Source organism: Paenibacillus cineris (genome assembly GCF_018333335.1).
Classification (GTDB): domain Bacteria; phylum Bacillota; class Bacilli; order Paenibacillales; family Paenibacillaceae; genus Paenibacillus_AQ; species Paenibacillus_AQ favisporus.
In genome coordinates this window covers 3914001-3970699 of sequence record NZ_BORU01000001.1, presented here as the reverse complement: position 1 = coordinate 3970699, position 56699 = coordinate 3914001, and the positions used below count along the sequence as shown (strand labels likewise).

66 protein-coding genes (2 of these 66 cut by a window edge) are annotated in these 56699 nt (G+C 53.7%); 57 read left to right on the top strand and 9 right to left on the bottom strand.

Features of this window, described 5'->3' with window-relative positions; translation table 11 throughout:
• The 5 genes from metG to KI379_RS18500 form a co-directional block, all read left to right on the top strand.
• Positions 1 to 1704 carry the 3' portion of a methionine--tRNA ligase gene (gene metG, locus KI379_RS18520; protein WP_212984388.1) on the top strand. The gene continues 279 nt to the left of window position 1, outside the view, so the window shows 1704 of its 1983 coding nt (coding positions 280-1983); its start codon lies beyond the left edge, outside the window; it ends in the stop codon at positions 1702 to 1704.
• Between the two features lie 259 nt (positions 1705 to 1963).
• Complete coding sequence (locus KI379_RS18515) at positions 1964 to 2923, top strand: metal ABC transporter substrate-binding protein (RefSeq protein ID WP_212984787.1); 960 nt, start codon at positions 1964 to 1966, stop codon at positions 2921 to 2923.
• A 32-nt stretch (positions 2924 to 2955) separates the two neighbouring features.
• Entirely contained in the window at positions 2956 to 3708 is a 753-nt protein-coding gene (locus KI379_RS18510; protein ID WP_244169253.1) for a metal ABC transporter ATP-binding protein, read from the top strand.
• A 56-nt stretch (positions 3709 to 3764) separates the two neighbouring features.
• Positions 3765 to 4568, top strand: a complete 804-nt coding sequence (locus KI379_RS18505; protein WP_076170170.1) for a metal ABC transporter permease — start codon at positions 3765 to 3767, stop codon at positions 4566 to 4568.
• A 13-nt stretch (positions 4569 to 4581) separates the two neighbouring features.
• Positions 4582 to 5295 carry a cytochrome c biogenesis CcdA family protein gene (locus KI379_RS18500; RefSeq protein WP_076169995.1) on the top strand — a complete coding sequence of 238 codons (714 nt, stop codon included), beginning with the start codon at positions 4582 to 4584 and terminating at the stop codon, positions 5293 to 5295.
• Here KI379_RS18500 and splB read toward each other — a convergent pair.
• Positions 5292 to 6362, bottom strand: coding sequence for a spore photoproduct lyase (splB, locus tag KI379_RS18495; RefSeq protein WP_212984387.1), 1071 nt, complete (start codon positions 6360 to 6362; stop codon positions 5292 to 5294). The genes KI379_RS18500 and splB overlap by 4 nt on opposite strands.
• Positions 6363 to 6564: 202 nt before the next feature.
• Between splB and mntR the strand changes: the two genes are divergently transcribed.
• The 3 genes from mntR (at position 6565) to KI379_RS18480 (ending at position 9837) form a co-directional block, all read left to right on the top strand.
• On the top strand, positions 6565 to 6990 hold the full coding sequence (gene mntR, locus KI379_RS18490) for a transcriptional regulator MntR (RefSeq protein WP_076169997.1): 426 nt from the start codon (positions 6565 to 6567) through the stop codon (positions 6988 to 6990).
• 263 nt (positions 6991 to 7253) lie between these two features.
• Positions 7254 to 8837, top strand: coding sequence for a family 10 glycosylhydrolase (locus KI379_RS18485; protein WP_212984386.1), 1584 nt, complete (start codon positions 7254 to 7256; stop codon positions 8835 to 8837).
• Between the two features lie 79 nt (positions 8838 to 8916).
• Positions 8917 to 9837 (top strand): patatin-like phospholipase family protein, encoded by a 921-nt coding sequence (locus KI379_RS18480; RefSeq protein ID WP_076169999.1) that lies wholly within the window; start codon positions 8917 to 8919, stop codon positions 9835 to 9837.
• 86 nt (positions 9838 to 9923) lie between these two features.
• Here KI379_RS18480 and KI379_RS18475 read toward each other — a convergent pair whose 3' ends face one another.
• Together KI379_RS18475 and KI379_RS18470 are read right to left on the bottom strand one after the other, a co-directional pair.
• A complete protein-coding gene (locus KI379_RS18475; protein WP_076170000.1) occupies positions 9924 to 10244 on the bottom strand; it encodes a hypothetical protein in 321 nt (106 codons plus the stop codon).
• A gap of 6 nt (positions 10245 to 10250) precedes the next feature.
• Positions 10251 to 11246 (bottom strand): DUF1385 domain-containing protein, encoded by a 996-nt coding sequence (locus tag KI379_RS18470; RefSeq protein WP_212984385.1) that lies wholly within the window; start codon positions 11244 to 11246, stop codon positions 10251 to 10253.
• 129 nt (positions 11247 to 11375) lie between these two features.
• On the opposite strand from KI379_RS18470, the gene KI379_RS18465 reads away from it, so the two are divergent.
• The 5 genes from KI379_RS18465 to KI379_RS18445 all read left to right on the top strand — a co-directional run bounded on the left by KI379_RS18465 (position 11376) and on the right by KI379_RS18445 (position 15704).
• Entirely contained in the window at positions 11376 to 11885 is a 510-nt protein-coding gene (locus KI379_RS18465; RefSeq protein WP_240913293.1) for a YqhR family membrane protein, read from the top strand.
• An 81-nt stretch (positions 11886 to 11966) separates the two neighbouring features.
• Positions 11967 to 12413: a type II 3-dehydroquinate dehydratase gene (aroQ, locus tag KI379_RS18460; RefSeq protein WP_212984384.1), complete on the top strand. Its 447-nt coding sequence runs from the start codon at positions 11967 to 11969 to the stop codon at positions 12411 to 12413.
• Positions 12414 to 12463: 50 nt separating this feature from the next.
• On the top strand, positions 12464 to 13540 hold the full coding sequence (locus KI379_RS18455; RefSeq protein ID WP_212984383.1) for a M24 family metallopeptidase: 1077 nt from the start codon (positions 12464 to 12466) through the stop codon (positions 13538 to 13540).
• A gap of 40 nt (positions 13541 to 13580) precedes the next feature.
• The gene (efp, locus tag KI379_RS18450) at positions 13581 to 14138 is read left to right on the top strand and encodes an elongation factor P (protein ID WP_076170004.1); all 558 of its coding nucleotides are present in this window, start codon (positions 13581 to 13583) and stop codon (positions 14136 to 14138) included.
• A gap of 312 nt (positions 14139 to 14450) precedes the next feature.
• A complete protein-coding gene (locus KI379_RS18445; RefSeq protein WP_089548099.1) occupies positions 14451 to 15704 on the top strand; it encodes an aspartate kinase in 1254 nt (417 codons plus the stop codon).
• Positions 15705 to 15780: 76 nt separating this feature from the next.
• Here the strand turns inward: KI379_RS18445 and KI379_RS18440 are convergent, their stop codons facing one another.
• On the bottom strand, positions 15781 to 16518 hold the full coding sequence (locus KI379_RS18440) for a 2-phosphosulfolactate phosphatase (RefSeq protein WP_076170006.1): 738 nt from the start codon (positions 16516 to 16518) through the stop codon (positions 15781 to 15783).
• 367 nt (positions 16519 to 16885) lie between these two features.
• Here KI379_RS18440 and KI379_RS18435 point away from each other — a divergent pair, with 367 nt between their 5' ends.
• The 29 genes from KI379_RS18435 (at position 16886) to KI379_RS18295 (ending at position 41031) form a co-directional block, all read left to right on the top strand.
• Positions 16886 to 17155, top strand: coding sequence for a YqhV family protein (locus KI379_RS18435; RefSeq protein ID WP_373309594.1), 270 nt, complete (start codon positions 16886 to 16888; stop codon positions 17153 to 17155).
• Between the two features lie 78 nt (positions 17156 to 17233).
• Positions 17234 to 18277 carry a stage III sporulation protein AA gene (gene spoIIIAA / locus KI379_RS18430; RefSeq protein ID WP_244879329.1) on the top strand — a complete coding sequence of 348 codons (1044 nt, stop codon included), beginning with the start codon at positions 17234 to 17236 and terminating at the stop codon, positions 18275 to 18277.
• Complete coding sequence (spoIIIAB, locus tag KI379_RS18425) at positions 18270 to 18788, top strand: stage III sporulation protein SpoIIIAB (protein ID WP_076170007.1); 519 nt, start codon at positions 18270 to 18272, stop codon at positions 18786 to 18788. Before spoIIIAA ends, spoIIIAB begins: the two co-directional genes overlap by 8 nt.
• Before the next feature lie 14 nt (positions 18789 to 18802).
• Positions 18803 to 19006, top strand: a complete 204-nt coding sequence (gene spoIIIAC, locus KI379_RS18420; RefSeq protein ID WP_076170008.1) for a stage III sporulation protein AC — start codon at positions 18803 to 18805, stop codon at positions 19004 to 19006.
• A gap of 12 nt (positions 19007 to 19018) precedes the next feature.
• On the top strand, positions 19019 to 19408 hold the full coding sequence (gene spoIIIAD / locus KI379_RS18415; protein WP_076170009.1) for a stage III sporulation protein AD: 390 nt from the start codon (positions 19019 to 19021) through the stop codon (positions 19406 to 19408).
• A 17-nt stretch (positions 19409 to 19425) separates the two neighbouring features.
• Positions 19426 to 20616 (top strand): stage III sporulation protein AE, encoded by a 1191-nt coding sequence (gene spoIIIAE, locus KI379_RS18410; RefSeq protein WP_076170010.1) that lies wholly within the window; start codon positions 19426 to 19428, stop codon positions 20614 to 20616.
• A 15-nt stretch (positions 20617 to 20631) separates the two neighbouring features.
• Positions 20632 to 21396: a stage III sporulation protein AF gene (gene spoIIIAF / locus KI379_RS18405; RefSeq protein ID WP_076170011.1), complete on the top strand. Its 765-nt coding sequence runs from the start codon at positions 20632 to 20634 to the stop codon at positions 21394 to 21396.
• Between the two features lie 16 nt (positions 21397 to 21412).
• A complete protein-coding gene (spoIIIAG, locus tag KI379_RS18400; protein WP_076170012.1) occupies positions 21413 to 22051 on the top strand; it encodes a stage III sporulation protein AG in 639 nt (212 codons plus the stop codon).
• Between the two features lie 49 nt (positions 22052 to 22100).
• Positions 22101 to 23000, top strand: a complete 900-nt coding sequence (locus KI379_RS18395; protein WP_212984382.1) for a SpoIIIAH-like family protein — start codon at positions 22101 to 22103, stop codon at positions 22998 to 23000.
• 148 nt (positions 23001 to 23148) lie between these two features.
• Positions 23149 to 23649 carry an acetyl-CoA carboxylase biotin carboxyl carrier protein gene (gene accB, locus KI379_RS18390; protein WP_089548096.1) on the top strand — a complete coding sequence of 167 codons (501 nt, stop codon included), beginning with the start codon at positions 23149 to 23151 and terminating at the stop codon, positions 23647 to 23649.
• A gap of 28 nt (positions 23650 to 23677) precedes the next feature.
• A complete protein-coding gene (gene accC / locus KI379_RS18385; RefSeq protein ID WP_076170015.1) occupies positions 23678 to 25021 on the top strand; it encodes an acetyl-CoA carboxylase biotin carboxylase subunit in 1344 nt (447 codons plus the stop codon).
• Positions 25022 to 25142: 121 nt separating this feature from the next.
• Positions 25143 to 25550 carry an Asp23/Gls24 family envelope stress response protein gene (locus tag KI379_RS18380; RefSeq protein WP_076170016.1) on the top strand — a complete coding sequence of 136 codons (408 nt, stop codon included), beginning with the start codon at positions 25143 to 25145 and terminating at the stop codon, positions 25548 to 25550.
• A 78-nt stretch (positions 25551 to 25628) separates the two neighbouring features.
• Positions 25629 to 26168 carry an alkaline shock response membrane anchor protein AmaP gene (gene amaP / locus KI379_RS18375; protein ID WP_076170174.1) on the top strand — a complete coding sequence of 180 codons (540 nt, stop codon included), beginning with the start codon at positions 25629 to 25631 and terminating at the stop codon, positions 26166 to 26168.
• Between the two features lie 15 nt (positions 26169 to 26183).
• A complete protein-coding gene (locus tag KI379_RS18370; protein ID WP_076170017.1) occupies positions 26184 to 26417 on the top strand; it encodes a DUF2273 domain-containing protein in 234 nt (77 codons plus the stop codon).
• A gap of 167 nt (positions 26418 to 26584) precedes the next feature.
• Positions 26585 to 27028: a transcription antitermination factor NusB gene (nusB, locus tag KI379_RS18365; protein ID WP_076170018.1), complete on the top strand. Its 444-nt coding sequence runs from the start codon at positions 26585 to 26587 to the stop codon at positions 27026 to 27028.
• 61 nt (positions 27029 to 27089) lie between these two features.
• Entirely contained in the window at positions 27090 to 27947 is an 858-nt protein-coding gene (folD, locus tag KI379_RS18360) for a bifunctional methylenetetrahydrofolate dehydrogenase/methenyltetrahydrofolate cyclohydrolase FolD (RefSeq protein WP_076170019.1), read from the top strand.
• 13 nt (positions 27948 to 27960) lie between these two features.
• On the top strand, positions 27961 to 29325 hold the full coding sequence (gene xseA, locus KI379_RS18355; protein ID WP_212984381.1) for an exodeoxyribonuclease VII large subunit: 1365 nt from the start codon (positions 27961 to 27963) through the stop codon (positions 29323 to 29325).
• Entirely contained in the window at positions 29315 to 29578 is a 264-nt protein-coding gene (gene xseB / locus KI379_RS18350) for an exodeoxyribonuclease VII small subunit (RefSeq protein WP_076170021.1), read from the top strand. The genes xseA and xseB overlap by 11 nt, the downstream gene beginning before the upstream one ends.
• Positions 29550 to 30476: a polyprenyl synthetase family protein gene (locus tag KI379_RS18345; protein ID WP_181153020.1), complete on the top strand. Its 927-nt coding sequence runs from the start codon at positions 29550 to 29552 to the stop codon at positions 30474 to 30476. The genes xseB and KI379_RS18345 overlap by 29 nt, the downstream gene beginning before the upstream one ends.
• A 117-nt stretch (positions 30477 to 30593) precedes the next feature.
• Positions 30594 to 32501 (top strand): 1-deoxy-D-xylulose-5-phosphate synthase, encoded by a 1908-nt coding sequence (gene dxs / locus KI379_RS18340; RefSeq protein WP_105444637.1) that lies wholly within the window; start codon positions 30594 to 30596, stop codon positions 32499 to 32501.
• A 36-nt stretch (positions 32502 to 32537) separates the two neighbouring features.
• Positions 32538 to 33395 carry a TlyA family RNA methyltransferase gene (locus KI379_RS18335; protein WP_212984380.1) on the top strand — a complete coding sequence of 286 codons (858 nt, stop codon included), beginning with the start codon at positions 32538 to 32540 and terminating at the stop codon, positions 33393 to 33395.
• 187 nt (positions 33396 to 33582) lie between these two features.
• Complete coding sequence (locus KI379_RS18330) at positions 33583 to 34065, top strand: hypothetical protein (protein ID WP_212984379.1); 483 nt, start codon at positions 33583 to 33585, stop codon at positions 34063 to 34065.
• A gap of 30 nt (positions 34066 to 34095) precedes the next feature.
• On the top strand, positions 34096 to 34545 hold the full coding sequence (gene ahrC / locus KI379_RS18325; RefSeq protein WP_076170024.1) for a transcriptional regulator AhrC/ArgR: 450 nt from the start codon (positions 34096 to 34098) through the stop codon (positions 34543 to 34545).
• A gap of 42 nt (positions 34546 to 34587) precedes the next feature.
• A complete protein-coding gene (gene recN, locus KI379_RS18320) occupies positions 34588 to 36324 on the top strand; it encodes a DNA repair protein RecN (RefSeq protein WP_212984378.1) in 1737 nt (578 codons plus the stop codon).
• A gap of 103 nt (positions 36325 to 36427) precedes the next feature.
• Positions 36428 to 37753 (top strand): SpoIVB peptidase, encoded by a 1326-nt coding sequence (gene spoIVB / locus KI379_RS18315; RefSeq protein ID WP_212984377.1) that lies wholly within the window; start codon positions 36428 to 36430, stop codon positions 37751 to 37753.
• 184 nt (positions 37754 to 37937) lie between these two features.
• A complete protein-coding gene (spo0A, locus tag KI379_RS18310) occupies positions 37938 to 38741 on the top strand; it encodes a sporulation transcription factor Spo0A (protein ID WP_076170026.1) in 804 nt (267 codons plus the stop codon).
• Between the two features lie 285 nt (positions 38742 to 39026).
• Positions 39027 to 39866 (top strand): stalk domain-containing protein, encoded by an 840-nt coding sequence (locus KI379_RS18305; RefSeq protein ID WP_212984376.1) that lies wholly within the window; start codon positions 39027 to 39029, stop codon positions 39864 to 39866.
• 59 nt (positions 39867 to 39925) lie between these two features.
• Positions 39926 to 40813, top strand: a complete 888-nt coding sequence (locus KI379_RS18300) for a ComEC/Rec2 family competence protein (protein WP_089550303.1) — start codon at positions 39926 to 39928, stop codon at positions 40811 to 40813.
• Between the two features lie 5 nt (positions 40814 to 40818).
• Positions 40819 to 41031 carry a DUF3006 domain-containing protein gene (locus tag KI379_RS18295; protein WP_089548088.1) on the top strand — a complete coding sequence of 71 codons (213 nt, stop codon included), beginning with the start codon at positions 40819 to 40821 and terminating at the stop codon, positions 41029 to 41031.
• A 67-nt stretch (positions 41032 to 41098) separates the two neighbouring features.
• Here KI379_RS18295 and KI379_RS18290 read toward each other — a convergent pair whose 3' ends face one another.
• Positions 41099 to 41704: a thymidine kinase gene (locus KI379_RS18290; RefSeq protein WP_084203876.1), complete on the bottom strand. Its 606-nt coding sequence runs from the start codon at positions 41702 to 41704 to the stop codon at positions 41099 to 41101.
• Positions 41705 to 41903: 199 nt separating this feature from the next.
• Here KI379_RS18290 and KI379_RS18285 point away from each other — a divergent pair, with 199 nt between their 5' ends.
• Positions 41904 to 42116 (top strand): hypothetical protein, encoded by a 213-nt coding sequence (locus KI379_RS18285; RefSeq protein ID WP_076170030.1) that lies wholly within the window; start codon positions 41904 to 41906, stop codon positions 42114 to 42116.
• Between the two features lie 105 nt (positions 42117 to 42221).
• Positions 42222 to 42566: a hypothetical protein gene (locus tag KI379_RS18280; RefSeq protein ID WP_212984375.1), complete on the top strand. Its 345-nt coding sequence runs from the start codon at positions 42222 to 42224 to the stop codon at positions 42564 to 42566.
• A gap of 49 nt (positions 42567 to 42615) precedes the next feature.
• On the opposite strand, the gene KI379_RS18275 is transcribed toward KI379_RS18280, so the two are convergent.
• Positions 42616 to 42915: a DUF2627 domain-containing protein gene (locus KI379_RS18275; RefSeq protein WP_076170032.1), complete on the bottom strand. Its 300-nt coding sequence runs from the start codon at positions 42913 to 42915 to the stop codon at positions 42616 to 42618.
• 215 nt (positions 42916 to 43130) lie between these two features.
• Here KI379_RS18275 and lpdA point away from each other — a divergent pair, with 215 nt between their 5' ends.
• The 5 genes from lpdA (at position 43131) to lipB (ending at position 48877) form a co-directional block, all read left to right on the top strand.
• A complete protein-coding gene (gene lpdA / locus KI379_RS18270; protein ID WP_212984374.1) occupies positions 43131 to 44552 on the top strand; it encodes a dihydrolipoyl dehydrogenase in 1422 nt (473 codons plus the stop codon).
• 134 nt (positions 44553 to 44686) lie between these two features.
• Positions 44687 to 45718 carry a thiamine pyrophosphate-dependent dehydrogenase E1 component subunit alpha gene (locus KI379_RS18265; RefSeq protein WP_089548085.1) on the top strand — a complete coding sequence of 344 codons (1032 nt, stop codon included), beginning with the start codon at positions 44687 to 44689 and terminating at the stop codon, positions 45716 to 45718.
• Positions 45718 to 46704 carry an alpha-ketoacid dehydrogenase subunit beta gene (locus KI379_RS18260; RefSeq protein ID WP_089548084.1) on the top strand — a complete coding sequence of 329 codons (987 nt, stop codon included), beginning with the start codon at positions 45718 to 45720 and terminating at the stop codon, positions 46702 to 46704. Before KI379_RS18265 ends, KI379_RS18260 begins: the two co-directional genes overlap by 1 nt.
• Positions 46705 to 46730: 26 nt before the next feature.
• Positions 46731 to 48107, top strand: a complete 1377-nt coding sequence (locus KI379_RS18255; RefSeq protein ID WP_212984373.1) for a dihydrolipoamide acetyltransferase family protein — start codon at positions 46731 to 46733, stop codon at positions 48105 to 48107.
• 50 nt (positions 48108 to 48157) lie between these two features.
• Positions 48158 to 48877 (top strand): lipoyl(octanoyl) transferase LipB, encoded by a 720-nt coding sequence (gene lipB, locus KI379_RS18250; protein WP_212967832.1) that lies wholly within the window; start codon positions 48158 to 48160, stop codon positions 48875 to 48877.
• On the opposite strand, the gene prli42 is transcribed toward lipB, so the two are convergent.
• Entirely contained in the window at positions 48863 to 48964 is a 102-nt protein-coding gene (gene prli42 / locus KI379_RS18245; RefSeq protein WP_076170037.1) for a stressosome-associated protein Prli42, read from the bottom strand. The two genes, lipB and prli42, sit on opposite strands and share 15 nt — an antisense overlap.
• Before the next feature lie 96 nt (positions 48965 to 49060).
• Between prli42 and KI379_RS18240 the strand changes: the two genes are divergently transcribed.
• On the top strand, positions 49061 to 50185 hold the full coding sequence (locus KI379_RS18240; RefSeq protein ID WP_212984372.1) for a tripeptidase T: 1125 nt from the start codon (positions 49061 to 49063) through the stop codon (positions 50183 to 50185).
• A gap of 135 nt (positions 50186 to 50320) precedes the next feature.
• Here the strand turns inward: KI379_RS18240 and KI379_RS18235 are convergent, their stop codons facing one another.
• Positions 50321 to 51541 (bottom strand): tetratricopeptide repeat protein, encoded by a 1221-nt coding sequence (locus KI379_RS18235; protein ID WP_212984371.1) that lies wholly within the window; start codon positions 51539 to 51541, stop codon positions 50321 to 50323.
• A 158-nt stretch (positions 51542 to 51699) separates the two neighbouring features.
• Positions 51700 to 51852: a Z-ring formation inhibitor MciZ gene (mciZ, locus tag KI379_RS18230; protein WP_076170040.1), complete on the bottom strand. Its 153-nt coding sequence runs from the start codon at positions 51850 to 51852 to the stop codon at positions 51700 to 51702.
• A gap of 125 nt (positions 51853 to 51977) precedes the next feature.
• Here mciZ and KI379_RS18225 point away from each other — a divergent pair, with 125 nt between their 5' ends.
• The 7 genes from KI379_RS18225 to KI379_RS18195 form a co-directional block, all read left to right on the top strand.
• Positions 51978 to 52562, top strand: a complete 585-nt coding sequence (locus KI379_RS18225; protein ID WP_244879328.1) for an NUDIX domain-containing protein — start codon at positions 51978 to 51980, stop codon at positions 52560 to 52562.
• Positions 52559 to 53800: an endonuclease Q family protein gene (locus KI379_RS18220; RefSeq protein ID WP_212984370.1), complete on the top strand. Its 1242-nt coding sequence runs from the start codon at positions 52559 to 52561 to the stop codon at positions 53798 to 53800. The genes KI379_RS18225 and KI379_RS18220 overlap by 4 nt, the downstream gene beginning before the upstream one ends.
• 55 nt (positions 53801 to 53855) lie before the next feature.
• Positions 53856 to 54506: a stage II sporulation protein M gene (gene spoIIM / locus KI379_RS18215; protein WP_105444654.1), complete on the top strand. Its 651-nt coding sequence runs from the start codon at positions 53856 to 53858 to the stop codon at positions 54504 to 54506.
• A gap of 93 nt (positions 54507 to 54599) precedes the next feature.
• Positions 54600 to 55067 (top strand): ferric iron uptake transcriptional regulator, encoded by a 468-nt coding sequence (gene fur / locus KI379_RS18210; RefSeq protein WP_076170043.1) that lies wholly within the window; start codon positions 54600 to 54602, stop codon positions 55065 to 55067.
• A gap of 185 nt (positions 55068 to 55252) precedes the next feature.
• Positions 55253 to 55486, top strand: a complete 234-nt coding sequence (locus tag KI379_RS18205; RefSeq protein ID WP_089548078.1) for a DUF4227 family protein — start codon at positions 55253 to 55255, stop codon at positions 55484 to 55486.
• A 93-nt stretch (positions 55487 to 55579) separates the two neighbouring features.
• A complete protein-coding gene (xerD, locus tag KI379_RS18200) occupies positions 55580 to 56494 on the top strand; it encodes a site-specific tyrosine recombinase XerD (protein WP_212967835.1) in 915 nt (304 codons plus the stop codon).
• Between the two features lie 14 nt (positions 56495 to 56508).
• Positions 56509 to 56699, top strand: the beginning of a protein-coding gene (locus KI379_RS18195; RefSeq protein ID WP_212984369.1) for a purine-nucleoside phosphorylase. Its footprint extends 634 nt past the window's final position; 191 of the gene's 825 nt are visible here — the first part of the coding sequence; its start codon is at positions 56509 to 56511; its stop codon lies off the right edge, out of view.

The following is a 56699-nucleotide window of genomic DNA, read 5'->3' as shown; positions in this document are numbered from 1 at the left end:
TTTATCCGGACGACGGAACCGCGCCATACGAAGGTCGTTCAGGAAGTGTTCGAACGCCTGCAGGCGCAGGGCGATATTTACAAGGGCGAGTATGAAGGCTGGTACTGTACGCCGGATGAGTCGTTTTTCCTGGAACGGCAGCTCGTAGACGGCAAATGTCCGGACTGCGGCCGGCCGGTGGAACGCGTGAAGGAAGAGAGCTATTTCTTCCGGATGAGCAAATATGTGGACCGGCTTCTCCAATACTATGAGGACCATCCGGACTTTATTCAGCCGGTGTCCCGCAAGAACGAAATGATCAACAACTTCATCAAGCCGGGACTGGAAGACCTGGCGGTGTCCCGTACGACCTACGAATGGGGCGTCAAGGTGAAGAGCGATCCGAAGCACGTCGTTTACGTCTGGATCGACGCGCTGCTGAACTATATCACCGCACTGGGTTACGGCTCGGAAGATACGAGCCTGTTCGACAAGTACTGGCCGGCTGACGTTCATCTCATGAGCAAGGAAATCGTCCGCTTCCATACGATTTACTGGCCGATCATCCTGATGGCGCTGGACCTGCCGCTGCCGAAGAAAGTGTTTGCACACGGCTGGCTGCTGATGAAAGATGGCAAGATGTCCAAATCGAAGGGCAACGTCGTCGATCCGGTCACGCTTATCGACCGTTACGGTCTGGACGCCCTTCGCTATTACCTGCTGCGCGAGGTTCCGTTCGGCGCCGACGGCACGTTTACGCCGGAGAGCTTCGTGGAGCGCGTCAACTCCGATCTGGCCAATGACCTCGGCAACCTTCTGAACCGGACGGTGGCGATGGTGGACAAATATTTCGAGGGCCGGGTTCCTGCGTACCGCTCCGGCGTGACTCCGTTTGACGCGTCGCTTGAGGAAGCGGCCAAGGATGTTTACGGAAAAGTTGAAGAAGCGATGGAAAATATGGAGTTCTCCGTTGCGCTGACGGCCATCGGCCAGTTTATCAGCCGCAGCAACAAATATATCGACGAAACGCAGCCTTGGGCGCTGGCAAAAGATGAGTCCAAACGCGAAGAGCTGGCGTCTGTCATGACCCATCTGGTCGAAAGCCTGCGGATCGGCTCGATCCTGCTGCAGCCGTTCCTGACCCAGGCTCCGCTGAAGATTTGGGAGCAGCTGGGCATTCAGCAAGGCGAGCTGACCGAATGGGACAGTGGCAAGACGTTCGGCTTGATTCCGGAAGGAACGCAGCTGGTGAAGGGCAACCCGATCTTCCCGCGCCTGGATGCGGAAGAAGAGGTGGCGTACATCAAGCAGGCAATGACCGGATCCGAAGCTCCCGCGAAGGAAGCGGAAGCCGGCAACTCTGCCGAAGCGGCTGCGCCGCAGGAAGCGCCTGAGCTGAAGGAAGAAATCGGCATTGAAGATTTTGCCAAGGTCGAACTGCGCGTAGCTCAGGTTATCGCCTGCGAGCCTGTCAAGAAAGCCGACAAGCTGCTCAAGCTGCAGCTGGATCTAGGCTTCGAGCAGCGGCAGGTCGTGTCGGGCATCGCGAAGTTCTATACGCCGGAAGAGCTGGTCGGACGCAAGGTCATCTGCGTCACCAACCTGAAGCCGGTGAAGCTGCGCGGCGAGCTCTCACAAGGCATGATTCTGGCGGCATCCCAAGGCGATCAGCTGACACTGGCGACGGTGCCGGACAGCATGCCGAACGGAGCGGTCGTGAAGTAGGAGCACGAAGTATAGTATAGTGCACCTATAAGTAAGTATGGTCGATAGGAAGACGGAATCCCGTAAGAAACGGGCTTCCGTCTTTTTGGCGTCCAGGTATATCGATCTTTTGGGAGACACGCCAAGCTCCAAAGAACTCCACGGCAGGTATCGTTCGCTTTCCTCTGGTAATTTTTCACCTAAGGTTGACAAATAAAATAAGCCCATTCATAATCTTATTAGTAAAAGTTACGATTAGTGGGAGCGTACATCTGTGAATATGAGAAATGTGATCAAGCGGATTCTGGCGCCTTCGTTTCTTCTGATGGCCATGCTGGTTTTTGCCGGCTGCGATAACTCAGGGAACGCACAGCTGGATCCGGATAAAGTGAATGTCATGACGACGTTCTATCCGATTTATGAGTTTGCCAAGGAAATCGGCGGCGAGGACGCCAACGTCATCAATCTACTGCCGGCAGGCGTCGAACCGCATGATTGGACGCCGCGGAGCCAGGATATTGTGAACACGTCCAAGTCGCAATTGTTTTTATATAACGGGGCAGGACTCGAAGGCTGGGTACCGAATTTTCTGAAAGGGCTGAACCGGGACTCCAAGGTGAAAGCCGTTGAGGTCAGCCAGGGCATCCAGCTGATCGAAGGCGAAGAGGACGGCGGGCATGATCTCGAAGGAGAGGGCATGGGGACCGGGCACAAGCATCACATCGACCCCCACACGTGGGTCAGCCCGAAATCGGCCATCATTATGGCCGAGAACATCAAGAACAGCTATGTGGAGGCCGATCCGCAGCATGCGGAGGCTTACGAAGCGCGGTACGCCGGGCTCAGCCGGAAGCTGCAGGAGCTTGACCGCAAGTTCGAGACGGAGCTGGCGCAGGTTCCGCATCACAAAATCGTCGTATCCCATCAGGCCTTCGGCTACTTGTGCCGCGATTACGGCTTGGAGCAGCATCCCATCATGGGCTTGTCGCCGGATGCCGAGCCCCGGGCACGCGATTTGGTGGAGCTGTCGAACCTGGTGAAGTCGGAAGGAATCAAATATATCTTTTTCGAAGAGCTGGTCTCCGACCGGCTGGCCAAAACGCTGGCTTCCGAGACCGGAGCGACCGTGTCCGTCCTGAATCCCCTCGAGGGACTGACACAGGAGGAGCAGGAGAAGGGCGACGACTATTTTACCTTGATGGACAAAAATTTGCATAATCTCATTCTCGCATTACAATAAAATGAAGCAGCTAACAGAAAGGCGGATTTCGCATGTTTACGCCGATGATTGACGATTGTCATCAACCGATTATCGAGATGGAGAACATCTCCTTTTCATACAGAGACCAAAAGGTCATCAACGATCTGAACTTTACCGTAAAAGAACGCGATTTTGTCGGCATTATCGGCTCCAACGGGGCGGGCAAGACGACGCTGCTTCGGATGATCGTCGGCCTTTTGCCCAGCGGCCAGGGCAGCATCCGGCTGTTCGGCCAGCCGATCCGCAGGTTCAAAGACTGGGAGCGGGTAGGCTATGTCCCGCAGAAAAATTCGTTTAACCCGTTGTTCCCGGCTACTGTTCGCGAGGTGGTCCTTTCCGGGCTGTACAATAACAAAAACCTGTTCCGCCGGGTAAACAGACACATGCAGCAGCAGTGTGACGATGCGCTTGAGGTGATGCGGATTCAAGACATCGCCGGCAAACGGATCGGTGAGCTGTCCGGCGGTCAGCAGCAGCGCGCCTTCCTGGCACGGGCGCTGATCAACAACCCGGATCTGCTCATCCTGGACGAGCCTACGGTGGGCATTGACGCAGAGACGCAGGCCGGATTTTTCGAGCTGATTACCCACATGCACCGGCATCATCATATGACGCTGCTGATGGTGTCGCACGATATGGACATGATCGAGGGATATTTGGGCGAGAAGCCGAAGCAGAAGAACGGCAAGATCGAATTTTTCGTCAGACATTCCCATGAGATTCAGGACTGCGAGGTTCAGGACCTGCAGCACTCATTGTCATAAAACCACGATCGTTTACAAAATATTAAAAGCATCCGAAGGAGTCGTTATTGTTGGCTATAGAAATTATCCTCAGTGATTTTTTTCAAAGGGCGCTGGCTGGCGGTCTGCTGATTGGGATCACCGCACCGCTGATCGGCATTTTCCTCGTGCTGCGGCGCCTGTCCATGATCGGGGACACGCTTGCGCATGTCACGATCGCCGGGGTGGCGTTAGGTTTTCTGATTAATCTGTATCCCCTGGGGGCAGGTCTTGTATTTGCGGTTCTGGCTTCCTTTGCGATAGAAAAGCTCAGAAAAGCTTATAAAAGCTATGCCGAGCTGTCGATAGCGATCATTATGTCCGGCGGCGTTGCGCTGGCTTCTTTGTTTTTCACACTCGGGATGGGTTACAATACAGATGTGATGAGCTATTTGTTCGGCAGCATTTATACGCTGGATACCCAGGATCTGTACGTGGTAGGGGCTGTGACGCTGGTTGTCGTGGTCGTTATTACGCTCTTTTTCAAAGAGTTTTTCCTGCTGAGCTTTGAAGAAGACGCCGCAAGCGTAAGCGGTCTGCCTGTGCGCATGATGAACATGCTGATCACCGTCCTGACGGCCCTCGTCATCAGCACGGCCATCAAAATCGTCGGCGCTTTGCTCGTATCGGCACTGCTGACCATTCCTGTCGCTATCAGCCTCCTGATCGCCAGAAGCTTCAAATCTTCCGTCATCCTGTCGGTGGTCATTTCGGAGATTGCGGTTGTGGGGGGACTTGTGATTGCCGGCGTTTGGAACCTGGCTCCGGGAGCAACCATCGTGCTGCTGCTGATTGCGCTGCTGATCTTGACGATGGCGGGCAAGAAGGGATTATCAACGTAGGAGGTACTTGTCCTTGTCAAACTTGAATATATGGCTTGCCTTCTTCGCCGGACTGGCTTCCTTTATTTCTCCGTGCTGCCTGCCGCTGTATCCGTCCTACATTTCCTACATTACCGGGATGTCGGTACAGACGCTGAAGACGGAGCAGAATAAAAAAGAAGTCCGTTACCGGACGATGAGTCATACGCTGGCCTTTATTTTAGGTTTTTCCGCCGTATTCTATACGCTCGGGGTCGGAGCCGGTTTGTTTGGCAGCTTCTTTAACAACAACCGGGATCTGATCCGCCAGCTGTCGGCGCTGTTAATCATTTTGATGGGGCTGTTTCTGATCGGCATCTTTCAGCCGCGCTTTTTGATGCGCGAATTTAAGATGGATCTGAAGTTCAAGCCCGCAGGTTACATAGGTTCTTTTATATTCGGGATCGGCTTTTCCGCCGGATGGTCTCCTTGCGTCGGTCCGATTCTGGCGGCGATCATCGCTTTGGCAACGACCGAACCCGGTGCTTGGTTTCCGCTGATTACGGCCTATACCGTCGGATTTGCCATTCCATTTTTTGTGCTTGCCTTCTTCATCGGATCCACCAAGTGGATTGTGAAGTACTCGGGGATGATGATGAAGATCGGCGGGGCGCTCATGCTGTTTATGGGCGTACTGCTGTTCACGAACCAAATGACCAAAATTACGATTTGGCTGCAGGCCATCACGCCTGAATGGCTTAAGTTCTAGGTGAAGTAGTCGATGGTAGCTTCCGGAAAGTGCTCAAAAATCCGCTCTGTGATAAACTCGCGCAGGGCGTTTTGCTGTTCATCCGGGTACACGTATTTGAATTGGCCCCAGCGTCCCCATTTTTGCTTGCGCCTCGCGATATCCATCTCCAGCTTGGTTTTGGGATAGCGCTGTTCAATGATGTTTTTGGCGGTTTTTGTGAAGCGGTGCTGAATCATTTCGAACGTCAAATCCTTCGTTGCCTCGGCCGGGAGCGTATCCGCCAGACGCTTCAGAAGCTCGGCATAGCCGTCCTGCCAGCCGTCATACCAAATGATCGGGGCGATGATGAAACCGAGCGGATAGCCGGCCCTGGCGACCTTTCCCGCGGCCTCGATCCGTTCCTCAAAGTGCGACGTGGACGGCTCGAAGTTGCGGATGACGTAGTCCGAATTGATGCTGTACCGGATGCGGGTATGGCCGTTATGCTTCAGCGGGAGCAGCGGATCGACATGATGATACTTGGTCACGAACCGGAGTCTGCCGAATTCTTCGCCAGCCATGAAGGTAATCAGCTCCGCGAGGGAGCCCGTTATATGCTCCAGTCCCACCGGGTCAGAAGTACAAGCGGCTTCAAATCGGGTGATCTCCGGCGCGCGTTCCTCGATATATTGCTTGGCGGCGCCAATGATATCGGGTGTGTTGACATAGACACGGACATAGGGCTTGGCCCCGAGCGTCGTCTGCAGATAGCAGTAATGGCAGTGACCCATGCACCCGGTTGAGATCGGGATGGCGTATTCGGCCGAAGGCTTGGACTGGTCGAACTTCAGCGTTTTCCGCACACCGACGACGAGCGTTCGTTTGGCGTTCCTGTATTTTTCCTGATCGGTTTCGCCTGGTAAATTGGTGATCCGGTTATGAGAGCTGGTCATACGGTAAGGGATGTCTTTGGACTTGACCCATTCCATGATGTGCTGGCCTTTGGGATAGTTCAGCGCATCCGGTTCAAAATAAACAAGATCGGGGACAAACGGCTTGGTCGGCCGCAGCGTCCGCCTGGGCTTTTCTTTAACGCCAGTACCCATAGAACGGCTCCTTTCGCGGAAATATGAGTGCTTCGGTTTAGTATGTGTGCAGGTAGCAGGGGCAAACCGTGGCAATTACTGATCAGGATGGGAAGCGCGGCAGGCGGCAGGACTTGCCAAGTCCTCTTGAGAACATGTATCATTACAAGAGCAGGTAATCGGGCCAGATGATTGACGTTTATTACAGAAAAGAGGGAATATAATGCCAACGCCCAGCATGGAGGATTATTTGGAGCGTATCTATAAATTGATTGACGAGAAGGGATACGCGCGTGTTTCGGACATTGCCGAAGGCTTGGAGGTTCATCCCTCATCCGTTACCAAAATGATCCAGAAATTGGACAAGGACGAATATTTGATTTATGAAAAATACCGCGGCCTTGTTCTGACTAGCAAAGGTAAGAAAATGGGCAAACGCCTGGTTGACCGGCATCAGCTTCTGGAGGAATTCCTGACGATGATCGGGGTTCAGCAGGAAAATATTTATGGAGATGTCGAAGGCATCGAGCATCACTTAAGCTGGGATTCCATAACGCGTATCGAGACGCTGGTGGAGTATTTCCGCCGGGATGGACAGCGTCTGGAGGAGCTGCGGAACATTCATAATGAATTGGTCAGCGATTCGTAAACAAGGCATCTGTCCGCACCCTCAAACGACAGGTGCCTCTTTCATTCCCAGCACGTAATCCGGTAATTTTAAGAGCCAAGACTGGCAAAACCCGGATTGCACACGCAGCAAAGGTTACAGCTTTTCTGCCCGATCGGTCGTTTGCGCTTTATTCAGCAGATCATGATTTCAAGGTTGTCTGATGCCGGCTAGTGATCTCTAGATAGAGCGCGAATGACCGATTTTTTTACCCGCAAATCTATCAATAGTGGAGGATTAGTAGAATGGCGTTTCGGAAGTTTCATAGGTGGATCGTGGCATCGCTGCTGTTGGTGCTGCTGATTCCGTTTACGGGGCAGCAGGCGAAGGCTGCAAACAACATCACGATGGTCCTGGACGGGAAGCAGCTGGTCAGCGATATCCCCCCGTACATCATGCCAAAAGTGAATGTGACGATGGTTCCGATCCGCGTGATCAGCGAAGGGCTGGGGGCGGCCGTCGCATGGAAACAAAGTGCGAAAACCGCTGATATTTCGGGCGGAGGTCATACGATTACGTTGACCAGCGGCAAAAAGACGGCTTTGGTGGATGGAGCCTCTGTCGCCCTTGATGCCTCCGTGCAGCTTCGGGGCGGCCGCGTGCTGGTCCCTCTCCGTTTTGTCGGCGAACAGCTCGGTCTGCAGGTAGACTGGGACCAGGTGGCAAGAACGATTACCTTAACATCAAGTGCTTACATACCTACCGAGCCGCCTGCTGAGGGCGGGGGAAGCAGCTCCAGCCAGCTCAGGGGAGCCTGGATCTCGACCGTGTACAACCTGGATTGGCCGACGACGTCCTCTTACGGCAAAATCGAGCAGCAGAAGCAGGAATATTCCGCTCTGCTCGACAAGCTGCAGGCCATGGGGCTGAACGCGGTGTTCGTTCAGGTTCGGACGGCCGGCGATGCGCTGTATCCGTCGGATCTGGTTCCGTGGTCGAAGGTGCTTACCGGCACCCAAGGCAAGGATCCGGGATATGATCCGCTCCAGTATATGATTGAGGAAACCCACAAGCGGGGGATGCAGTTCCATGCCTGGTTCAATCCGTTCCGGGCCAATCTGGATACGACCACAAGCAAGCTGGCGGCCAATCACGTGGCGGTTCAGCATCCCGACTGGGTCGTATCCGTCAATAACCAGCTGATCATCAACCCGGGTATTCCGGATGCGAGACAGCATATTATCGACGTCGTGATGGAAGTGGTAAGCAAGTACGATATCGACGGCGTCCATCTGGACGATTATTTCTATCCGTCGAGCGGAACGTTTAACGATGATGATGCTTTCAAGGCATACAATACGCAGGGCTTGAGCAAAGCGGATTGGCGCCGCGATAACATTAACCAGTTCGTGCAGCAGCTGGGCCAGTCGATTCACGCGTCCAAGCCGGCCGTACAGTTTGGCATCAGCCCGTTCGGCGTATGGCGCAACCAGTCTACCGATCCGACGGGTTCTGATACCAAAGCGGGCGTTACGGCATACGACTCCATGTCCGCGGATGTGAGAACCTGGGTGAAGCAGCACTGGATCGATTACGTGGCACCGCAAATTTATTGGAGCATGTCCTTTAAGAACGCCCAGTACGACAAGCTCGTCGACTGGTGGGCGCAAGAAGTGCAGGGCACCGGCGTGGATCTCTATATCGGCCATGCCCCGTACAAGCTGGGAACCTCCGAGGCTGGATGGCAGTCGGCGCAGGAGATCATCAACCAGCTTCAATACAACACCAAATACGACGCAGTCAAAGGCAGCATTTTTTACAGCGCCAAGGATTTGATCAAAAATCCGCTTGGCATCGTCCTGGCACTAACCGCCTATTACCAGCAATGATAAATTCATAGAACATTGTCATGAATGACCCCCCGTGCTCATATCTTACTGTGGGATAATGAGACACGGGGGTTTTATGATGATCGTCAACGCGGTGTTCGAGGGCGGCGGAGTGAAAGGAATATCGCTGGCGGGGGCCGTCAAGGCTGCGGAGCAAGCCGGCGTTGTGTTTAACCGGGTGGCGGGTACGTCGTCGGGTTCCATTGTGGCGGCGCTGCTGGCGGCAGGGTTTTCGGCCGACGAGATGAGCGAGATCGTGAAGACGACCCCTTTTGAGTCCTTTCTTCACCGCGCGCCCATATTCAATACCAAAGTGATCGGACCCGCCGCGCGTTTGTTTCTGAAGAAAGGGCTGTATTCCGGAGAAGCGCTCGAAGTCTGGATCCACCATATTTTGGCGGCCAAAGGGGTCAAGACGTTTGCGGATATCCCCCAAGGCAAGCTGATGATCATCGCCTCGGATATTACGAACGGGCGCATTCTGGTGCTTCCCGAAGACCTGGGCAAGCTGGGCGCCAACCCGTCCAGGTTTGCGGTTTCCAAGGCCATCCGGATGAGTACGAGCATTCCTTACTTTTTTGATCCGGTCATGCTGAGAATGACAGGCGAAGCGGCCAGGGGAAAATCGTTCGTTGACCAGTTTGTCTATATAGTAGACGGGGGGCTGCTCAGCAACTTCCCGCTGTGGCTCTTTGACGACGCTACGGAAGGGGCCGGTCAGAAGCCGGTTCCGACGATCGGATTCCAAATGGTCGGCAGGACGACGAACAAGCCGCATCTGATCCGCGGGCCTCTCAGCATGCTGCAGGCGATGTTTGAAACGATGCTGTCCGCTCATGATGAGCGGTACATCGAGCAGGAAAACCGTTTCCGGACGATCAAAATTCCGACTCTCGGCGTCGGAACGACGCAGTTTCATATTACACCGGAAGAAAGCCAGCAGCTGTATGAGTCCGGCATGCAGGCCGGGAAAAAGTTTTTTGCGGGCTGGAAGCCGTGACATCGCAGAAAAAATAAAAGGCATTCGCTGGTCCTCCTTTTAGAAGGAGGGGCGAATGCCTTGTTTTTGATATGTTCAAACTGCGCTTAGTGGTATTTCGGTTGTTGATCGTCATTCTTACCCTTTGAGCCTTCAATCACCTGGAAAGGGTAATTTTTGCGCTTGGCCGAAGATTGACCGCGTTTGGACGCATTGTATTTCTCCATCGTCCGCTGGGACGGCTTAACCTTGGGCCGCTTGTTGTAACGGGCAGGCGGGAATTTGTACAGCAGGAAAACCACACCGAACACGATCAAGGGCACAAGCAAATTCATAAGCGATCCTGCACCGCCAAACAAAATGTTGCCGAGCAGTCCGATGGCTGCCAGTACAATGGCAATCCAGAAAATTACAGCCTGCCTTTTCATGTCATCTCATCCTTTCAGGGGATCCAAGACTCCGTTTCTCACAGGTTGTTCCGTCCCGGGAGCTTTCTCCATCTGGGCGTCAAGCTCAAGCATGCGGTTGAAGGAGGCGATGGACACCTCAACCTGGTCATCCTTCGGTTCCTTCGTCGTCAACAGCTGAAGCCAAAGGCCTGGGTAACCGAGATACCGCAGCACCGGTACGTCGCGAAGCGCGTTGGTCAGTTTCAGAAACTCAAACGACATGGCGATGACGACCGGGAGCAGAATGATCCGCTGCAGAACCCGCTGCGTCATATTATCCCACGGAACGAGCGAATAAATCAGTACGCCCAGGACGATCGTCAGCATCATGAAGCTGCTGCCGCAGCGGTAATGCAGACGGCTGTGCTTTTGCACGTTGGCTACCGTCAGTTCTTCACCCGCTTCATAAGTGCTGATCACCTTATGCTCCGCTCCATGGTACTGGAACAACCGCTTGATCACCGGGGTCTGGGAAATGCCCCACAGGTAAACGAGCAGCAGCAGCAGTTTAATGCCGCCTTCTATAAGGTTATGCAGGATATAGTTGTCAAACATCTTGCCGAAAATAAAATCCTCTAAAAATACAGGCACCAGCGTCAGCACCAGCTTGCCCACGAGAAACGAAAGCACGCCGACCGCTGCAACGCCGATAATCATCCCTAAGCTCCAGCCGGATTCTTCTTTCTGCTTTTGCTTGGCGCGCTCCTCCGGCTCCACTTCGTCATCCGCGTAGGATTCCGCCGAGTAATTCAGGTGCTTCGTACCTTTGGCGCTTGCATCTATAATACTGACAATACCGCGAAGGAAAGGGATTTTGCGCAATTTGCCGACCCAAGGCTTATCCTCGCGCGGCACCTCCAAAAATGTAATCTCCTGATTCTTCCGCCGCACAGCGGTGACATTGACGTGCTTACCGCCAAACATAACGCCTTCAATGACGGCTTGGCCACCGTAGCTGACCGTTTTGGATTGCTCCGACAAACAATTCACCTTCCCCGAATGTTTAGTTGTGATGCCTTTATTGTAACGAATTTCCCGTACGATTTCTAGTTGGATTAGCCCCGGCCCCAAATGAACATACTAAGAAAAACAAAAAGGGTGATATTCAAAGTGAGTTCACAGGGAGCTGCCATCCGGCAGCATACGAATACTGGCCATACCAATCCGCTCAGCTTCTCGCTGGAGCTCGGCTTTTTTGCCGGGTTGCTCTGGGGGGCGGTCCACTGGGTTTTCCATTGGCTGCGGTTCACGATCGTCATTCCGGCCTTTTTGGCCGAGCCTTTCTTCAAGCATTCTTTTTTGAAAAGCGGGTCAGGAGATCTGCTTGGCTGGCTCTTTTTCATTGCGTTTTCCATGGTCGCGGCCGTCATCTATACGCTGCTGTTCCGGAAGCTGGCCGGTCCGTGGCCGGGTATCGTATACGGTATCTGCTGGTGGGCCGTTCTGTTTGTGGCGGGTCCCGCACTCGGTATGATGAATCGTCTCAACCATCTGACATGGAACACGATCATCACCGAATTTTGCTTGTACCTGCTGTGGGGACTGTTCATCGGATACACGGCGGCTTTCGAATTTACGGATGAGCGCAAACGGGAACCCGGCAGGGCGAAGGCGCACTAGAGCAAAAAAACTTCTCAAGAAGACATCCCCTATGTTAAAATAGCAGATGGTTATTTGACGACAAAGGGTGGGAATACCATTTTGAGAACCATTTGGGTGATCAACGGACCGAACCTGAATCTGCTCGGACTCCGGGAGCCTGGCGTGTACGGCTCTCAAAGTCTTGCGTCGATTGAAGAAGGCCTGCTTGAGAAAGCGGAGGCCCTGGGCGTGTCCGTCACATTTTATCAGTCCAACCATGAGGGAGATATCATTGACAGGATCCACGCCGCGATGGGTCATGCCGACGGCATCGTTCTGAATCCGGGCGCGCTGACTCATTACAGCTATGCCGTCCGGGACGCCATCAGTTCCGTTAAAATTCCGACGGTGGAAGTCCATTTGTCGAACATTCACGCAAGGGAGACGTTCCGCCATACTTCCGTGATTGCTCCCGTGGCCGTAGGTCAAATTGCCGGATTCGGCGCTGTCAGCTATGAACTCGGCATGTTGGCACTGCTGCGCCACTTGGAAAGTCAGGGACAGTAGTCGCTGCCTCTTTCCCCGGGGAAAGCTGTACATGAGAGAGGAGTGTAACGATGAGCATCAATCGAGTGAACAAGCTGCGTGAAGCGATGCAGCAATCCAATGTGGAAGCCATGTTTGTAACCAGTTCCATTAACCGCCGTTATTTGACGGGATTTACCGGTTCATCGGGATACGTCCTCATCACTTTACATGATGCGTACCTGCTGACCGACTTTCGTTACATGACCCAGGCACCGCAGCAAGCGAAGGGATTTACGATCGTCGAGCACGGGCCGAAGGTAACGGAAATGGTAAAGGAGCTGCTGATTTCCGCAAACATCGGCAAGCTTGGCTTCGAGCAGGATGACGTATCTTTTGCCGGATACACCGCTTACGCGGAGCAGCTTAAGCCAATCCAGCTCGTGCCGGTTTCCGGCCTTGTGGAGAAGCTTCGTATCTTCAAGGATGAAGAAGAGCTGAAGGTGATGCAGAGAGCGGCGGACTTGGCCGACGATACGTTCAAGCATATTCTCGGGTTTATCAAGACGGGAATGACGGAGCGGGAAGTCGACCTGGAGATGGAGTTTTACATGCGCCGCCACGGTGCCACTTCATCCTCCTTCGATACGATCGTCGCATCCGGAGAACGTTCCGCCATGCCGCACGGCGTTGCCAGCGAACGGGTGATTGCCGGAAACGAGCTCATCACGTTCGATTTCGGCGCATTGCTTGACGGATACTGCTCCGATTTGACGCGGACGATTGCGATCGGGGATCCGGATCCGAAGCTTAAAGAAATTTATGACATTGTGCTGGAAGCCCAGCTCCACACACTTCAGAACATCAAGCCGGGGATGACCGGCCGCGAAGCGGACGCGCTTGCACGCGATATCATCACGAAGTACGGCTACGGCGACAATTTCGGCCACAGCACGGGGCACGGCCTCGGCATGGAGGTTCATGAAATGCCTCGCCTGTCCAAGCTGAGCGACGATGTACTTAAGCCGGGTATGGTCGTGACCGTGGAACCGGGAATTTACCTGCCGGGTCTCGGCGGCGTGCGCATTGAAGACGATATTGTGATCACGGAGACGGGAATTGTGATCTTGACGCATTCGTCTAAAGATTTCACCGTATTACCGGCGTGATAAATGCAATATATACTTAAACCTTTAGGAGGGCATTTCAGTGATTTCAGTTAACGATTTTAAAACAGGTCTGACGGTGGAAGTCGATGGCGACATCTTTACCGTTCTCGATTTTCAGCACGTTAAACCGGGTAAAGGGGCAGCCTTCGTACGTTCGAAGCTGAAAAACCTCCGTAACGGCAACACCGTTGAGCGCACATTCCGCGCAGGTGAAACGATCGGCCGTGCCATTATCGAAAACCGCGGCGTTTCTTATCTGTATGCAAGCGGTCAAGAGCATACGTTCATGGACAACGAAACCTACGACCAGTTCACGCTGGACAGCAAGCAGCTGGAGTGGGAACTGAACTTCCTCAAAGAGAATATGAACGTGAACATCGTCAGCTACCAGGGCGAAATTCTCGGAATCAACCTGCCGACCAGCGTCGAGCTGAAGGTTGTTGAAACCGAGCCGGGCATTAAAGGAAATACGGCTACAGGGGCGACGAAGAACGCGAAGCTGGAAACAGGCCTGAACGTTCAGGTGCCTTTGTTCATCAATGAAGGCGATGTGCTTCTGATCGATACCCGCGAAGGCAAATATATCTCCCGCGCGTAAAGCCGGCGATAGAATTGCTTAACACCCGACAGGGCTAAGCCGATCCTCCTTTCCTTCCGAAAGGAGGATTTTTTGTATAATCCCATGAAAAAACATTAACAATCGGGCGTACTTTCGTATTATACTAGTTTAAAGCGTAAAATTAGACAGTTGTCAGCATTTTGCAACATGAGATCCTGCTTTTTTCACCATGGCCAGTCTATTGGCGAAAAGGGTGCTGATCGCATATAGAAATAGGATCGGGCGGTTTTACCGGCGTGGGAAATGATTGCATAATGCCCAGTTGTACAATGAGTGGGGAGTGAATCGAAGTTGTCACTGTACGTCATGAAATTCGGAGGCAGTTCCGTCGGAGATATTGAGCGCATGCAGCGCGTGGCCCGGCGTATCGTCGAGAAACAGGACGAAGGACACCAGTGTGTAGTAGTCGTTTCCGCGATGGGGGATACGACGGATGATTTGATCGATCAGGCGATGCTGCTCAATCCAAATCCGCCTGCACGCGAGATGGATATGCTGATGACCACCGGGGAGCAGATTTCCATGTCGCTTCTGTCGATGGCCATTCATCAGCTTGGCCGCAGCGCCGTTTCGCTGACAGGCTGGCAGGCGGGATTCCGGACAGAGCCGGTGCACGGCAAAGCGAGAATTATGGATATCATTCCGGACCGGGTGATCGGAGCCCTGCAGGAAGGAAACATCGTGATCGTGGCCGGATTCCAGGGCATGACCGAAGAAGGAGAAATCACGACGCTCGGCCGCGGGGGATCCGATACGACAGCCGTTGCGCTGGCTGCGGCGATTAACGCCGACGTGTGCGAGATTTATACCGACGTGGACGGCATTTATTCGACCGATCCGCGAATCGTGAAATGCGCTCGCAAGCTTGAGGAAATTTCGTATGACGAAATGCTGGAGCTGGCCAACCTGGGGGCGGCTGTTCTTCATCCGCGCGCGGTGGAGTACGCGAAGCATCACCAGGTGAAGCTCGTCGTCAGATCCAGCTTTAACTATAATGAAGGCACGGTTGTGAAGGAGGAAACCAGCATGGAGCAGGGAGTAGTGGTAAGCGGCATCGCTTATGATAAAAATGTGGCCAGAATCAGTATTTTGGGAGTGGAAGACGTTCCCGGTGTTCTTGCCACGGTGTTCGGAGCGCTCGCCGGCGCCGGCATCAACGTGGACATCATCGTGCAGAGCGGCGTTCAGGACGGCAAGGCGGACTTTTCCTTTACCACCTCTTTGTCGGAGAGCGGCCAGGCACTTCAAGTCATCAAGGATTTGAGATCCACCCTTCCGTACCGTGAAGTTACCTCGGAAGACAATCTGGTCAAAGTATCGATCGTAGGTGCGGGCATGATCAGCCATCCCGGCGTTGCCGCCGAAATGTTCGATGTCATTTCCAAGCAGGGCGTCAGCATTAAAATGGTCAGCACGTCCGAGATTAAAACGTCCTGCGTCATCGAAGGCGGCAATCTGGAGCAGGTCGTCAGAGCGCTGCATACCGCCTACAACCTCGATACCGATGCGCAGGTGTTTGTGGGAGGCCCACAGGACCGCCGCTAGGTCAGAATGCAAATACTCATACAAAAAGCCGTCCCCACAGCAGGGGGCGGCTTTGTTTATTTCAGCGCGGCTCGGATTATCCGCGATTCGCAGCAATTGCGAACAACGGCGTCAGGATCATTTCCGACTTCGCATACGGCACGACAGGGACCGTGTCGATCCCTGTGCAGTATTCGACGTCATGCGTAAATCCCAGCTTGACCAGCTGCTTCGCCGCGCATCCTTCCATTACGGTTTCAAACAGGGATCCCTTGCACTGCCGGTAAGCATGCTTCATCGCCAGGCCCAGATCATTCAGCTGAAGCGGCGCTTCCGAAATGGACTCCATCGCATCGATGATCATTCCCGCGCACAGGCCATCCTCCAGCGAAAAATCGTTGCGGCATCCCGAGCACAGCAGGATGGCATCTTTCCCGAACGATAACAGAGCCGACGCACAGGCCGTCCCATTCATAAATGAAGCGGCAAATATTCTGGCGGCCTTATGGGATTTGAGCAGCCCTCGGGTCCCGTTCGATGTGGTCAGCACCACCAGCTTTCCGGCAACCTCAGGGGTCATATAATCATGCGGCGAATTCCCGGCCTGAAACCCGGGGATTTTTTTATAATACCGTTCTCCACCGACAAACGTTTGGTCTCCCCGCATCTGCTGGGCTTGAGGAACCGTCTCCACGGGCATCAGCCCGGTAGCGCCTTGGGCCAGAGCCGTAATCATCGTACTGGTTGCCCGCAGCACGTCAATCACAACGGCGCTCTTGTGCACAAACTCCTCCGATCTTACTTCGTCCACATTGGCAATGACATCCACCCGCATGGATAAATCCTCCTTATGCATCTGTAAATAATACGACACCTCTTTCAGCTGCTTAGCCCTGAAGATGCCGATGGTTGAACGGTCCTCTCTTGGTTGGCCGGATGCAGGCAGTTTGTCTGCAGACGGATCCAACCCAGGCAACTGACAAGTGGATAGGTATTTCACCAAACAATATATGCAAGCCCGGAGCATTTTGTTCCGAATATAGGAGTTATTAAATAGAGGCTTTGTCATGACTCTTTTGATAATCAGTGAAGCAGCTCCGTTTTGCCAAGTTATTTTCCGTATCTTTCTTGTAAAACACAACTAAAAAGAGAGAGTCCCGCATATCTATGAGGTTAGAAGTACAATCTCGCAAAAGGGGGTCATTTTAGTGGACAAGTTCGTGCTCAGCATGGCTACGCTGCGTTTTATCTCCGGAAGTCTGGAAATCGCCGCCGCGCTGCTGATGCTAAAGCTCGCTCAGGTAGATAAGGCGCTGGCGGTCAATTCCCTGCTGGCATTCGTCGGGCCGACGGTGCTCATCCTGACGACTTCCATCGGGCTCATCGGCGTGGCTGATAAGCTCTCCTGGGGAAAGATGGCGTGGATCTTTTTCGGCGTGTCCTGTCTCTTAATCGGCATTCTCAAAAAATGATAGATTACTGTGGTCATAAATTTAGGGGCCAAGCATAGACATAAGTAAGAAAACATCTAGTAGTTTATCCATCAGAAGTTGAACAAGCTTGCAGGAGAAAGGCAGCACGGGGGTGGTCCTATTACAAATCCAAACTGGCTGGAATTATTTCCGGAGCCGGTCAAATCGATCCTTCACCAGCTCCCTCACCATATTCTGAGCGTTGTGGAGGAGGTACGCATCCGTGAAGGCAGGCCGCTGGAGATCAACGGCGCAGGCTCACACCACTATGTTACGGGACAAAGCACGCTGACGCTGGAAGCGGACAAGGCGTACAAGCCGCAGCGGGAGGTCAGCCGAAGGCTGCTCGATCTGATCAGCAACCATTCGCTGTACACGATGGAGGAAGAGCTTCGCAAAGGCTTTATCACCATTCCCGGCGGACACCGCATCGGCTTGGCAGGTAGAACGGTGCTTCACGCCGGACATGTCGAGCATATCCGCGATATCAGCGGATTCAATGTGCGGATTGCCCGGGAAGTGAAGGGTGCCGCTGACGGCATCCTCCCCTTTCTGATCGATAGGGAAGGAAACAGGATTCGGCATACGCTTCTGCTCTCGGCACCGCAGCAGGGCAAGACGACCCTCCTGCGGGATTTGGCGAGACAGATCAGCAGCGGGCTTCCCGGGCTGGGCAAATCCAGCCTGCCGGGGATGAAGGTGGGCATCGTCGACGAGCGTTCCGAAATCGCCGGCTGCCTCAAAGGCGTGCCGAGCTTTGACGTCGGACCCCGCACCGACGTGATGGATGCCTGTCCGAAGGCGGAAGGCATGATGATGATGATCCGGTCCATGTCGCCGGATGTTCTCATGGTGGATGAGATCGGCCGGGGAGAGGATGCCGAATCGGTGACGGAGGCGCTGCATGCGGGCATTACGGTCGTCGCCACGGCGCATGCCGGCGGCATCGAAGAGCTGAAGCACCGGCCCGCCCTGGCCGGACTCATAGAAACCGGAATGTTTGAGAGGTACGTTCTTTTAAAAAGGAAGGCACAAGGGTTAAGCTGCCGGATACTCGACCAGCAGCACCGGCCGCTGCAGCTTCAGACGGGCAGCCAGAGAGGGGTGAACTTCCTTGCTTAAGCTTTTTGGCGCCGTGCTGATTCTGCTGTCCGGCACACTGGCCGGATTCCATCAGGCCAGGCAGTTTGCCAGCCGGCCGAAGCAGATCCGGGAGCTGATCCTGGCCCTGCAGCGGCTGTCGACCGAAATCACCTATGGATTTACCCCACTTCCGGAAGCACTTCGCAAAATAGCGGATCAAATGCGGGAGCCTCTCCATACCTTTTTTCTGAATGCAGCACGTGAGATGGGGCCGGCCACAGGACTGACCGCCCAGGAGAGCCTCCAGCGTTCTCTCCATGAGAACTGGAAGCGGACCTCCATGAAGGCACCTGAACGCGAGGTGCTGCATCAGCTCAGCTTCACGCTCGGGACAAGCGACCGGCAGGACCAAATCAAGCACATCCAGCTGGCCGTCGAGCAGTTGAAGCATGAAGAAGCAACAGCCAGGGACGACCAGGCCAAATACGAGAAGATCAGTAAAAGTCTCGGGCTGCTCATCGGAGCATTGATCGTTATTTTGATCTTTTAGCGAGGTGCCTAGGAATGAACTTTGAAGTGAACGCAATTTTCCAGATTGCGGGAATCGGCATCATCATTGCCATGATTCACACAGTGCTGAAGCAAATGGGAAAAGAGGATATGGCTCATTGGGTGACGGTCATTGGTTTTGTCGTGGTGCTATTCATGGTCGTCCGGCTGCTCGATAACCTGCTGCAGGAGATCAAAACCATCTTTTTGTTCCAGTAGGGGTTGCTAACCATGGAAATTATTCAAGTGGTAGGCCTTGGGCTTCTGTCCACGATTCTGATCCTCGTCATCAAGGAGCACAAGCCGATGTTCGCTTTCGTCCTGGCCGCCGCGACCGGCGTGCTGATCTTCATGTTCCTGATCGGCAAAATCGGTATGGTGATCCAGGAGCTCCAGCGGCTTGCCGAGGCGTCGGGAGTCCAGATGATCTACCTGAAAACGATACTGAAAATTATAGGGATCGCTTATATCGCCGAGTTTGGGGCGCAGCTCGTCAGAGACGCCGGGCAGGAAAGCATCGCTTCCAAAATCGAACTCGCGGGCAAGGTGCTGATCATGGTGCTAGCCATCCCCATTATCGGCATTATCATCGAAACGGTGCTTAAGCTGCTGCCAGCCTGAAGGAGAGGGGTGAAGACATGCCGGGACTGCGGAGGCTGCCGGACAAGATGCACATCGTTATTTTGTTTATCGTGTTCATGGTGGCAGGGATCACCCGGGTCTTCGCGGCTTCACCCACGGATCAGCTGATCCAGAGCCAGGCGGAGAATTTGCCGAAGGATCAGGTGGAGAAGTACTGGGACACCTTGATGAAGGAATACGGGGGATTTTTTCCGGACCAGAAAACACCATCCTTCATGGATATGCTCCTTCCCGGCGGCAGCGGCTTCAGCCTCAAATCGGTGCTGACCGCGGCAGGGACCTTTATGTGGCATGAGGTGCTGTACAATGGCAAGCTGCTCGTCACGATCGTCATCCTGAGCATCATGAGCATGATTCTGGAGACGCTTCAGGCGGCTTTTGAGAGGAAAACGGTCAGCAAAGTCGCATACGCCCTATGCTATATGGTTATCATCGTGCTGGCCATCAACAGCTTCAACGTCGCGATCGGATATGCCAAAGAGGCGATCGACCGGATGATCGATTTCATGATGGCGATGGTACCGCTGCTGTTCGCACTGCTGGCTTCAATGGGCAACATCGTCACCGTGTCCGTTACGCATCCGCTGATCATCTTCATGATCAATACGATCGGAACGCTGATCCACGTCATGGTGTTTCCGCTGCTCTTCTTCTCAGCCGTGCTTCATCTGGTCAGTTCGCTGTCGGATAAGTACAAGCTGACGCAGATGGCGAACTTGCTGCGCAACATCAGCGTGGGGCTGCTCGGGGTGCTGCTGACGATCTTTCTCGGCGTTATCTCCGTGCAGGGCATCACGGGATCCATCACCGACGGGGTGACGATCCGGGCGGCCAAATACGTCTCCGGAAGCTTCATTCCGGTCGTCGGCAAAATGTTTGCGGATGCGACGGACACGGTGATCTCGGCATCGCTGCTGGTGAAAAACTCCATCGGTCTGGCAGGCGTCATCATCATCCTGTTCCTTTGCGCCTTCCCGGCCATCAAAATCCTGACGCTCGCGCTGATCTATAAAGTATCGGCAGCCATCATGCAGCCGCTCGGCGATTCCCCGATCACCGCCTGCCTGGACACGATCGGCAAAAGCATGATTTACGTCTTTGCCGCCCTGGCGGCGGTCGGACTGATGTTTTTCCTGGCGATCACCATCATGCTGACGGCTGGCAACGTGACCGTCATGATGCGGTGAAGGGAGGGGAAGCCCGTGGAATGGCTTGGAAACTGGCTGAAAGAGGTCGTCATGGTTGTGCTGCTTGCCACTTTCGTCGACATGCTGCTGCCGAGCAGATCCATGGAGCGATACGTCAAGCTGGTCCTGAGCCTGCTCGTGCTGGTCACCCTGCTCAATCCGCTGATCCGGATCGTGACTGACGCGCCGCTCGACAAGCTGAGCGCAGCGATCGGCCGGATGGACCGGCAGCCGGGCGGCAGCGGCTCCAAAACCAGCCTCGAGCAGATTATGGACGAGGCCGAACAGATCAAGCATCGGCAGCAGAAACAAACGCTCCAGTGGGCGGGAGAGCAGGTGGCTTCCACCATGAAGGAACAGATCAAGCAGCAAACCGGCGAGGAACCTGCGAACGTGCAGGTTGTTCTCGGACTGCCGAAGTCTAATGACGATCCGAATGCCGGAGCCGGCCAGTCACAGCCATACATTAGCGCAGTCACCGTTACAATGAGGGATTCGCAAGGCGATTCGGGCAGTTCGGACGGCACCCGGGGGGAGAGCGGCATCCAGATCGAGCCGGTGAAGCCGGTTCACGTGCAGGTCACGATCGAGCCGGATGAGAAGCAGGCTGGAACAGATCAAATGAATTCTGATCCGGGTGAGGATCAAGCGCAGGAGGCCGCAGGCGCTGTGGATGACAAGAGCGCCGGCGAAGTCCGCAAGCTGCTGGCAAGCGAATGGAATATCGATCCGGAAGTAATCACGGTACGAAGCGGATCCGGGCAGGAGTCCCGGTTATAAAGGCGGAGGTGAAACGATGGGGAAGTGGCTGAAGAAGCTTGAGCAGTGGCTGGGGGGCGGACAGGGAGGGACGAAGCGAGTACATACGTTCAGGTGGCTGATTATCGTCGGCTTGATCGGGGTGGCAATCGTGCTGTTCAACTCCTTTGTCAATGTGAAGAAACTCGATAACGAAAACATAGGGAGGGAGCCTCCGGCTGGGGCTGAGTCCCAGGAAACGTTCCAGAGCTCGGCAGGTCAGACTTCGGACTTTGCAGCGATTGAGGAAACGGCCGAAGGCAGGATGAAGGACATTTTGGAGAAAATCGTTGGCGTAGGCACGGTGGACGTCATGGTCACGGTGGATTCCACGGAGGAAATCGTCTATCAACGGAATGTGAAAGACTCCCAGCAGCAGTCGGAAGAAAACGACGCGAACGGCGGTCAGCGCCATACGACCCAGTATACCCGGGATGGCGAGATCGTCACCTACGAGCAGTCGGGAACGCAGACGCCGATCATTACGAAAAAGGTAAAGCCGCAAATTCGCGGGGTGCTGATCGTAGCCAAAGGTGCAGAGAATGAAGTGGTTCGCAACTTGATTGTGGACGCGGTGGAAAAAGGCCTGAACGTACCGGATTACCGGATCTCCGTCGTTCCGCGCAAGCAGGGGTAAGCCGATTTCCCCGATATAATCCAGTTGACTTATGAGGAGGATTTAACGAATGAACAGTAAAAGACAAACGATTTGGTTGGTGTCGATGCTCAGTTTGATGGTAGTCCTGTCCGCTTATTATCTGTTTACCGAGGACTCCGGGACGTCGAAGACGCCGGTCGCCGACAGCCAGCAGGTGGACAGCAAGACAGACAAAGACGCCAAGACGACGGCCTCGGCCGGCAGCAAAGACAACGGGGTTGTCGTAGACGAAGTCGTGACATCGGGCCAATCGGGTGACAAGACTGCGGATGCGGGCAAGGCCGACGGTTCCGCCGCGAAGGATACAGCCCAGGATACGTCGAAGGAAGACGCGGCTAAGGACGCGACAAAGGATACAGCAGCTGCTGGGAGCACGGCCGATAAGGACGCTGCAGCCAAAGACACAGCCAAGGATACGGCTGACGCCGGACAAAAGAGCGCAGCGACAACCGACAAAGCTGCGGACGATAAAACGGCATCCACAAGTAAAACAGACGCCGGCAAGACAACCGCAAGCACGGAAAAAACGGACGATGAGATCCTGAAGGAAGTGGCTTCCCAGGCTTCGACAGGCAGCAGCATGCTCGAATCTCTTCAATGGCAGCGGTCGCAGACGAATGCTCAAAAAACAAATGACCTGATGGCGGCGATCAATGACATGAGCAAGGACAGCGAAGCTTCGGCCAAGGCGAGCCAGGAACTGCAGGCGCTCGAAAACAAAGAGACGATCATCGAAAGCATCGAGGAAGAGCTGGAGCAAAAATTCTCCTTTGCGAACGCATTCGTGAAGGAAAATGGCGACAAGTACCAGGTGCTCGTCCTGAGCGACAAAATGGATGCCAAGCAGGCAGCGGGCATCGTTCAGCTGGTGATGAAAGAGCTGAAAGTGACCCAGGACAAAGTCAGCGTGAAAGTCGTCTCCGAGTAAAATGGCGGAAAAACAGAAATATCGTCGAAAGAGTCCGGGACAGCCCAGGACTCTTTCCATTTCTTCCGATTATGTTATAATACTTATCGTTATGTGTATGAATTGTCCGAAGCCACGGCTTCCACGCAGCTGAAGGAGTGAATTGCGAATGTTTAAATTGAACGAGATAAAAGAATTGATCAAGCTGGTCGATGAGACCTCCGTACATGAACTTGAACTTGAATCAGAAGGAGCACGCCTTTCCATCCGCAAGCCGGGCAAAACCGAAGTGGTTAGCGTTCAGGCTGCGCCTCAATTTGTACAGGCCCCTGCCGCACAGCAGGCTCCGCAATACGTACAGGCACCCGCCGACAATGCGCAGGCCCCTGCAGCAGGACAGGCAGCAGCACCGGATGCGGCTTCTTCCTCACTACATAAAATCGTCTCCCCGATGGTAGGAACGTTCTACAAAGCCTCTTCTCCGGACGCCGCGCCGTTTGTCAGCGTCGGTGACCGCGTTGACGAGAAAACGACGGTTTGCATTATTGAAGCGATGAAGCTGATGAATGAGCTCGAAGCAGAAGTAAAAGGCACCATCGTTGAGATTCTTGCGGAGAACGGACAACTGGTGGAATACGGGCAGCCTCTGTTTCTGGTGAAGTCGGAATAGGCACCGCACAATGGAGGAGGTTACTTGCATGAAATTTCAAAAAATTCTGATTGCCAACCGCGGTGAAATCGCAGTCCGGATTATCCGGGCCTGCCGCGAGCTCGGCATTTCCACCGTTGCGGTTTATTCGGAGGCCGACAAGGAAGCGCTGCACGTCCGTTTGGCGGACGAGGCATACTGTATCGGCCCTACGCTTTCGAAAGACAGTTACCTGAATTTCACCAACATTATGAGCGTCGCCACGTTGACGGAGTGCGACGCCGTTCATCCGGGATACGGATTTCTCGCCGAGAATGCCGATTTCGCGGAAATTTGCGAGTCCTGCAACATTACCTTTATCGGACCTTCGGCCGACGCCATCAACAAGATGGGCGATAAAGCGGTTGCGAAGCAGACGATGAAGAGCGCCGGCGTACCGGTCATTCCGGGTTCCGACGGCCTGGTTGAAGATTTGGATGAGGCGGTAATGATCGGCCGGGACATCGGCTACCCATTGATCATCAAAGCGACAGCCGGCGGCGGCGGAAAAGGAATCCGCATCGCTGAGGACGAGCAGGCGCTGATTAAGCAAATCACGGCGGCACAGCAGGAAGCCCAAAAGGCGTTCGGCAATGCCGGCGTTTATCTGGAGAAATATTTGACCGGCATGAAGCACGTTGAGATTCAAGTGATTGCCGACAACCACGGCAACGTCGTTCACCTGGGCGAACGCGACTGCTCCGTACAGCGCCGCCGCCAGAAACTGATCGAGGAAGCGCCTTGTCCGGTGTTGTCCCCCGAGATTCGTCAGCGGATGGGTGAAGCCGCAGTCCGCGCAGCCCTTGCCGTTAACTATTCGGGTGCGGGTACGCTCGAGTTTCTGCTCGGCAACGACGGCCAGTTCTACTTCATGGAAATGAACACCCGCATTCAGGTGGAGCATCCGGTTACGGAAATGGTCACCAATGTGGATTTGATCAAAGAGATGATTTCGGTCGCGGAAGGTCACCCGTTGTCGTTTACGCAGGAAGATGTTCAAATTAACGGCTGGTCGATCGAATGCCGCGTCAACGCGGAAGATCCGGACCGCAACTTTATGCCGGCTCCGGGCAAAATCCAATTTTACCTGCCTCCGGGCGGTCCTGGTGTACGGGTGGACAGCGCAGCCTATCCGGGCTACAGCATTCCTCCGTTCTACGATTCCATGATCGCGAAGCTGATCGTATGGGCGCCGACGCGTCAGGAGGCGATTGCCAAGATGAAGCGGGCGCTGTCCGAATTCGTCATCGAGGGCGTGCACACCACCATTCCGTTCCATCAGAAGCTGATGGAGCATCCGGTGTTCAACCGCGGCGATTTTGACATCAAGTTTTTGGAGGAAAACGAAATCTGACGCCTGCTTCGGATTGTTTGTCATAAAGTTCCCCAAATGGTATAGTATGAATGATTAGGGGCAATCCTGCTTTCGTCTGAAGCGGTTTTATATATTATCTGAAAGGTGTGTTGATTCAGGGATGAGCACATTACCGAGTGAATTTGAACGTACGGACATCGGTGAAATTCAAATAGCACCTGAAGTGATTGAAGTGATCGCGGGTCTGGCTACGGTGGAAGTGAAAGGCGTCGCCGGCATGAGCGGCGGTTTTGCCGGAGGCATCGCCGAGCTGCTTGGCCGCAAAAATTTGTCCAAAGGCGTGAAGGTGGAAGTCGGCCAGCGCGAAGCGGCTGTGGACGTCTCGGTGATTATCGAGTACGGAAACCGCCTGCCGGAAGTGGCGACGGAAATCCAGCGCAATGTCAAACGCTCCATCGAAATGATGACAGGCCTTACGGTCATTGAAGTCAATGTGCATATCCATGATGTTTACTTCAAAAACGCGGAGAGAGCCGAAGACGTTGATTACAGTCAGCGCGTAAAATAAAGGATTCAATTGGTCACCATAACCCCCGACACCCGAAATGTCGAGGGTTTACTCTAATTTAAGGAGGCTGTGCTGTTCGTGGCTAAGATACTGGACAGACTTCTGCTGTTTATTTACAGCTTGAGTATCGGAGTAATATGTGTATTTGCCATCCTCCTCATGAGTGATTTGGTTCCGTCTCCGGATGAACTGCTGAATACAGCCGAGCTTCAGCTGACGGTCATCGTGGCGGCGGTGATCCTCTTTTTACTCAGTATCCGCTTCTTCTATATCTCGATTCGCCCGGACAGAACGCATGTCCACTCGATTGACCAGAGGACCGAATTCGGCGACATTCAGATCTCGGTCGAGACGATCGAGAACCTGTGTCTCAAGGCGGCTTCGCGGGTGAGGGGCGTCAAGGACCTGAAGGCCAGAATCCATGTGACGGAAGCGGGCCTTGAAATCATGATTCGTGCCGTCGTTGACGGCGATGTGTCTATCCCGGCCATGACCACCGACGTACAGAAGCAGGTTCATGATCACCTTCAGGAAACGACAGGCATTCCGGTCTCTAACGTGGCGGTATATATAGCGAATGTGGCCCACGCACCAGTGATCAAGAGTAGAGTGGAATAGAGGTGAATTCTCCGAGTGATCTGGAAAGAAATTTGGGAGAGTCACAAAGGACGGATTACCGGTATTGCCGGCGGTATTTTTTTCGGTTTTATTTATTTGTTTGCGGGTTTTTGGGATATGTTGTTCTTTGCATTGGTAGTGTTCATAGGATATTCTGCCGGCAAAAGGAAGGATCTTCGGATGGATTCCTTTTTCCGCTGGCGGGAAATGGGTCAGTGGCTCTCCGAGCGCTGGCGCCCCTTTAAATGAACCCGTGATATGCCTTTCTCCGGAAAAAGAGCTGCAGCTTCTTGAAGCCCATATTCTGCGAGATTGACATGCTCACGGTTTTTTTTTGTGCAAATCACGATGTTTTTATTCCCGCGGTGACCCATAATAAGGACAAGAGGAAATTTCAAGGTTCTAGGAGGAACATAATGAAAAGACGTGTAGCCAGGGAACTGGTCGTTCAGTGCCTGTATCAGATGGAAATGAACGAAGCAACAAGCGAAGAAGCGCTGGAAATGCTGCTGGAGGATGCCGCCGAGGAAAATGATACCGAGCGGACCATCACCGATGAAGCGGAACTGAAGGAATTTGTGCTGGGGCTCGTAAACGGCATTTGGGGCAGCAAAAAAGCGGTGGACGACCTGCTGGAAAATTATTTGAAGGGCTGGCAAATGAGCCGCCTCTCGAAGGTGGACCGCCAAATCCTCCGCCTCGCCGCCTATGAAATGCTGTATCGCGACGACGTGCCGGCCAAGGTTGCCGTCAATGAGGCGATCGAGCTGGCCAAGCATTTCGGAACCGAGGATTCGGGCAAGTTTGTCAATGGAGTTCTGGGGAACATGATCCGCGAGCTGGATCAATTGAAGTCATAGTCTTGCATAAGGACGCTTAGCCGTCCGCTTTGCCAATCTAAAACATAGGGGAGAGAGCGACATGACAGCATCTATTATCAATGGAAAACAGGTTTCTGAGGATATCCGGACCGGAATTGCCGCCGAAGTCAAGGAGCTGGCCGCCAAAGGCGTCACTCCGGGGCTTGCCGTCGTGCTGGTAGGAGAGGACCCGGCTTCCCAGGTTTATGTGCGAAACAAGGAAAAAGCGTGCCACGACCTCGGATACTATTCGGAGGTTCACCGGCTTCCGGCTTCGACAACTCAGGAGGATTTGCTTGCATTGGTGGACAAGCTGAACAAGCAGGACACCATTGACGGCATCCTCGTCCAGCTGCCGCTTCCTGGACATATTGACGAGAAGGCAGTCATTAACGCGATCGCGGTAGACAAGGACGTTGACGGATTCCATCCGGTAAACGTCGGCAACCTGGTCATCGGAGATGACAGCCTACTTCCATGCACGCCGGCAGGCGTCATCGAGCTGATCAAGCGTGCGGGTGTAGAGCTGGCCGGTAAGCATGCCGTCGTCATCGGCCGCAGCAATATCGTCGGCAAACCGGTTTCGCTGCTGCTTCAGCGCGAAAACGCGACCGTGACGATGTGCCACTCCCGGACGATCGGTATGGCGGACATTGCGCGTCAGGCCGACATTCTGGTCGTTGCGATCGGCCGGGCCAATTTCATCGATGCAAGCTTTGTGAAACCGGGTGCCGTCGTCATCGACGTGGGCATGAACCGGCTGGAGAACGGCAAGCTGGCCGGAGACGTGGATTTCGAAAGCGTTAAGGAAGTATCGGGCCCGATCACGCCGGTGCCTGGCGGTGTAGGACCGATGACGATTACGATGCTGATGCAGAACACCTTGATCGCGGCCAAACGCCACCACGGATTGGCATAACGGAGCGGATGCCATGGAACCGCAGCGTATTTTTTCAATCAAGGACTTGAACCGTTATATCCGGATGAAGATGGACTCGGACAGTCTGCTGTCCGACGTCTGGATCCGGGGTGAAATATCGAATTTTACCCACCATTCCAGCGGGCATATGTATTTCACGCTCAAGGATGAAGGGAGCCGCATCAAAGCGATCATGTTTGCCTCCCACAACCAGCGGCTGCCGTTTCGACCCAAAGAGGGCTCAAGGGTCATCGCTAGAGGGAATGTTACGGTATACGAGCGGGATGGGCAGTACCAATTTTATGCCACCCAAATGCAGCCCGATGGGATCGGCAGTCTGTATTTGGCTTATGAGCAGCTTAAGGAGAAGCTGGAGAAAGAAGGGTTGTTTGCTGCAGACCGCAAGCGGCCGATTCCGGAGTTTCCGGAGACGATCGGCGTCATCACGTCACCGACAGGTGCGGCCGTACGCGATATTATGACGACGCTTGAGCGGCGTTACCCGCGGGCGCGGATCGTTCTCGCCCCTGTCCTGGTCCAGGGAAAAGGGGCCGCTCCTTCAATCGTGAAGGCCATTCGCTCGATGAACGAGCTGGATGAAGCGGACGTGCTGATCATCGGCCGCGGCGGCGGCTCACTGGAGGAGCTGTGGGCCTTTAACGAAGAAATGGTCGCGCGGGCGATCCGTGCCTCGCATATTCCGGTCATTTCGGCCGTTGGGCACGAAACCGACTTCACGATCGCGGACTTCGCCGCAGACCTGAGAGCGGCGACTCCGACCGCGGCCGCGGAGCTGGCCGTGCCGCATGAAGGCGAGCTGAAGGCGCGGCTGCAGCAGCGGGAACGGCTGCTGCTCCAGCTGCTTCAGCAGCGGGTGAAGCGCAGCCGCCAGCAGCTGGCGTCACTGCAGCGCTCGCCCGTGCTGCTGCATCCGCGGCGCTACATGCTGCAGCATGCGGAGCGCCTGGACATGCTGCGCCAGCGGCTGAGCGGCAACCTGCGTTCCCGGGTTCAGCTGAACCGGGAAAAGAGAAGCCGCATGTACCATGCGCTGATGCGGTACAATCCGCAGGAGCAGCTGACAGGGGCCCGGAGCCGCAACGATGCGGCGCGCCGGCAGCTGCTTCAGTCGATGCAGAACATACTGAAAGACAGGAAATCCCAGCTTACTTCCAGCGTGCGCCATCTGGATGCCCTCAGTCCGCTGAAGGTGATGGCCCGCGGCTACAGCCTCGTTTATGACGAGCAGGAGAAGCGTTTAATTAAATCGATTCATGAGGTACAGCCTGGCGACGTGGTCCAGATCAAAGTGAACGACGGCCAGTTATCCTGCCAGGTATGGGAACTGAAGGAGGATGCACAGGAACATGGGGAATGAAAAAGAGCTCAGCTTTGAGGACGCAATGATTCAGCTCGAGGATATCGTCGGAGAACTGGAGCACGGCGACGTTCCGCTCGAAAAGGCGATCGAGCTGTTCCAGCAGGGAATGAAGCTGTCCCAGCTGTGCGGGCAGAAGCTCGAACAGGTGGAACGGAAAATCGAGATGATCGTTGAAGAGGATGGAGAGCTTCGCAAGAAGCCGTTCGGCGGCGGACAGCTCGATCAGAGCGGCGGTGAAGTTTTTGAGTGACCGGGTTTCGTTCCAGGAATACATGCAGCAGATTTCCGAGAAAGTAACCGCCTCGTTGGAGGACAGCCTGCCGCATCATTGGCAGGTTCCTTCTTCTTTAAAGGAATCCATGACGTATTCCTTGATGGCCGGAGGAAAGCGGCTCCGTCCGCTGCTGGTGATTGCAGCCTGCGAAGCGCTCGGAGGCAATGGGGAGGCGGCCCTTGATGCGGCATGCGCCGTTGAAATGGTGCATACCTACTCGCTCATTCATGATGATTTGCCAGCTATGGATAATGATGACTACCGCCGGGGCAAACTGACCAATCATAAAGTATATGGCGAAGCTACCGCCATTCTGGCCGGAGACGCCCTGCTGACGCATGCCTTTTATACGATCGCCCGAATCTCGGCGAAGCATGGCATTGATGCGGCCCCGATTTTGGCCATTGTGCAGGACCTCGCTGAAATGGCCGGTCCAAGAGGCATGGTTGGCGGACAGGCGGCCGATATGGAAGGGGAGCAGGGAGTCACGGATCTGGAGCATCTTCAGTATATCCACCAGCATAAGACGGGCGATCTGATTATTTTCTCCCTCCTTGCCGGCGGACGGATTGCCGGAGGCTCGGAGCGCGAGTTGGAAGCGCTGCGTACGTTTGGCAGCCGCCTTGGGCTCGCCTTTCAAATTCAGGACGATATCCTGGACCTGGTTGGAGACGAGGCAAAACTGGGTAAGAAGACACAGAGCGACATCAAGCAGGAGAAGGTGACATATCCTTATTTTATCGGCCTGGAAGCTTCGCAGCAGCAGGTCGAATCACTGACTCGAGAAGCCAAAGCGGCTGTCTTGAACGCCGGTTTTCAGGATCCGGAGCGCCTGCTGGAGATCGCCGATTATTTAATGCACAGGGACCATTAGAGCATGATGCTTTATGTATGATGGGCATTTTATGATATAATGGCGAAAAGAATCTAATCATGGAAGAATGTCATGGATAACCATACACTAATTACGAAGGAAAGCGGGGAGATTGCCGTGCTGCTTCCACAAATTAACGAGCCAGGACAATTGAAATCACTATCGGTTGACGAGCTCACTTCTCTGGCGGCCGAAATCCGTCAATTTCTGATTGAGAAGCTGTCGGTCACCGGGGGGCATCTCGCATCAAATCTGGGAGTGGTGGAACTCACGCTGGCCCTGCACTATTGCTACAACAGCCCGCGCGATAAATTTATTTTTGATGTAGGACATCAGGCGTACGTACACAAGATGCTGACGGGCCGGATGGATCAGTTCGACACGCTGCGGAAATACAAGGGGATGTGCGGCTTTGTCAAACGCAGTGAAAGCGAGCATGACGTCTGGGAAGCCGGGCACAGCAGCACCTCTTTGTCCGCGGCTATCGGTATGGCCGTTGCCCGGGACTTAAAAGGGGAAAACAACAAAGTGATCGCCATGATCGGGGACGGTGCGCTCACCGGCGGCATGGCATTCGAAGCTTTGAACCATATCGGACATGAACAGAAGGACCTGATGGTCATTCTGAACGACAACGAGATGTCGATTGCGCCGAACGTCGGCGCCATGCATAACTATTTGAGCAAAATCCGCTCGGACCGCCATTATTTGCGTGCAAAAGACGAGCTTGAGATGATGCTGAAGAAGATCCCGGCGATCGGCGGCATGCTGGCCAAGACCGGATCCAGGCTGAAGGAAAGCCTCAAATACATGATGGTTCCCGGCGTGCTGTTCGAAGAGCTGGGCTTAACTTATCTCGGACCGGTGGACGGCCATGATATCCACAAGCTGATCGAAACGTTCAAGCAGGCCGACAACGTGCGCGGACCGGTATTCGTGCATGTGCTTACCACCAAAGGCAAAGGATATAAACCCGCAGAAGCGGATTCATATAAATGGCACGGGATTACGCCGTACAAAATCGAATCTGGCCAAGTGCTTAAATCGGTAGGAAATCCAATGTACACCGACGTGTTCGGCAAGACGCTGATCGAGTTAGGTGAACAGGATTCCCGCATCATCGCTGTCACGCCAGCAATGCCCAAAGGCTCCGGTCTCATTCCGTTCAGTGAACGGTTTCCGGACCGCATGATCGACGTCGGCATTGCGGAGCAGCACGCGGCAACGATGTGCGCCGCGTTGGCGATGGAGGGCATGAAGCCGGTGTTCGCCGTCTATTCCACGTTCATGCAGCGTGCGTATGACCAGATCGTTCACGATATTTGCCGCCACAACGCCAATGTCATGTTCGCCATCGACCGGGCCGGCTACGTAGGGGATGACGGCGAGACGCATCAGGGAGTGTTTGACATCGCGTTTATGCGCCACATTCCGAACATGGTCATGATGATGCCGAAGGATGAAAACGAGCTGAGACATATGATGAAAACCGCCCTGGAGTATAACGACGGACCGATTGCTTACCGCTACCCGCGGATCAACGGCCTGGGGGTTCATCTGGACGAGGAGCTTGTGCCGATTCCGATTGGCAAATGGGAAACCGTCCGTGAAGGCGAAGGGTACGCCGTCTTGGCCTGCGGCCCGATGGTTCAGGTTGCGCTCGAGGCAGCAGACCAGCTGAAACGGGAAGGTATTCACCTTCAGGTGGTCAACGCCCGGTTCATGAAGCCGCTGGATGAAGAAATGCTGCTGGAGCTAGCCGAGAACGGCACGAATATGGTGGTGCTTGAGGAAGCCAGCGAAGCGGGCAGCTTGGGCAGCGCCGTACTGGAGTTTTATGCTTCGAAGCATATATTTGACACGAAAGTGTCCTTAATGGGTGTGCCCGACCGCTTTATCGAGCATGGCAGCGTGAAGGAGCAGCGGGAGGAGACCGGTCTTACGGCAGCAGGAGTCGTCGGCGAAATCAAGAAGCTGATGTCCCTGCATCCTTACGAGATCGGCAAAACCCAGTTTCCTTCCTAATGGACGCCGAAATCGCCGTGCAGTCAGGAGATAACGATGAATTTGCCTAAAGAACGAATCGATGTCCTGCTCGTTGAGCAGGGCTTTTACGAGAGCCGGGAAAAAGCCAAGGCGGCGATTATGGCCGGGCTGGTCTTAGCCGCAGAAGAACCGGTCGAAAAGGCGGGAACGAAAATTCCGCGCGATACGCCGCTTAGGGTCAAGGGAGCGGTGCATCCGTATGTCAGCCGCGGCGGTTTGAAGCTGGAGAAGGCGCTCCGAACCTTCGGGATCGATCTGACCGGCAGAACGATGCTGGATATCGGGTCTTCCACAGGCGGCTTTACCGATTGCGCGCTTCAGAACGGAGCCAGCTATGTGTACGCCATTGATGTCGGGTACAATCAACTGGATTGGTCGCTGCGAAATGACGAGCGGGTATGCGTGATGGAACGGACCAACTTCCGCTACATGACGCCCGAGGATCTGAAAGGCCCGGACCCGGATTTTGCCAGCATCGATGTATCCTTCATTTCGCTGCGCATCATCCTGCCCCCGCTGATGGCGCTCCTGAACAAACCGGCCGACGTAGCTGCGCTGATTAAGCCGCAGTTTGAAGCCGGCAGGGAGAAGGTCGGAAAGTCCGGCGTCGTCCGGGAACCTGAAGTTCACCGCGAGGTGCTGATGAACGTGCTGTCTTTTGCCGCGGAGTTAGGCTTTATTCTAAAAGGACTAACGTTTTCGCCGATTACCGGCGGTGAAGGAAATATCGAATTTCTCGCTCATTGGCATGTGCCCGCGAGCCCATCGGATACAGCAGGACAACCTGTCGCTGAAGAAGAACTGCAGGCTTTGGTTTCTGATGTAGTTGCTCAGGCACGCCATACGTTTACAGGGAACTCATCCAAGGGATGAGTTCTTTTTGTAGGGACGGTCATCATTCTGCTGAAACAAAAACTTTGGAATAACGATTGATGAGAACGTTTGTTTGGGTTATAATGAGCTTGTTTATATGCGTTTATACATTCGAAAAACGGATTTTTATACATTTAAAAAAGGGATTCTTCCGCATTTCCGCGAATACCAAGGCGAGGTGATGAGGATGGAGGGACGTGCAGACTTGCTGGTCATGGTGCTGATCGGCGTGCTCTTGATCATTTGGATCGCGTACGGTCTGAGATCATGGCTGTTTAACCCTCTGCCTGCCCGCGTACCGGAAATGCCGATTAACGAACAGATACATGACCATCCCGCGGTAGATCTGCTGGAGGAGGCAGGCTATGAAGTGATCGGCGGCAAAATCAAGATTCCGCTGCTGTTTGAGGCGGACGGGGAGGAATATCACAGCCGCCTGTTTATCGATTATGTCGTGAAGGACGATGACGAGGTATTGTACCTTGTGAAAGTCGCCAGAAGGCGTCTGCCCCTGGAATGGACCGGATCCGGTCTGCGCGACCGTCTGCTGCCCTATTTTCTGCTGTATCCGGGCTCAGGCGGCGTGCTCTTCGTCGATGCCGACGAAGGGGAAATCCGGCGTATTCATTTTGATTGGGATGAAGAGGACTGGAATGGTTATGATGATTAAATATGAGCAACTAACATTTGGGAGGCCACTATGAAAGGACAACGCCATATCAAAATACGCGAGATTATCACCCAGCAGGAGATCGAGACCCAGGACGAGCTGGTGGAGGCTCTGCGTGAAGCGGGTTTTCAGGTGACCCAGGCAACCGTGTCCAGGGACATCAAAGAACTGCTGCTGATCAAGGTGCCGATGGATGACGGCAGGTATAAATATTCACTGCCGACGGATCAGCGCTACAATCCGGTTCAGAAGCTTAAGCGCGCGCTGGTGGACAACTTCGTGCACATCGATTACACGAACAACCTGGTCGTCATGAAGTGCCTGCCGGGAACGGCCAATGCCGTTGCCGTTCTGCTGGATAACATGGAATGGAACGAAATCATGGGAACGATCTGCGGCGATGACACGGCGCTGATCATTTGCCGGACGAATGAGGACAGCGAGCGGCTGGTCCAGATGATCAACAGCTTTATTTCATAGTACAAATTATAGATTTGCCTTAGCGGAGGTGCGCTTTTTATCATGCTTTTAACATTGAGTATCCGAAACTTGGCGGTCGTCGAATCCGTCGACGTCCATTTCCATCCCGGCTTTCACGTGCTGACTGGGGAGACCGGTGCCGGGAAATCCATCATTATCGATGCTTTGGGGCTGATTGCCGGAGGAAGAGGCTCGGCGGACTTGATCCGCTATGGCTGCGACAAGGCGGAGATTGAAGCGATGTTCGAGCTGCAGGAAGGCCATCCCGTGTGGGAAGCCTTGGCCAAGATCGGTGTCGGAGGAAGTCATGAAGAGCATTTAATCATCCGCAGGGAGCTGACGTCCCAGGGCAAGAGCACGTCAAGAATCAACGGGCAGCTCGTTAACTTGACGATGCTGCGGGAAGTCGGAGAGCAGCTGGTCAACATTCATGGCCAGCATGAGCATCAGAACCTGCTGCGCGCAGACAGGCATCTCAGCCTGCTGGATACTTACGGTGATACGCTGATTGGACCCATCAAACGGGAATATCAGGAACGGTATGCGGCGTTCTCCAAAGTGGAGAAGGAGCTGCGGGAGCTGATGGAATCCAGCCAGAAAGCGTATCAGATGCTCGATCTCTATCGTTTCCAGCTGGAAGAAATCTCAGCCGCTTCATTAAAATCCGGAGAAGATGAATGGCTGGGCGAAGAAAGGGTCAAGCTATCCCATAGCGAGAAAATGATGGATGCAGTATCGGGATCCTATGAGCTGCTGAACGGGCATCAGGGAATCAGCGTGATCAGCACGGCCATTTCCCGTCTGGAAGACGTTATGAAGTATGATGAGAAGGGTCTGAAGCCGGTACTTGAGCAGCTGCAGTCCGCTTTTTACCAGCTGGAGGACGCTGCCTTTCAGCTCCGGGATTACAGGGATCAGGTCGAGTTTAACCCCGAACGGCTGGAAGAGGTGGAGCAGCGTTTGGATCTCATCTCCACACTCCGACGTAAATACGGGGACAGCGTGGAGCAGATTCTGGCCTATTACGAGTCGATCCTGCAGGAAACGAGCCTGCTGGAGAACAAGGATGAGCGTCTGGAGCAGCTGAAATCCCAAAGGGAAGGACTGCTGAACGGACTGGTTGAATCCGCCCTGGAGCTAAGCGAAGCAAGACAGCAGTGCGCTGCGGATCTCGCCCGACAGGTCGAGGCCGAGCTGAAGGACCTGCACATGGAGCGAACGTCACTGGAAGTCCGTCTGGAGCAGCTTGATGATCCGCGGGGGATCGAGGTCGACGGCCGGAAGATCCGGCTCACCAGACAGGGACTTGATACCGCTGAGTTTATGATATCCCCGAACCCGGGCGAGCCGCTGCGGCCGCTCAGCAAGATCGCGTCAGGCGGTGAGTTATCCCGGATGATGCTGGCGATGAAGAGCATCTTTGCCCGCCATGACCGCATTCCGGTCCTGATCTTTGACGAAGTGGACACGGGGGTCAGCGGAAGAGCGGCACAATCCATCGCCGAGAAGCTGAACAAGCTGGCTGAGACCTGCCAGGTGTTTTCGATTACCCATCTTCCGCAAGTGGCCTGCATGGCGGATCATCAGTATTTAATCGAAAAGAATGTGGATGAAGGACGTACAATGACGCACGTGGAAGAGCTCTCGACGAAGGGCCGGGTTGAAGAATTGGCCCGCATGCTCGGCGGGGTGGAAATCACGAAGAAAACGCTCCATCATGCCCAAGAAATGCTGAAGCTGGCGGACGAGCGGAAAGCCGTCAAATCCGCACCAGAGTAATGATTGACAGTAATAAAAGCCTAGAGGCGGGGTAATCTTAAAGGTACGCAATTGGCGACCACCTTTCGTCAAGCGAAAGAAGCAAAAGGGAGCGTGACAGCCATTGAACTCCAGCCTCAGGAATAAAATGCTCGGTCTTTTCATTGTCTTCTTTCTTTGTTTTTTAGGAACAACAGAGCCGGTACAAAGCCTGGCCGCCATCCCGAATGAAATCAGGATGTTTGCGGGAACGGCACAAGCGCTCTCCATGCCGGTGACGGCCCAAGCTACCGTCGACCGTCCGGGCGTTCTGCATCTCAACGGTTCCGCCGTTACCGCCAAGGTGACTCCAGGACGTCCATTGCAGCTGACGCCGCAGCACAGCGGAATGGCGAAAGTAACCTTGAAATTATTCGGAACCATCCCTTTTAAAACCGTTCAGATCCACGTCGTTCCCGGACTCAAGGTTATACCGGGAGGACAAACCATTGGAGTGAAGGTGAAATCGGCAGGCATTTTGGTCGTTGGGCATCACCTGGTCAGCGTGGATGCCGATACAAAGGTGTCCCCTGGCGAGAACGCCGGAATCCAGCTGGGTGATTTAATGACCCACATGAACGGGGTTCCGATGGACGATGTCGCAAAAGTTGCCAAAGTAGTCGAAGAGGCGGGCAAAAGCAAGCGACCGGTCGAAATCAAATTCAAACGCGGAAACAAAGAGATGAGCACGAAGCTGTCCCCCGCCTATGACCAGGAAGACAGGGTGTGGCGATTAGGACTGTATATTCGCGACTCAGCCGCAGGTGTCGGAACGTTAACCTTCTATGCTCCCGATCAAGGCGTTTATGGGGCACTGGGCCATGTCATTACGGATATGAACACGCAAACGCCGATTTCCGTCGGCAGCGGTGAAATTTTGCAGTCCAGCGTAACCTCGATATCGAAGAGCCAAGATGGCGAACCTGGCGAGAAGAGAGCGCATTTTCTCAAGGAAAGTAAAATCCTCGGTAATATTGAGCGCAACACGCATTTCGGAATCTTCGGCAAGATGAATCAGAATCCGGATCACAGCTTGTATAAAGAAGGCATCCCGGTAGCATTCGCCCAGGAGGTTAAAGAAGGCCCGGCCGAAATTTTGACTGTGGTGGATGGGCAGCAGGTCGAACGGTTCAAGGTCAATATTGTCCATGTGGCGAAGCAGGAATCGCCGGCCACCAAAGGACTGGTCATCCGAATTACCGATCCGCGCCTGCTGGAGAAGACCGGGGGCATCGTCCAAGGGATGAGCGGAAGCCCAATCGTGCAGGACGGCAAATTGGTCGGAGCAGTGACCCACGTGTTCGTTAACGATCCGCGGTCCGGTTACGGATGCTTCATCGAGTGGATGCTTCAGGATTCCGGAGTTCTCCCTCAATCGAAAAGTACTCAAAAAAGTCTTAAGGCCGTGTAGCCTTAAGACTTTTTGTCGTTTCATCGCGAAATAGTTAGAATAATGGATGAAAATATTAATTATAATTCAACAAGGTAAAAAAATAAACAAAAATAATTTTCGACAGAAGGAATTTAATGCTGGGTGTCGAAAACTTATCTCTGCAGAAAAATAAGGGAATACGATTCTAAGGAGGAAGCAGCCAGTGCAAAAAATAGAGGTATTGTTGGCGGATGACAACCGGGAATTCACGAATTTGCTTGCGGAATATATTACCGAGCAAGACGATATGATGGTAACGGGAATCGCCTATAATGGCGAGGAAGTGCTAAATATGATCAGTGAATCGAGAAAAATACCGGACGTATTGATTTTGGACATTATTATGCCGCATCTGGACGGATTGGGCGTTCTCGAAAGACTGCGCGAGATGAATCTGTCCCCGCAGCCTAAAATCATTATGCTGACTGCTTTCGGCCAGGAGAACATCACCCAAAGAGCGGTACAACTCGGTGCTTCATACTACATTCTTAAGCCGTTTGACATGGAGGTTCTAGCCAGCCGTATTCGTCAGCTCGTGGGGCAGCAGCATATCACGACAGGCAATATGACGGTATCAACGACCAAATCCAATGTGGTTCCGATGGCGAAAGGGAAAAACCTCGACGCCAATATTACGTCCATCATTCATGAGATCGGCGTTCCGGCCCATATCAAAGGTTACCAATATTTGCGCGAAGCGATTACGATGGTGTACAACAACATCGAAATCCTCGGTGCCATTACCAAAACGCTGTATCCGGCGATCGCCGAAAAGTTCAAAACGACGCCATCCCGGGTTGAGCGGGCGATCCGTCATGCGATTGAAGTGGCCTGGACGCGCGGCAACATCGATTCGATCAGCCATCTGTTCGGTTACACCATCAACATCAGCAAATCGAAGCCGACCAACAGCGAGTTTATCGCGATGGTGGCCGACAAGCTGCGCATTGAGCATAAGGTGTCGTGAAAGGAATAGCGTGACCCTAAAGAATACGCCATACTATGACGATGATCATAGTATGGCGTTTTTTTATTTGATGAAGATCCATCTGTTCCAGAAAAATTCCGATATCCATTATTTTCATCTTGAGAAGGGTAATAATATATAGATTGAACTAAAATTTTGCAGTTTCTTCGTTCATTCCATATAGTTACAAAGTTTTATCTGGATATCAAGCCTGATTAAAATTACACTTAAATTGTTATCAAAAATTGGAAACCTTGCTGGGCGAATACGGGAAGGAGTTTAAAATTGAAAGCAAAAGGATGGATCATTGCCACCACGGCTGCGATGGTGTTGTCGGCAACGTCAATAATGGTCATGGCGAAACCGGACCCCATCAAAGTGATGCTCAACGGAACCGAGTGGGTGACGGAAGCGGCACCCGTTCACATAGATGATGAAATTATGATACCCTTGCAAACCTTCGGAAAGCTTTTTGGCAAACAAGTCACCTATGACAGCCAAAGCAACACGGTTCGAATTGATGACAAGAAACAGGTTCCCTTTGCGCAATCCGACGACCAGACGATACAGATCAGCGGAGATGCCAGCGAATCGGGAACCTATGAAAACTTAACGCTGAAGACTCAGACTTTCAGCCGTCACATCCCTGGGTACAATGTGGACAATCCAAGCTATGCTCCAATCATCGAAAGGGCCGATTTGACGGGTGACGGCAAGAAGGATATGGTTATCATTTTAACGACAGGATATGGAACCGGCGTTTATACTTCCAATCCGCTCGTGTATGCCGAAACAGCAGAACCCATACCTGTAGAGGACGCATATACGGCATTTTTAAAACAGTTCGACAGTAAAGTGACGGACAAGCAAGTCGAGCTGGATATTCGCGGCGAGCGGACGGTCATCCCTATATCCAAACTGCAGTCCGGCCCTGTAAAGCACCCGCCGGGGATCGGAAGCGTTATGACTTATACCCTTGAGGGGAATACCCTGAAAGCGACTACGGCCGTGCAGGTGTCCCCTGCCGAATTTATCGGCGATTTAACCTTAAGCTACACGTTTAAAAACGGTCTTCTTCAAGCAGGTGATGCTCAGTTCGCCTTGTACCCCGAGTACGGTTCGTGATAAGATAACGTTCTGGCAGTTATTACTAACTTGTTAAGGCTACAGCCGTGAAAGGAACGATGATGAAGACATCCAAGATAACCACTTTACTGCTGACAGGCGTCATCACGGCGTTACTGATCCTGAGCGGATGCAGTCTGGAGATCAACCCGGCACCGGAGAACAACAGCACCCCAGCGAGCACCGGGGGGAACCTTCGAGTCGTTTTTCTTGATGTAGGGCAGGGAGCTTCTCAGCTTATTATTTCCCCTTCCGGTAAAACGATGCTGATTGATGCCGGGAACAATGACAAAGAAGAGCTGATGCTGCAATATATGGAGCAATACGGCATCACCAAGCTCGACACGGTCATCGGAACTCATCCGGATGCCGACCATATCGGCGGACTGGATGCGGTCATTAACCACATTCCGGTGGGCCGCATTTATATGCCGAGAGCACAGGCCAATACGAAAACGTTTGAATCCGTTCTGCGTGCCGTAAAAAATGCCAAACTGAAGGTACAAACGGCGAAGGCCGGGATCTCTTGGGAGATGGACGATGAGGTTCATGTCGATATGCTGGCGCCCCGCAAAAGTTATGACGACTCGAATAACATGAGCGCCGTGGTGAAAATAACGTACGGCCGCACTTCTTTTTTGTTGACCGGTGACGCGGAGGCGGACAGCGAACGGGATATGCTTGACGCCGGAACGGATTTGCAGGCGGACGTTATGCTGGTGGGGCACCACGGCTCCAAATCGTCGACCACGCTTGCATTTCTCAAACGGGTTCATCCGAAGTATGCGGTGATACAGGTAGGTGCAGACAATACATACGGCCATCCGAAAAGCGTCATTCTAAACCGGCTGAAGCAGCAGGGCGTCAAGGTATACCGTAACGATCTTCAGGGAACGATTGAAGCGGAGTCGAATGGGCAGAAGGTGACATTCCGAACGGAAAGGTGAGAACGATGACGGGATATGTCGAAAGCTATGAAGGACCGTATTGCCGCATTGAAGTGGACGGTAAGATCCAGGCCGTTCCCCGTGAACAAGTGGATCCTCAAGTGAAGGCAGGAGACGCTGTGGAACTGAAGGACGGAAAATGGGTGACCGATCCGGCTGCAACCAAACGGCGCACGGACGAAATCAAAAAGCTGATGGACGATGTTTGGGAATCATAAAAAAACTCTTCGCCGGATGATGTGCTGATCGATCTTGCTCATCATCCCGAAGAGTTTTTTTGTATGATCAGGCGCTTCCTTTGGCACTGACCTTATGCGGTGGAACAAAACAGCACCGGCACCGCGGCTCGTAATCATCGGAATCCCCGATCATGATGACCGAGCCCAGCGGAGCGGGGTGGCCGTTGACAATCCGCTGTGTGAACACGGCTTCCGGGCTGCCGCATACCGCACAAAAGGCGGTCAGCAGCTGGATGTCGTCGGCCATGGCCAGCAGCCCGCCTATGTAGCCGAATTCTTTTCCACGATAGTCCAGATTCAGTCCGTCCACAATGACATGCTTCCCGCTGTATGCCAGCTCTTCCACCAGGCCCAGGATCGGCTTGCTGAAGAACTGAACCTCGTCAAAAGCGACCACATCCGCGTCAGCGGTTTCCGCCAAGATTTTGGCGGTGATGTCAGCGGTCAACTGCCGCGGAATGGAGATGGCTGGCAGCCGGTATCCGATCCGGCTTACGATTTCGTCCTTCGCGTAGCGCTGATCCTCCTCGGGCTTGTAAGCCACCAGCTTTTTCCGTCCGTATTGGATCAGTTTTTGGCACCGGCGGATAAGTTCACCCGATTTTTCGCTAAACATGGGTCCCGTAATTACGGTAATCCGTCCTTTATTCACGTTCAGCCTGCTCCTTTCCCGTTAGCATAACCCGTTCATGTTCTATATGATGACAAAACACGAAAAATTGCGACTTTTATAGAGTACCACAATTAAAACGGACATGGCTACAAAAATAACCGAAAGTGGCGTGCAGGCGTTTGGCCGTGGTATGGTTAATAGAAGAAGGATCGAATGAGCATTTGGAGGAGAAGGCATCATGCAGGAAAAAATAGAAGCTTATAAAGCAAGGATCGCTGAACTGACAGCAGAGCTCGGCAAGGATCCGCAAGTGGAAGATCTGGTAAGCAGTCTGCTTGCGGACCTCGAAGAAGCGGTTCAGCAAAACCATAAACTGCGGCTCACGCTGCTGAAGTCTTCATCGAAGGAATCACGGATGTCCACCAAGCTGAGAGAGGCGCTGTACGAATAATTTATCCGGTCCGGTTCATGTCTAGTCGCTTGCTGCAGCTTTTGCGGCAAATTGGGATACACCAATTCACACGATCCGCTATATCCTAAAGTGAGCAGGAATACATTGAAGCGGGGTGATTGGGTGAACCGGTCCACGGATAACAAGAAACGGCGCAAGCCGGCTAAACCGGTTGTAAAGTATGCCAAAGCCGGCGTGCCCCCGCCGAAATTGAGCCCGCAGCAAATCGCCATCATTGCGGGATTACTGAACAATTTCTTTGTGGTCGAATCTGTGCTTTACAACCGCGATAACGAGCTGAAGGTCGTCTTAACGAGCAGAACGCTGACGAATCTTCCGGTGCTGGGGAATCCGGAGTACGGATTGGTGAAGGAGGATGTCGTTCTTGACATTATCGCCAGCGAAACCGATCAAGATTCGGACCAACAACAAAACCCCGTTCTGAGATAAATCTGCAGTCCGGGGTTCTTTGTTCGATTCCTGGTCTTGGAATCCGGCATTATGATGATTGTACGGGCGGTTTGGGCTTGCGCTTCTCCTTGAAACGCGGCCCTACATAGTTTCGTTTGCGGTCCCGGAACAGAATCCAGCCGCCGAGAAAGCTCATCCCTGCCACGAACAGGAGCAGGCCGAGCACAAAATGTCCCCACGCAAACGACGGATGGGCGACGCTCGCATCGCCGTGGAGCGAATAATATTCGAATACCGCATCTTTCATAAACAAAAATCCGGTCATTGCCGCCAGTCCCGGAATGACGAGGATCAGGATGGCGATAAAGCGGGAAATAATCAGTTTCATGAAAAATCCCTTCCTGTTGGCCTGTTTTAGTCCACTATATCATAACTCGTCCGGCGAATCTTTGTCTATTTCCGGACATGTGATAACATTTTGTAATGCGGTGAAAACCGAGTACAATATAAAAGCGATGGAGTGCTTCTTACTCCGGGCACAACTTGTCATAAGTTATGCGCCAAATGGTTTCAATATAAACATGTTAAGATGGGGGATGGACAATGACTATATCATGTGACGTAGCCGTTCTGGGCGGCGGTACCGGCGGTTATGTGGCTGCAATCCGCGCAGCTCAGCTGGGCAAGGAAGTCGTTATTATCGAAGCGGACAAGCTGGGAGGAACATGCCTGCACCGCGGCTGTATTCCAAGTAAGTCTTTGCTGCGGAGCGCGGAAGTATACGCAGAGATCAAAGAAAGCGAGAGCTACGGCATCGAAACAGCAGGGGCCGCACTCAAATTTCCCAAAGTTCAGGCGCGGAAGGAAGCGATTGTAGATCAGCTTCACCAAGGGGTTCAGTACCTGATGCGCAAAAATAAAATTCAGGTGGTTCATGGAAAAGGGCGGGTCATCGGTCCTTCCATTTTTTCGCCGAAAAGCGGTGCCGTTGCTGTAGAGCTTGCGGATGGGGAGATGGAGACGGTGGTTCCGACGCATTTGATTATCGCCACAGGCTCCCGTCCAAGAGTGCTGCCAGGACTTGAACCCGACGGAATACATATTTTGACCAGCGACGAGGCACTACAAATGGAGGAGCTTCCGAAGTCCATCATCATCGTCGGCGGCGGCGTGATCGGTGTCGAATGGGCTTCGATGCTGAACGATTTCGGCGTAGAGGTTACCGTTGTGGAGGCGGCAGGCCAGCTGCTGCCCGCAGAAGATGAAGAGGTGGCCCGTGAGCTTCAAAAGTCGTTTTCGCGCCGGGGCATCAAAATTATTACCGGGGCCCAGCTGCAGACGGAGACATACGAAGCAGCGGATCATCAGGTGCAGATCGATGTGCGTGTTGGGGACAAAACCGAACGGCTTCAAGCGGACAAGCTGCTTGTGTCGATTGGCCGCCAGGCGAATGTGGAGAACATCGGTCTGGAGAACACGGATGTCCGGGTGGAGCGCGGTTTTATAGCTGTCAATAAACATTATCAAACCGGCGAATCCCATATTTATGCCATCGGCGACGTCATTGGCGGACTGCAGCTCGCGCATGCGGCAAGCCATGAAGGAATTGCGGCCGTCAACCATTTGGCAGGAGAAGAAGTTCACCCGGGGGATGCGGATCTGATTCCAAGGTGCGTGTACACAAGACCCGAAGTGGCCAGCGTCGGCATCACCGAGAAGGAAGCCCGCAGCCGCGGATTCGAGGTTAAGGTCGGCAAATTCCCGTTCCAGGCCATCGGGAAGGCATTGGTACAGGGGAGCAAGGAAGGATTCGTAAAAGTAGTAGCTGATCCTAAGACAAACGACATTTTAGGCGTTCAAATGATCGGAGCTCATGCAACCGACCTGATCAGCGAGGCGGCATTGGCCCAATTTTTGAATGCAACTCCTTGGGAGATCGGGCAGATGGTGCATCCGCATCCGACGCTCTCGGAAATTTTGGGCGAGGCGATGCTGGCGGTAGACGGCAAATCCATCGGAATGTAAGACCAAAATTTAGAATCGGTTCTTTTCTTTTCGCCGCGGTTATGATTATAATAGGGTTAAGCCAAGTCTTAGTACCAGGTTTTAATAGTAGATCAGGGACAGACTGCAGGCTCTAAAATAAGGAGGTACCTCCCATGAATGATCAGGGTACTGTTCACACGCCACATGAGCATGAGCAGCTTGGACTCACCAATGGCCAAGTCATCGACATGTACAGATATATGCTGCTCGGGCGCAAATTTGACGAGCGTAACCTGCTGCTGCAGCGGGCTGGCAAGATTAACTTTCACGTATCGGGAATCGGTCAGGAAGCGGCCCAGGCCGCCGCGGCGTTTGCGCTGGATCGGGAAAAGGATTACTTTTTGCCTTATTATCGCGACTATTCATTTGTGTTATCGGTAGGAATGACTCCGTACGAACTGATGCTGTCGGCCTTTGCGAAGGCTGACGATCCGAACAGCGGCGGGCGGCAAATGCCTGGACACTTTGGCAGCAAGCGGCTGCGGATCGTAACGGGCTCAAGCCCCGTCACGACCCAAGTGCCCCACGCCGTAGGCGTAGCCTTGTCCGCCAAGATGAGGAAACAGGATTTCGTTTCGTTTGTCACTTTTGGCGAAGGCTCGAGCAATCAGGGGGACTTCCACGAGGGAGCCAACTTTGCGGGCGTTCATAAGCTGCCTGTGATTTTTATGTGCGAAAACAACCAGTATGCCATTTCGGTACCGCTTCATAAGCAGATCAGCGGCAAAGTCAGCGACCGTGCGCTTGGTTATGGGTTTCCGGGCATCCGGGTGGACGGCAACGATGCGCTTGCGGTCTACAAAGCCGTGAAGGAAGCGCGTGAACGTGCTGTACGCGGTGAAGGACCTACGCTGATCGAAGCCATGATGTACCGCTTGTCTCCGCACTCCACCTCGGATAACGACTTGGCATACCGTACGAAAGAAGAAGTGGAAGAGAACTGGAAAAAAGACGGCATTGTCCGTTTTAAACAATATTTGATCAGCTGCGGCATTTGGGATGAAGAAAAGGATGCGGACTTGCAAGCGCAGTTGGCTCTTGAGATCAAGGAAGCAACCGAATCGGCCGACAATGCTCCGTTCCCGAAACCCGAGGATACGCTGAAGCATGTGTATGCGGGCGATAGCGAAGAGGGGGTATACTAATGGCCGAAATGGAATATATCGATGCGATTCGTCTGGCAATGAAAGAAGAAATGGAAAAAGACGAAAACGTGTTTGTCCTCGGTGAGGATGTCGGCGTTAAAGGCGGCGTGTTCACTACGACCAAAGGCCTGCAGGACCAGTTCGGCGAGGAGCGGGTCATCGACACGCCGCTGGCGGAATCCGCCATCGCCGGCGTTGCGATCGGCGCGGCCATGGTCGGCATGAAGCCGATCGCGGAAATGCAGTACTCCGACTTCATGCTGCCGGCAACGAACCAAATTATTAGTGAAGCCGCGAAAATCCGCTATCGTTCCAACAACGACTGGAGCTGTCCGGTCGTCGTTCGTGCGCCAATCGGCGGAGGCATTTTCGGGGGATTATACCATTCCCAATGCCCGGAATCGATCTTCTTCGGCACCCCCGGTTTGAAAATCGTAGCGCCTTTTACCGCCTATGACGCGAAAGGACTGCTGAAAGCTGCGATCAACGATCCGGACCCGGTGCTGTTTTTTGAAAATAAAAAATGCTACCGCATGATCAAAGGCGACGTGCCTTTGGACGACTATACTGTACCGATCGGCAAAGCTAACGTGCTGCGCGAGGGGACCGACATCACGGTCATCGGCTACAGCATGCCGCTGCACTTCTGCCTTCAAGCGGCCGAAGAGCTGGAGAAAGAAGAAGGCATTTCGGCCCATATTCTGGATCTGCGCTCCCTGCAGCCGCTGGACCGTGACGCCATCATTGAGGCGGTCCGCAAAACCGGCAAGGTGCTGATCGTACACGAGGACAACAAAACGGGTGGTGTGGGCGCCGAAGTGTCCGCCATTATTTCGGAAGAATGTCTGTTCGACCTCGATGCGCCGATCAAGCGGCTGTGCGGTCCGGACGTACCGGCCATGCCGATCAGTCCGCCGATGGAGAAGTTCTTTATGCTGAGCAAGGATAAGGTCAAGCAAGCCATGCACGAACTGGCGGTTTATTGAGAATTGCCGAGTGAAGGAGTGAAAATATGTCAAATCAAAAGTTTACCGATATGGTGATGCCGCAGCTGGCAGAATCGCTTGTGTCAGCCACCATCGCCAAATGGCTGAAGCAGCCTGGCGATAAGGTGGAACAGTATGAGCCGATCTGTGAGGTCATCACCGATAAGGTCAACGCGGAAATCCCGTCCACGGTGGACGGGATTATGGGAGAATGGGTCGCCGAGGAAGGCCAGACCGTCGCCGTCGGCGAGGTCATCTGCCGCATTGCGGCGGCAGGCGCCGCGGGGGCTCCGGCGGAGGAACGGCCTCAGGTCGAACCGCGTACTACACCGGCCCCAGTACAGGCTGAAGCCTCTGAAGACCAGTCGATGCGCGGCCGGTATTCTCCGGCGGTGCAAAGCCTTGCAGCCGAGCATGGCGTGAACCTGAGCGCCGTCCAAGGAACGGGCATGGGCGGACGGATCACCCGTAAGGATGTCCTTACTTATATCGAAAACGGCGGTGCGGCAGCGGAAACCGGCCGGGCTGAGGAAGCTCCGGCGAAGAGAGAGGTTCATTCTCCGTTCGAAGGGCTGCCGCATGCCAATCCTGCGGTCCGTCCGGAGCAGTACATCCCGGTTCCGCCGGCATCCAGCCGGCAGTCAGGTCTGCATATGACCGAGTCGCCGCGTATTCCGGCCGTGGAACTCGAGGACCAGAACGGGCGCGCCGAGACGATGATCGACGTCACCCCGATCCGCAACGCCATTGCGACGAACATGCGCCAAAGTGTGTCGGAAATTCCGCATGCCTGGACGATGATCGAGGTCGACGTGACCAACCTGGTGCTGCTGCGCAACAAATTGAAGGATGAATTTAAGCGCAGAGAGGGCTATAATTTAACCTATCTGGCGTTTCTTCTGAAGGCTGTGGTCAATGCGATCAAGGATTACCCGATCATGAACTCGGTCTGGGCGGTCAATAAGATCATTGTGAAACGGGACATCAACATTTCCCTCGCCGTCGGGACAGAAGACTCGGTTATGACACCGGTTATTCAACGGGCCGATCAGAAAAACATTGCCGGTCTCGCCCGTGAAATCGAAGAACTGGCGACCAAAACGCGGCAGGGCAAGCTCAAGCTGGAGGATATGCAGGGCGGCACCTTTACGGTGAATAATACCGGATCGTTCGGTTCGATCCTGTCTTACCCGATTATTAACTATCCGCAGGCAGCTATCCTGACCTTCGAATCGATCGTGAAGCGGCCTGTCGTGATCAACGACATGATCGCCGTCCGTTCGATGGCGAATATCTGCCTGTCGCTGGACCACCGGATTTTGGACGGAGTCATCTGCGGACGCTTCCTGCAGCGCGTGAAGGAAAACGTGGAGGGCTATACGCTGGATACCAAAGTTTACTAATGAAAAGTCTACGAAAGCTTGGTCATCATCTGAAAGGGCGTGAAGCAGTCATGACAACCAAACTTGAAGTATCCTATACGCCGATGATGGATTATGGTGCGGCCTGGGATTTGCAGAAAAGCATCGTCAGCCGCATAGACCTTGGAGAGCAGCAGGAAACCCTGCTGCTCTTGCAGCATCCACCGACGTATACGATCGGATCGCAGCGGCACCCGGAGCATCTCTTGCTCAGCAAGGATCAGCTGGAGCAGCAGGGCATCGGGCTGTTTGAAATCGACCGCGGCGGCGACATTACCTATCACGGTCCGGGGCAGCTGGTCGGGTATCCGCTGCTGCTGCTGGCGGGCAAGGAAGGACTGGATCTGCACGGCTATTTGCGCAATCTGGAGCAGGTCATTATCAATTACCTTGCGCATTACGGGATCGAGGCAGGCCGCAAGCCCGAATATACGGGGGTCTGGGTAGGCGATCTGAAAATTTGCGCGATCGGGGTCAAATTCAACAAGTGCAAACACCAAAGAGGGTTCGTGACCAGCCACGGGTTTGCCTTCAACATAACGTCCGGCATTCAAAACGAAGGCTTTCAGGGAATTATACCGTGCGGAATTCAGGAGTATGGCGTCACGTCGCTTGAGGACTGCATTGGAAAGCCGATCGCGGTCGAGCAGGTGGCGGAGGAGATTGTTCCGTTCTTTTCCGAGGTATTCGGATTTGAGGCCGTTTCAGCCCAACGGGCAGAGGAAAGCCCGCTGAAATCAGCGGGCCATTAAGGACTCGACGAGCCCAAACACGACGGATCCGACCATGGCAATGAGCATGAGGTATACAAAAACGCGAAACCATTTTTTTCGTTGCATAAATAGCTCCTTTATTCTTCATTAATAAAGGCTCGATGTCGAGCCGGGACAACCTATGTACTATTGTAACTTAACGCCGAAGGAGAGGAAAGTCCATTGATTAAACAAGACCGTTTGATACAGGAGTTTATGGAATTGGTTCAGGTGGACAGTGAAACAGGCCATGAAGCGGAGATCGCCGCGCTGCTCAAGAAGAAATTTACGCAACTTGGACTAGAAGTTGTTGAGGACGATTCCCAGGCCAAAACCGGACACGGCGCCGGCAACCTGATCGTGACCTGGAAGGGGGAAGGCGGCGCGGAAGCTCCGAAGCTATTGTTCACCTGCCACATGGATACCGTAGCCCCAGGTAAAAGGATCAAGCCAATCCTGGGAGAAGACGGTTGGATCCGCAGTGACGGGACGACGATTCTGGGGTCGGACGATAAAGCGGGCCTGGCGGTGCTGCTTGAGACGATCCGCGTTATCAAGGAGCAGCAGCTTCCCCATGGACAGATCCAATTCGTGATTACCGTAGGTGAGGAGTCCGGACTGCTGGGAGCACGTTCGATGGATCCGCAGCATTTGGATGCCGAGCTTGGATTTGCTCTCGATTCCAATGGAGAGGTCGGATCGATTGCCGTTGCGGCACCAACCCAGGCTAAAATCCAAATGAAGATTTTTGGCAAATCGGCGCATGCCGGCGTGAATCCGGAAGACGGAATCAGCGCCATTCAGGTCGCCTCCAAAGCGGTGTCGCGAATGAAGCTGGGCCGGCTCGACCAGGAGACGACAGCCAACATCGGTAAATTTTCCGGCGGTGGAGCGACCAATGTCGTGTGCGATTTTGTCCAGCTCGATGCGGAAGCGCGAAGCATCGTTCAGGAAAAGGTCGATCAGCAGATCGCCCACATGCGGGAAGCGCTCGAAACGACCGTCCGCGAGTTCGGCGCCCAGTGTGAGTTCCGGAGCGAAATCGTGTATCCCGCTTTTAATTTCAACGAAAACGATCCTGTGGTGAGCCTGGCCAAACGTGCCATTGAGCGCCTTGGACTGAGCGGAAGAGTGTTCCGTTCGGGCGGCGGCAGCGATGCCAACATTTTCAACGGGCTTGGAGTTCCTACGGTGAATCTGGCCATCGGCTATGAGGACATACATACGACAAAGGAACGGATCCGCGCGGAGGATATGGTCAAAGCGGCTGAAATGGTGCTCAGCATCATTCAGGAAACCGTCAAATAGAGCTTTAACCCTATACAGCAGAATAAACCTGCACAAACAGGCTGTTCCATGCATGCGGCAAACCGCGCTGGAACAGCTTTTTTTTGCTGGGCTCATCCTTCTTCACGGGCCAACGACAACGGATAGGCTCACAGGTTAGTGAACATAACGCCGGCGATCCGCGGCAGGAAGATTTCTGCGCTGTGCCGGGGTCCATACTGTATGCCAGCTGGTGGATTGGATAATTTGCAGGGCCAGGGTGATATTCGTCAAATATTCGTCAATTTGAAAATACAGATCACTTCCGATCACTTGACGTTCCTGTCTGTGATCCAAAGAGGTACGGGTCTCCTCCAGGAAGCAGGAGGCTGCCGCAAACCGTGCCAAGGAGTGGGACGGATCCGTTGCATAAATCGACTCGAACAGCTCGGCTGCTTTGGCGAAGTCACCTTGATCGTACAGCATTTCAGCAGCGATAAAGCAAAGATCGAGCGAGCTCTGGCTTCTGTCGTGCGTCGGAATTCCCTCTAGTTGGTTAAGGAGCGTTTTGGCCTGTCCCACATAGCCCTCCCGGTAAAGGGTATAAATCAATTCGCTGGATTCATGGAACGAGGGTTCGGGCTGAAGGGACATCCCAATGTCCACCATGCCGAGCACGATCGCGGATTTGGCTGTTTCCAGCCGGTTAAACCTGGACAATTCAGGCAATCCCCGGCCATCCTGAAGCGCACGGCAGCACAAATACGCCGCATGGGATGCGGTAACAGAATGGGAAGCTGATTTGACCACGACCTTGTCCGGATCCATCGTGCGCTGCGTCAGCCGCGCTTGCGCTTCCTTGAATTGATGGGTGTGAATAAGGCACAAAATATAAACGAGTTGAAGAGATTCATTGAACCGTACGTCATTCGTATAACGGCTTAGGATGCCAAAGGCTTCCTCGTAAGCGCCCAGATCCGCCAGCGTTTGGCCGACCTGCAGTTCGGTCGTGTCTGAGAGCGGGACCATTTCCAGAAGACGCCGGCATATTTCCGCATCTGTTTTTCCTGCGTCGTAGAGCAGTGCTCCCCATTCCGCGAGCGTTTTCCGATGATGCTGTCCGAGATTGATCGCCCGGCGGAAAGCTTCTTCGGCATCTTCGGTACGGCTGCATGCATATAAGAGCCTTCCGTACTCGAGCCATCCCTGCGCTTCGTCAAAGCTTTCAGCATGGGGCAAACTTCTGGAGTCATCATGTGCATGCGTCAGAGCCGTCCGAATGTGCGTCATCGCCTCACTGTTGTGTCCGCGCGATTTATACCATAATCCCAGCTTAAAATGCAGGGACGGGGAATTCGGGTAGGCTTGCAGCAGCGTCATCAATTCATCTTTGGTCATAATTGTACCCTCCAATATATAGAACAACCTGGTGAGTGAATAGTTGGTGGGAATGCTAAAAAAATGTTTAAAAAGTTAAATCGCTTATCGTTTTCAGATCATATCCGAAAAACCTGGAGATTTCGGGAGATATTAAAGGACAAAGATTCATCCGTCCCTTAATGATCCCGCCGGGAGGACGCGAGGGATTGCAAAATATGCTGCAGCGGCGTGTCAGGGTTCCATTCCTTCTGCAATTGGCGGAGCATGATTTTAATCTGCCAGGCTCGTCCTACCATATGGACCGAGTTCGCTGTACGGTAACTTTTCATGAAGGGATCCCTCTTTCCTTGGGGTGAAGTTTGTTATAATAAGACCATATGTGTCAGCATGGCCAAAAATGCTAGGTTTTAAATATAAGAGGTTGTTGAGCACGTACTATAAGGAGGATCATAGAATGAAAGAGTCTTTGCCACATATGAAGAAACCGTCCAAACATCTCGAGGAAGAGACCCTGTCCACCGAATCTATTTTTCAGGGAAAGGTCGTATCTTTGCAGATTGACAAGGTCCGGCTTCCCGACGGCAAAACGGCTACACGGGAAATCATCCGCCACCCCGGTGCGGTAGCTGTTCTGGCCATCAAGGAGGACCGGATCATTCTGGTCGACCAGTATCGCCAGCCCATGGGACGGTGCGAGCTTGAAATCCCGGCAGGGAAGCTCGAGCCAGGGGAGGACCCGATGGAAGCGGCCAAGCGCGAGCTTGTGGAGGAAACGGGGTATACATGCGGCCGCCTGGAGCTTCTTCACTCCTTTTATACTTCTCCCGGGTTTGCCGATGAGGTGATCCACCTCTACGTGGCTCATGATCTTCAAGAGGGCGAAGCGGCGCCGGATGAAGACGAGTTCGTGGAGCTGCTGGAATTGACGATGGAAGAGGCGCTTGAGGCGATTTCGCAAGGCCGGATCAGCGACGCCAAGACACTTATGGCGGTGTACGCCTGGAAGTTGAACAAGCTGACGGGTGAATTCCGTATATGAGCCGTCCGGAACGTGTCAGTCACCAAGAGCTTGCATACGAGTCGGATATTTTGAGCGAATACTTTGCGGATCTGCACATCCATATCGGCAGGACGAACGACGGGCATGCGGTCAAAATCAGCGGCAGCTCCAACCTGACGTTCGCGAACATCGCCAAGGAAGCGTCGGAGCGCAAAGGGATCGAGCTGGTGGGCATTATCGACTGCCACTCGCCGGTCGTCCAGAAGGACATTATCGACTGCCTGGAATCCGGTGAAATGAATGAAGTGCAGGGCGGCGGGATCGCCTACCGGGGGACTACGATCCTTCTTGGTTCCGAAATTGAAATCTATGAACAGGGTAAGGGCGCTGCGCATTTGCTCGTTTATTTTGCGGACCTGCCGACGATGCAGGCCTTTACGGCATGGATGTCGGGACATATGAAAAACGTAAACCTCAGCTCACAGCGCATTTATGTTTCGGGACGGGAGCTGCAGGCCAAGGTATACGACATGGGAGGCATCATGATTCCCGCCCACGTGTTCACTCCGCATAAAGGCTTGTATGGCAGCATGACGCCGCGAATGGAGCAAGTGCTCGACCCGGGGCTTGTGAGCGGAATCGAGCTTGGGCTGAGCTCCGATTCGGAAATGGCCGGACTGATTTCGGAGCTCGATCCGTATACGTTTGTAACCAACTCCGATGCCCATTCCCTGGGTAAAATCGCCCGCGAATACAACCGGATCCGTTTGGCGGAGCCTAACTTTGCCGAATTCCGCAAGGCGCTGGAGAGGGCAGACGGCAGGTGCGTGACAGGGAACTACGGCCTCAATCCGCGTCTGGGCAAGTACCACCGTACCTATTGCCATGGCTGCAGCCGCGTGTTGGACATCGAACATGGGGGCGCAGGCTGCCCGTTCTGCGGCAGCACCAAGCGGGTACAGGGGGTGCTCGACCGGATCCTCGATATCGCCGACCGCAAGGAGCCGTACATGCCTGCCTTCCGGCCGGCATATCATTACCAAGTCCCGCTTGAGTTCATTCCGGGTCTCGGCAAGGCCAAAATGAAGCAGCTGCTGGAGCGGTTCGGTACAGAAATGTCGATTCTCCACCATGCGGCTGAAGCAGAAATTGCCGAGGTCGTGGGCACCGATTTGGCGCGGATGATCGTCATGGCCAGAAACGGCACCCTGAAGCTGACCTCGGGCGGAGGGGGAACTTACGGGAAAGTGGAAGGGGCGTCCGTGTCCAAGACATAGTTTGGGACTTGCTTTCATACAGTAAGGGTATGCGAATGGAAAGGGGAGAAACTGCATGCGAGCTTTCCGCCATGCCCTGAAAGAACAAAACATCCTGTATATTTTTGTCGCCGTACTGTTTCTGGTTGGAGTTATCTTCGGCGCGCTCATGGTCAATGCTCTTTCCCTTGAACAGCAGCAGGACTTGGGACGGTATTTGGGCAATTTTTTCGTAACCGTTAATCAGGGAGCGGAGGCCGGACAGCCTGCGCACTCCTACTGGGACATCGCCGGGCTGCATTTGAAATGGGTTGGGCTGATTTGGATTCTCGGCCTGTCGGTCATCGGCCTGCCGGGCATTCTGATCCTCGATTTTTTGAAAGGCGTTCTGGTCGGCTTTACGGTTGGCTACCTGGTTGGCCAGTTTTCGTGGCACGGTCTGCTGTTTGCGCTGGTGTCGGTGGCTCCGCCGAACCTGCTTATCATTCCGGTGCTGATCGTTTGCAGCGTATCGGCGATCGCCTTTTCGCTTCATATTATTAAAAACCGGGTGATGCTCCAGCGCCCGGGCAACATTACCCGCCCATTTGCATCGTATGTCGGGATGACGCTCGTCATGGGCCTGATCATGCTCGGCATCTCCTCGTTTGAAACCTGGGTGACTCCCACGATGATGAGATGGGTGACGCCCATGCTGATCCACGCTCCGGCCATCACCGGCATGTGAGGCAAAAGCGTTTGACTTTGTTTGGCAACTCCCCATATAATGAGAGAAGCGGTTATAGATAGGTGCAGAGATTTTCCTGTGGGGAGGGAGACAATGGAAGCACGGATCGATAAAATCAAACAACAATTACAATCCCAGGGCTATAAGCTGACACCCCAGCGGGAAGCTACCCTCAGAGTACTATTGGAGAATGAAGAAGACCATCTGAGTGCGGAAGACGTATTTATGCTTGTGAAAGAAAAGGCTCCCGAAATCGGTCTGGCAACCGTGTACCGTACCTTGGAGCTGCTGAGCGAGCTGCATGTCGTCGAGAAGATCAACTTTGGAGACGGTGTAGCCAGATACGATCTACGCACCGATACGGCCAAGCATCACCATCATCATATGATCTGCGTGAAATGCGGGAGCATGGATGAGATCCGCGAGGACTGGCTTGGACCGCTGGAAGAGCGGGTTGAACGGGAATTCAATTTCACCGTCTCGGACCACCGTCTTGATTTCCACGGGGTATGCTACCGCTGTAAGGCGAAGGAAGACAACGGCGGCAGCGATGACAAGTAATCATACAACGATTTTATAATATGATCTTGACGATCAAAGCTCTCTGCCCGGCATGCTGCCGGAAGGGGGCTTTTTTGGTCGGGGCGTCCTGGGGCATACATAAGGACAAACGTTCATATGCTGGATATAGCAAGGATGAACGGGAAGGAGAGGCGTCTCCTTCAAGAATGTGAGGTGCTTCCGGGATGATCATTCCGCTGCGAAAATGGCTGTCCGTGCTAAAGTTTCTGATCGTGTTCGTTTCTTTGGCCTATATGTTTTACCATGTGCTGACCCTGTTCACCGCATGGATCACACCGGTGGACCATTACCGCATTCCGGAGGGGCATGCCGTCAAGGCGTTCCAGTCCGGTGACGGGAAGCAGGATGGTGAGCGGATGGGGGACAGGCTCCGTTTTTATTTTTGGTACGGTGAATAATGCCTCCGGCAGGGGACGTCCGCCCTGCTGTCGAAGTAGAACAGGACGAAGATACGTCAATCCAAAATGAACCCGAAGGAGCTGTTTCACAACATGATGCAGTATGTACAGCCCTTCATTCGGTACATCCGTGAGGAGAAAGGGCTGTCCAGTAACACACTTGAATCGTACACCCGTGATGTCCGTCAGTTTGTGGAATTTGTAGAGGAGCGGGGGCTGAACTCGGCGGATCAGGTCAAACGGACGCATATCCAAATGTATTTGAACCTGAAGAAGCAGGAGCGCATGGCCCCGGCGACGCTCGCCCGCAAGCTGGTTTCCGTACGGTCTTTTATTCATTATTTGATCCGGGAATCCGTCATCCGGCAGGATCCGAGTCTTGGACTCGACGCTCCCCGGCTGGAGAAGAAACCTCCAAGAGTTTTGTCCATCGGGGAAGTGAACCGGCTGCTGGAAGCCCCCGATGTTTCCGCACCGCAGGGGCTTCGGGACAAAGCCATGCTGGAACTGCTCTACGGTACCGGTTTGAAAGTATCGGAGCTCATCTCCCTGAATGTGGACGATGTCAATTTGGACATGCATTTCCTCCGCTGCACAAGCAGCGCAGGCAAGGAACGGGTGCTTCCGATCAATGGGATTTCGGCCGGGGCGGTCAAGGAGTATATAACCGGAATGCGGGATCCGCTCGTACGGGAAACCTCCTCGGACGACAGAGCCCTGTTTCTGAACCTGACCGGCAGCCGCCTGACGCGCCAAGGATTCTGGAAGGTGTTGAAAAAATACGCCGCCGATGCGGAGATTGAAGGCGAGATTACGCCGCACACGCTCAGGCATTCATTTGCCGCGCACCTGCTGGAGAACGGAGCCGATCTGCGCTCCGTACAGGAGATGCTGGGGCATGCCGATATGGCGACGACTCAGATGTACACCACAAGTACGAAAAGAACGATGAAGGACGTTTATGAAGAGCACCATCCCCGTGGACGGGATCATTCCAATACCGATTAGGAGAGATTATACGCATGTCAACGACACAGCTGAAGCAAATTCAAGAGGCAGCCGCCTTTATCCAGAGCAAGGGAGGCGTTCAACCGGAAGTGGGCCTCATACTCGGTTCCGGTCTCGGAATACTGGCTGACCTGATCCAGGACGGCATATCCATTGCCTACGAGGATATCCCTCATTTTCCGGTGTCGACGGTGGAAGGCCATGC

Excerpts from the sequence above, each read along its gene's own strand:
- KI379_RS18515 (WP_212984787.1), top strand. The coding sequence starts at position 1,964 with ATGAGAAATGTGATCAAGCGGATTCTGGCGCCTTCGTTTCTTCTGATG.
- KI379_RS18510 (WP_244169253.1), top strand. The coding sequence starts at position 2,956 with ATGTTTACGCCGATGATTGACGATTGTCATCAACCGATTATCGAGATG.
- splB (WP_212984387.1), bottom strand. The coding sequence starts at position 6,362 with ATGGGTACTGGCGTTAAAGAAAAGCCCAGGCGGACGCTGCGGCCGACC.
- mntR (WP_076169997.1), top strand. The coding sequence starts at position 6,565 with ATGCCAACGCCCAGCATGGAGGATTATTTGGAGCGTATCTATAAATTG.
- KI379_RS18485 (WP_212984386.1), top strand. The coding sequence starts at position 7,254 with ATGGCGTTTCGGAAGTTTCATAGGTGGATCGTGGCATCGCTGCTGTTG.
- KI379_RS18480 (WP_076169999.1), top strand. The coding sequence starts at position 8,917 with ATGATCGTCAACGCGGTGTTCGAGGGCGGCGGAGTGAAAGGAATATCG.
- KI379_RS18475 (WP_076170000.1), bottom strand. The coding sequence starts at position 10,244 with ATGAAAAGGCAGGCTGTAATTTTCTGGATTGCCATTGTACTGGCAGCC.
- KI379_RS18455 (WP_212984383.1), top strand. The coding sequence starts at position 12,464 with ATGAGCATCAATCGAGTGAACAAGCTGCGTGAAGCGATGCAGCAATCC.
- KI379_RS18440 (WP_076170006.1), bottom strand. The coding sequence starts at position 16,518 with ATGCGGGTGGATGTCATTGCCAATGTGGACGAAGTAAGATCGGAGGAG.
- spoIIIAC (WP_076170008.1), top strand. The coding sequence starts at position 18,803 with ATGAACTTTGAAGTGAACGCAATTTTCCAGATTGCGGGAATCGGCATC.
- spoIIIAD (WP_076170009.1), top strand. The coding sequence starts at position 19,019 with ATGGAAATTATTCAAGTGGTAGGCCTTGGGCTTCTGTCCACGATTCTG.
- spoIIIAE (WP_076170010.1), top strand. The coding sequence starts at position 19,426 with ATGCCGGGACTGCGGAGGCTGCCGGACAAGATGCACATCGTTATTTTG.
- spoIIIAG (WP_076170012.1), top strand. The coding sequence starts at position 21,413 with ATGGGGAAGTGGCTGAAGAAGCTTGAGCAGTGGCTGGGGGGCGGACAG.
- KI379_RS18395 (WP_212984382.1), top strand. The coding sequence starts at position 22,101 with ATGAACAGTAAAAGACAAACGATTTGGTTGGTGTCGATGCTCAGTTTG.
- accB (WP_089548096.1), top strand. The coding sequence starts at position 23,149 with ATGTTTAAATTGAACGAGATAAAAGAATTGATCAAGCTGGTCGATGAG.
- accC (WP_076170015.1), top strand. The coding sequence starts at position 23,678 with ATGAAATTTCAAAAAATTCTGATTGCCAACCGCGGTGAAATCGCAGTC.
- KI379_RS18380 (WP_076170016.1), top strand. The coding sequence starts at position 25,143 with ATGAGCACATTACCGAGTGAATTTGAACGTACGGACATCGGTGAAATT.
- nusB (WP_076170018.1), top strand. The coding sequence starts at position 26,585 with ATGAAAAGACGTGTAGCCAGGGAACTGGTCGTTCAGTGCCTGTATCAG.
- folD (WP_076170019.1), top strand. The coding sequence starts at position 27,090 with ATGACAGCATCTATTATCAATGGAAAACAGGTTTCTGAGGATATCCGG.
- xseA (WP_212984381.1), top strand. The coding sequence starts at position 27,961 with ATGGAACCGCAGCGTATTTTTTCAATCAAGGACTTGAACCGTTATATC.
- xseB (WP_076170021.1), top strand. The coding sequence starts at position 29,315 with ATGGGGAATGAAAAAGAGCTCAGCTTTGAGGACGCAATGATTCAGCTC.
- KI379_RS18335 (WP_212984380.1), top strand. The coding sequence starts at position 32,538 with ATGAATTTGCCTAAAGAACGAATCGATGTCCTGCTCGTTGAGCAGGGC.
- KI379_RS18330 (WP_212984379.1), top strand. The coding sequence starts at position 33,583 with ATGGAGGGACGTGCAGACTTGCTGGTCATGGTGCTGATCGGCGTGCTC.
- ahrC (WP_076170024.1), top strand. The coding sequence starts at position 34,096 with ATGAAAGGACAACGCCATATCAAAATACGCGAGATTATCACCCAGCAG.
- recN (WP_212984378.1), top strand. The coding sequence starts at position 34,588 with ATGCTTTTAACATTGAGTATCCGAAACTTGGCGGTCGTCGAATCCGTC.
- KI379_RS18300 (WP_089550303.1), top strand. The coding sequence starts at position 39,926 with ATGATGAAGACATCCAAGATAACCACTTTACTGCTGACAGGCGTCATC.
- KI379_RS18295 (WP_089548088.1), top strand. The coding sequence starts at position 40,819 with ATGACGGGATATGTCGAAAGCTATGAAGGACCGTATTGCCGCATTGAA.
- KI379_RS18285 (WP_076170030.1), top strand. The coding sequence starts at position 41,904 with ATGCAGGAAAAAATAGAAGCTTATAAAGCAAGGATCGCTGAACTGACA.
- KI379_RS18275 (WP_076170032.1), bottom strand. The coding sequence starts at position 42,915 with ATGAAACTGATTATTTCCCGCTTTATCGCCATCCTGATCCTCGTCATT.
- lpdA (WP_212984374.1), top strand. The coding sequence starts at position 43,131 with ATGACTATATCATGTGACGTAGCCGTTCTGGGCGGCGGTACCGGCGGT.
- KI379_RS18265 (WP_089548085.1), top strand. The coding sequence starts at position 44,687 with ATGAATGATCAGGGTACTGTTCACACGCCACATGAGCATGAGCAGCTT.
- KI379_RS18260 (WP_089548084.1), top strand. The coding sequence starts at position 45,718 with ATGGCCGAAATGGAATATATCGATGCGATTCGTCTGGCAATGAAAGAA.
- KI379_RS18255 (WP_212984373.1), top strand. The coding sequence starts at position 46,731 with ATGTCAAATCAAAAGTTTACCGATATGGTGATGCCGCAGCTGGCAGAA.
- lipB (WP_212967832.1), top strand. The coding sequence starts at position 48,158 with ATGACAACCAAACTTGAAGTATCCTATACGCCGATGATGGATTATGGT.
- prli42 (WP_076170037.1), bottom strand. The coding sequence starts at position 48,964 with ATGCAACGAAAAAAATGGTTTCGCGTTTTTGTATACCTCATGCTCATT.
- KI379_RS18235 (WP_212984371.1), bottom strand. The coding sequence starts at position 51,541 with ATGACCAAAGATGAATTGATGACGCTGCTGCAAGCCTACCCGAATTCC.
- mciZ (WP_076170040.1), bottom strand. The coding sequence starts at position 51,852 with ATGAAAAGTTACCGTACAGCGAACTCGGTCCATATGGTAGGACGAGCC.
- KI379_RS18225 (WP_244879328.1), top strand. The coding sequence starts at position 51,978 with ATGAAAGAGTCTTTGCCACATATGAAGAAACCGTCCAAACATCTCGAG.
- KI379_RS18220 (WP_212984370.1), top strand. The coding sequence starts at position 52,559 with ATGAGCCGTCCGGAACGTGTCAGTCACCAAGAGCTTGCATACGAGTCG.
- spoIIM (WP_105444654.1), top strand. The coding sequence starts at position 53,856 with ATGCGAGCTTTCCGCCATGCCCTGAAAGAACAAAACATCCTGTATATT.
- fur (WP_076170043.1), top strand. The coding sequence starts at position 54,600 with ATGGAAGCACGGATCGATAAAATCAAACAACAATTACAATCCCAGGGC.
- KI379_RS18205 (WP_089548078.1), top strand. The coding sequence starts at position 55,253 with ATGATCATTCCGCTGCGAAAATGGCTGTCCGTGCTAAAGTTTCTGATC.
- xerD (WP_212967835.1), top strand. The coding sequence starts at position 55,580 with ATGATGCAGTATGTACAGCCCTTCATTCGGTACATCCGTGAGGAGAAA.